Source organism: Amycolatopsis sp. NPDC005003 (assembly GCF_053600695.1).
On sequence record NZ_JBSGAI010000029.1, the window covers coordinates 55,877 to 110,348 of the forward strand.

61 protein-coding genes (2 of these 61 cut by a window edge) are annotated in these 54,472 nt (G+C 71.8%); 26 read left to right on the forward strand and 35 right to left on the reverse strand.

The window, feature by feature from the left end; genetic code table 11:
• Both glpK and ACWED2_RS29920 read right to left on the reverse strand, forming a co-directional pair.
• Positions 1-1,115: the 5' portion of a glycerol kinase GlpK gene (gene glpK / locus ACWED2_RS29915; protein WP_449693828.1), read on the reverse strand. Its footprint begins 400 nt before the window's first position; the window shows 1,115 of its 1,515 coding nt (coding positions 1-1,115); it begins with the start codon at positions 1,113-1,115; the stop codon falls past the left edge of the window.
• 34 nt (positions 1,116-1,149) lie between these two features.
• Positions 1,150-1,899, reverse strand: a complete 750-nt coding sequence (locus ACWED2_RS29920) for an MIP/aquaporin family protein (RefSeq protein ID WP_449693829.1) — start codon at positions 1,897-1,899, stop codon at positions 1,150-1,152.
• A 247-nt stretch (positions 1,900-2,146) separates the two neighbouring features.
• Between ACWED2_RS29920 and ACWED2_RS29925 the strand changes: the two genes are divergently transcribed.
• A complete protein-coding gene (locus tag ACWED2_RS29925) occupies positions 2,147-3,880 on the forward strand; it encodes a glycerol-3-phosphate dehydrogenase/oxidase (protein ID WP_449693830.1) in 1,734 nt (577 codons plus the stop codon).
• A gap of 6 nt (positions 3,881-3,886) precedes the next feature.
• On the opposite strand, the gene ACWED2_RS29930 is transcribed toward ACWED2_RS29925, so the two are convergent.
• The 5 genes from ACWED2_RS29930 to ACWED2_RS29950 form a co-directional block, all read right to left on the reverse strand.
• Entirely contained in the window at positions 3,887-4,417 is a 531-nt protein-coding gene (locus tag ACWED2_RS29930; protein ID WP_449693831.1) for a GNAT family N-acetyltransferase, read from the reverse strand.
• Between the two features lie 32 nt (positions 4,418-4,449).
• Positions 4,450-4,845, reverse strand: a complete 396-nt coding sequence (locus ACWED2_RS29935) for a DUF1707 SHOCT-like domain-containing protein (protein WP_449693832.1) — start codon at positions 4,843-4,845, stop codon at positions 4,450-4,452.
• Between the two features lie 7 nt (positions 4,846-4,852).
• Positions 4,853-5,395 carry a DUF1707 SHOCT-like domain-containing protein gene (locus tag ACWED2_RS29940; protein WP_449693833.1) on the reverse strand — a complete coding sequence of 181 codons (543 nt, stop codon included), beginning with the start codon at positions 5,393-5,395 and terminating at the stop codon, positions 4,853-4,855.
• 58 nt (positions 5,396-5,453) lie between these two features.
• The gene (locus tag ACWED2_RS29945; RefSeq protein ID WP_449693834.1) at positions 5,454-7,247 is read right to left on the reverse strand and encodes an acetyl/propionyl/methylcrotonyl-CoA carboxylase subunit alpha; all 1,794 of its coding nucleotides are present in this window, start codon (positions 7,245-7,247) and stop codon (positions 5,454-5,456) included.
• Between the two features lie 106 nt (positions 7,248-7,353).
• Complete coding sequence (locus ACWED2_RS29950) at positions 7,354-7,629, reverse strand: SAV_915 family protein (protein WP_449693835.1); 276 nt, start codon at positions 7,627-7,629, stop codon at positions 7,354-7,356.
• Positions 7,630-7,807: 178 nt separating this feature from the next.
• On the opposite strand from ACWED2_RS29950, the gene ACWED2_RS29955 reads away from it, so the two are divergent.
• Positions 7,808-8,530 carry a hypothetical protein gene (locus tag ACWED2_RS29955; protein WP_449693836.1) on the forward strand — a complete coding sequence of 241 codons (723 nt, stop codon included), beginning with the start codon at positions 7,808-7,810 and terminating at the stop codon, positions 8,528-8,530.
• Positions 8,531-8,582: 52 nt separating this feature from the next.
• Here ACWED2_RS29955 and ACWED2_RS29960 read toward each other — a convergent pair whose 3' ends face one another.
• Together ACWED2_RS29960 and ACWED2_RS29965 are read right to left on the reverse strand one after the other, a co-directional pair.
• Complete coding sequence (locus tag ACWED2_RS29960; protein ID WP_449693838.1) at positions 8,583-9,935, reverse strand: dicarboxylate/amino acid:cation symporter; 1,353 nt, start codon at positions 9,933-9,935, stop codon at positions 8,583-8,585.
• A gap of 100 nt (positions 9,936-10,035) precedes the next feature.
• On the reverse strand, positions 10,036-10,665 hold the full coding sequence (locus ACWED2_RS29965) for a Maf family protein (protein ID WP_449693839.1): 630 nt from the start codon (positions 10,663-10,665) through the stop codon (positions 10,036-10,038).
• A gap of 118 nt (positions 10,666-10,783) precedes the next feature.
• Here ACWED2_RS29965 and ACWED2_RS29970 point away from each other — a divergent pair, with 118 nt between their 5' ends.
• Entirely contained in the window at positions 10,784-12,628 is a 1,845-nt protein-coding gene (locus tag ACWED2_RS29970) for a glycoside hydrolase family 3 protein (protein WP_449693840.1), read from the forward strand.
• A gap of 70 nt (positions 12,629-12,698) precedes the next feature.
• Here ACWED2_RS29970 and ACWED2_RS29975 read toward each other — a convergent pair whose 3' ends face one another.
• Both ACWED2_RS29975 and ACWED2_RS29980 read right to left on the reverse strand, forming a co-directional pair.
• Positions 12,699-14,312, reverse strand: a complete 1,614-nt coding sequence (locus ACWED2_RS29975; RefSeq protein WP_449693841.1) for a DHA2 family efflux MFS transporter permease subunit — start codon at positions 14,310-14,312, stop codon at positions 12,699-12,701.
• Positions 14,293-14,919, reverse strand: a complete 627-nt coding sequence (locus ACWED2_RS29980) for a PadR family transcriptional regulator (protein WP_449693842.1) — start codon at positions 14,917-14,919, stop codon at positions 14,293-14,295. The genes ACWED2_RS29975 and ACWED2_RS29980 overlap by 20 nt, the downstream gene beginning before the upstream one ends.
• Before the next feature lie 179 nt (positions 14,920-15,098).
• Here ACWED2_RS29980 and ACWED2_RS29985 point away from each other — a divergent pair, with 179 nt between their 5' ends.
• Together ACWED2_RS29985 and ACWED2_RS29990 are read left to right on the forward strand one after the other, a co-directional pair.
• Positions 15,099-15,989, forward strand: coding sequence for an LLM class flavin-dependent oxidoreductase (locus ACWED2_RS29985; RefSeq protein ID WP_449693843.1), 891 nt, complete (start codon positions 15,099-15,101; stop codon positions 15,987-15,989).
• A 4-nt stretch (positions 15,990-15,993) separates the two neighbouring features.
• The gene (locus ACWED2_RS29990) at positions 15,994-16,452 is read left to right on the forward strand and encodes a MarR family winged helix-turn-helix transcriptional regulator (protein WP_449693844.1); all 459 of its coding nucleotides are present in this window, start codon (positions 15,994-15,996) and stop codon (positions 16,450-16,452) included.
• Here ACWED2_RS29990 and ACWED2_RS29995 read toward each other — a convergent pair.
• From ACWED2_RS29995 to ACWED2_RS30030, 8 genes are read right to left on the reverse strand one after another with little or no spacing between them, the layout of a single operon-like run.
• Positions 16,443-16,664 (reverse strand): acyl-CoA carboxylase subunit epsilon, encoded by a 222-nt coding sequence (locus tag ACWED2_RS29995; protein WP_449693845.1) that lies wholly within the window; start codon positions 16,662-16,664, stop codon positions 16,443-16,445. The two genes, ACWED2_RS29990 and ACWED2_RS29995, sit on opposite strands and share 10 nt — an antisense overlap.
• Positions 16,661-18,298: an acyl-CoA carboxylase subunit beta gene (locus tag ACWED2_RS30000; protein ID WP_449693846.1), complete on the reverse strand. Its 1,638-nt coding sequence runs from the start codon at positions 18,296-18,298 to the stop codon at positions 16,661-16,663. The genes ACWED2_RS29995 and ACWED2_RS30000 overlap by 4 nt, the downstream gene beginning before the upstream one ends.
• Before the next feature lie 26 nt (positions 18,299-18,324).
• Positions 18,325-19,008: a DUF6338 family protein gene (locus tag ACWED2_RS30005; protein ID WP_449693847.1), complete on the reverse strand. Its 684-nt coding sequence runs from the start codon at positions 19,006-19,008 to the stop codon at positions 18,325-18,327.
• 7 nt (positions 19,009-19,015) lie between these two features.
• Positions 19,016-19,177 (reverse strand): hypothetical protein, encoded by a 162-nt coding sequence (locus ACWED2_RS30010; protein ID WP_449693848.1) that lies wholly within the window; start codon positions 19,175-19,177, stop codon positions 19,016-19,018.
• A 33-nt stretch (positions 19,178-19,210) separates the two neighbouring features.
• Entirely contained in the window at positions 19,211-19,858 is a 648-nt protein-coding gene (locus ACWED2_RS30015) for a response regulator (protein WP_449693849.1), read from the reverse strand.
• Complete coding sequence (locus ACWED2_RS30020; protein WP_449693850.1) at positions 19,855-20,961, reverse strand: sensor histidine kinase; 1,107 nt, start codon at positions 20,959-20,961, stop codon at positions 19,855-19,857. The genes ACWED2_RS30015 and ACWED2_RS30020 overlap by 4 nt, the downstream gene beginning before the upstream one ends.
• A gap of 41 nt (positions 20,962-21,002) precedes the next feature.
• Complete coding sequence (locus tag ACWED2_RS30025) at positions 21,003-21,791, reverse strand: SRPBCC family protein (RefSeq protein WP_449693851.1); 789 nt, start codon at positions 21,789-21,791, stop codon at positions 21,003-21,005.
• A 53-nt stretch (positions 21,792-21,844) separates the two neighbouring features.
• On the reverse strand, positions 21,845-22,261 hold the full coding sequence (locus ACWED2_RS30030; protein ID WP_449693852.1) for a MarR family winged helix-turn-helix transcriptional regulator: 417 nt from the start codon (positions 22,259-22,261) through the stop codon (positions 21,845-21,847).
• A 78-nt stretch (positions 22,262-22,339) separates the two neighbouring features.
• On the opposite strand from ACWED2_RS30030, the gene ACWED2_RS30035 reads away from it, so the two are divergent.
• Positions 22,340-22,903 carry a flavodoxin family protein gene (locus ACWED2_RS30035; RefSeq protein WP_449693853.1) on the forward strand — a complete coding sequence of 188 codons (564 nt, stop codon included), beginning with the start codon at positions 22,340-22,342 and terminating at the stop codon, positions 22,901-22,903.
• Here ACWED2_RS30035 and ACWED2_RS30040 read toward each other — a convergent pair.
• The gene (locus ACWED2_RS30040) at positions 22,900-23,472 is read right to left on the reverse strand and encodes a TetR/AcrR family transcriptional regulator (RefSeq protein ID WP_449693854.1); all 573 of its coding nucleotides are present in this window, start codon (positions 23,470-23,472) and stop codon (positions 22,900-22,902) included. The two genes, ACWED2_RS30035 and ACWED2_RS30040, sit on opposite strands and share 4 nt — an antisense overlap.
• Positions 23,473-23,558: 86 nt before the next feature.
• Between ACWED2_RS30040 and ACWED2_RS30045 the strand changes: the two genes are divergently transcribed.
• Positions 23,559-24,749 (forward strand): FAD-dependent monooxygenase, encoded by a 1,191-nt coding sequence (locus ACWED2_RS30045; RefSeq protein WP_449693855.1) that lies wholly within the window; start codon positions 23,559-23,561, stop codon positions 24,747-24,749.
• Here the strand turns inward: ACWED2_RS30045 and ACWED2_RS30050 are convergent.
• Positions 24,721-25,080: a winged helix-turn-helix transcriptional regulator gene (locus tag ACWED2_RS30050; RefSeq protein WP_449693856.1), complete on the reverse strand. Its 360-nt coding sequence runs from the start codon at positions 25,078-25,080 to the stop codon at positions 24,721-24,723. The genes ACWED2_RS30045 and ACWED2_RS30050 overlap by 29 nt on opposite strands.
• Before the next feature lie 82 nt (positions 25,081-25,162).
• Here ACWED2_RS30050 and ACWED2_RS30055 point away from each other — a divergent pair, with 82 nt between their 5' ends.
• Complete coding sequence (locus ACWED2_RS30055; protein ID WP_449693857.1) at positions 25,163-26,014, forward strand: NAD(P)-dependent oxidoreductase; 852 nt, start codon at positions 25,163-25,165, stop codon at positions 26,012-26,014.
• On the forward strand, positions 26,011-26,760 hold the full coding sequence (locus ACWED2_RS30060; protein WP_449693858.1) for an SDR family NAD(P)-dependent oxidoreductase: 750 nt from the start codon (positions 26,011-26,013) through the stop codon (positions 26,758-26,760). Before ACWED2_RS30055 ends, ACWED2_RS30060 begins: the two co-directional genes overlap by 4 nt.
• Before the next feature lie 30 nt (positions 26,761-26,790).
• Here ACWED2_RS30060 and ACWED2_RS30065 read toward each other — a convergent pair whose 3' ends face one another.
• The gene (locus ACWED2_RS30065; RefSeq protein WP_449693859.1) at positions 26,791-27,567 is read right to left on the reverse strand and encodes an NAD(P)H-dependent oxidoreductase; all 777 of its coding nucleotides are present in this window, start codon (positions 27,565-27,567) and stop codon (positions 26,791-26,793) included.
• A gap of 71 nt (positions 27,568-27,638) precedes the next feature.
• Here ACWED2_RS30065 and ACWED2_RS30070 point away from each other — a divergent pair, with 71 nt between their 5' ends.
• A complete protein-coding gene (locus ACWED2_RS30070; protein WP_449693860.1) occupies positions 27,639-28,640 on the forward strand; it encodes a GlxA family transcriptional regulator in 1,002 nt (333 codons plus the stop codon).
• A 22-nt stretch (positions 28,641-28,662) separates the two neighbouring features.
• Entirely contained in the window at positions 28,663-29,547 is an 885-nt protein-coding gene (locus ACWED2_RS30075) for a transglutaminase domain-containing protein (RefSeq protein ID WP_449693861.1), read from the forward strand.
• Here the strand turns inward: ACWED2_RS30075 and ACWED2_RS30080 are convergent.
• Complete coding sequence (locus ACWED2_RS30080; protein ID WP_449693862.1) at positions 29,504-30,406, reverse strand: LysR family transcriptional regulator; 903 nt, start codon at positions 30,404-30,406, stop codon at positions 29,504-29,506. The genes ACWED2_RS30075 and ACWED2_RS30080 overlap by 44 nt on opposite strands.
• A 97-nt stretch (positions 30,407-30,503) precedes the next feature.
• Between ACWED2_RS30080 and ACWED2_RS30085 the strand changes: the two genes are divergently transcribed.
• The gene (locus ACWED2_RS30085) at positions 30,504-30,887 is read left to right on the forward strand and encodes a nuclear transport factor 2 family protein (RefSeq protein WP_449693863.1); all 384 of its coding nucleotides are present in this window, start codon (positions 30,504-30,506) and stop codon (positions 30,885-30,887) included.
• A 25-nt stretch (positions 30,888-30,912) separates the two neighbouring features.
• Here the strand turns inward: ACWED2_RS30085 and ACWED2_RS30090 are convergent, their stop codons facing one another.
• On the reverse strand, positions 30,913-31,572 hold the full coding sequence (locus ACWED2_RS30090; protein WP_449693864.1) for a TetR/AcrR family transcriptional regulator: 660 nt from the start codon (positions 31,570-31,572) through the stop codon (positions 30,913-30,915).
• A 15-nt stretch (positions 31,573-31,587) separates the two neighbouring features.
• Complete coding sequence (locus ACWED2_RS30095) at positions 31,588-32,412, reverse strand: class I SAM-dependent methyltransferase (RefSeq protein WP_449693865.1); 825 nt, start codon at positions 32,410-32,412, stop codon at positions 31,588-31,590.
• Between the two features lie 184 nt (positions 32,413-32,596).
• On the opposite strand from ACWED2_RS30095, the gene ACWED2_RS30100 reads away from it, so the two are divergent.
• On the forward strand, positions 32,597-33,184 hold the full coding sequence (locus ACWED2_RS30100) for a dihydrofolate reductase family protein (protein ID WP_449693866.1): 588 nt from the start codon (positions 32,597-32,599) through the stop codon (positions 33,182-33,184).
• Here the strand turns inward: ACWED2_RS30100 and ACWED2_RS30105 are convergent.
• Positions 33,174-34,028, reverse strand: a complete 855-nt coding sequence (locus ACWED2_RS30105) for a sigma-70 family RNA polymerase sigma factor (RefSeq protein WP_449693867.1) — start codon at positions 34,026-34,028, stop codon at positions 33,174-33,176. The two genes, ACWED2_RS30100 and ACWED2_RS30105, sit on opposite strands and share 11 nt — an antisense overlap.
• 65 nt (positions 34,029-34,093) lie before the next feature.
• Here ACWED2_RS30105 and ACWED2_RS30110 point away from each other — a divergent pair, with 65 nt between their 5' ends.
• Positions 34,094-35,131, forward strand: a complete 1,038-nt coding sequence (locus ACWED2_RS30110) for an alkene reductase (RefSeq protein WP_449693868.1) — start codon at positions 34,094-34,096, stop codon at positions 35,129-35,131.
• A gap of 61 nt (positions 35,132-35,192) precedes the next feature.
• Here the strand turns inward: ACWED2_RS30110 and ACWED2_RS30115 are convergent, their stop codons facing one another.
• Positions 35,193-35,513, reverse strand: a complete 321-nt coding sequence (locus ACWED2_RS30115) for a DUF6223 family protein (RefSeq protein ID WP_449693869.1) — start codon at positions 35,511-35,513, stop codon at positions 35,193-35,195.
• A 192-nt stretch (positions 35,514-35,705) separates the two neighbouring features.
• Here ACWED2_RS30115 and ACWED2_RS30120 point away from each other — a divergent pair, with 192 nt between their 5' ends.
• Positions 35,706-36,815, forward strand: a complete 1,110-nt coding sequence (locus tag ACWED2_RS30120; protein WP_449693870.1) for a sensor histidine kinase — start codon at positions 35,706-35,708, stop codon at positions 36,813-36,815.
• Entirely contained in the window at positions 36,812-37,462 is a 651-nt protein-coding gene (locus ACWED2_RS30125) for a response regulator (RefSeq protein WP_449693871.1), read from the forward strand. Before ACWED2_RS30120 ends, ACWED2_RS30125 begins: the two co-directional genes overlap by 4 nt.
• A gap of 16 nt (positions 37,463-37,478) precedes the next feature.
• Here ACWED2_RS30125 and ACWED2_RS30130 read toward each other — a convergent pair whose 3' ends face one another.
• Positions 37,479-38,507: a C40 family peptidase gene (locus tag ACWED2_RS30130; protein WP_449693872.1), complete on the reverse strand. Its 1,029-nt coding sequence runs from the start codon at positions 38,505-38,507 to the stop codon at positions 37,479-37,481.
• An 81-nt stretch (positions 38,508-38,588) separates the two neighbouring features.
• Between ACWED2_RS30130 and ACWED2_RS30135 the strand changes: the two genes are divergently transcribed.
• The 5 genes from ACWED2_RS30135 (at position 38,589) to ACWED2_RS30155 (ending at position 42,380) form a co-directional block, all read left to right on the forward strand.
• Positions 38,589-39,386 carry a biotin--[acetyl-CoA-carboxylase] ligase gene (locus ACWED2_RS30135; protein WP_449693873.1) on the forward strand — a complete coding sequence of 266 codons (798 nt, stop codon included), beginning with the start codon at positions 38,589-38,591 and terminating at the stop codon, positions 39,384-39,386.
• Positions 39,387-39,471: 85 nt separating this feature from the next.
• Entirely contained in the window at positions 39,472-40,062 is a 591-nt protein-coding gene (locus tag ACWED2_RS30140; protein WP_449693874.1) for a PH domain-containing protein, read from the forward strand.
• Positions 40,062-40,991 (forward strand): hydroxymethylglutaryl-CoA lyase, encoded by a 930-nt coding sequence (locus tag ACWED2_RS30145; RefSeq protein ID WP_449693875.1) that lies wholly within the window; start codon positions 40,062-40,064, stop codon positions 40,989-40,991. The genes ACWED2_RS30140 and ACWED2_RS30145 overlap by 1 nt, the downstream gene beginning before the upstream one ends.
• Before the next feature lie 145 nt (positions 40,992-41,136).
• On the forward strand, positions 41,137-42,120 hold the full coding sequence (locus ACWED2_RS30150; RefSeq protein WP_449693876.1) for a TNT domain-containing protein: 984 nt from the start codon (positions 41,137-41,139) through the stop codon (positions 42,118-42,120).
• Complete coding sequence (locus ACWED2_RS30155) at positions 42,120-42,380, forward strand: hypothetical protein (RefSeq protein ID WP_003105220.1); 261 nt, start codon at positions 42,120-42,122, stop codon at positions 42,378-42,380. Before ACWED2_RS30150 ends, ACWED2_RS30155 begins: the two co-directional genes overlap by 1 nt.
• 10 nt (positions 42,381-42,390) lie before the next feature.
• On the opposite strand, the gene hisN is transcribed toward ACWED2_RS30155, so the two are convergent.
• On the reverse strand, positions 42,391-43,176 hold the full coding sequence (gene hisN / locus ACWED2_RS30160) for a histidinol-phosphatase (RefSeq protein WP_449693877.1): 786 nt from the start codon (positions 43,174-43,176) through the stop codon (positions 42,391-42,393).
• A 42-nt stretch (positions 43,177-43,218) separates the two neighbouring features.
• Here hisN and ACWED2_RS30165 point away from each other — a divergent pair, with 42 nt between their 5' ends.
• The gene (locus ACWED2_RS30165) at positions 43,219-43,914 is read left to right on the forward strand and encodes a response regulator transcription factor (protein ID WP_449693917.1); all 696 of its coding nucleotides are present in this window, start codon (positions 43,219-43,221) and stop codon (positions 43,912-43,914) included.
• A gap of 3 nt (positions 43,915-43,917) precedes the next feature.
• A complete protein-coding gene (locus tag ACWED2_RS30170; protein ID WP_449693878.1) occupies positions 43,918-45,201 on the forward strand; it encodes an ATP-binding protein in 1,284 nt (427 codons plus the stop codon).
• Between the two features lie 21 nt (positions 45,202-45,222).
• Here ACWED2_RS30170 and ACWED2_RS30175 read toward each other — a convergent pair whose 3' ends face one another.
• From ACWED2_RS30175 to ACWED2_RS30200, 6 genes are all read right to left on the reverse strand, one after another.
• Positions 45,223-45,846: a response regulator transcription factor gene (locus ACWED2_RS30175; RefSeq protein ID WP_449693879.1), complete on the reverse strand. Its 624-nt coding sequence runs from the start codon at positions 45,844-45,846 to the stop codon at positions 45,223-45,225.
• 99 nt (positions 45,847-45,945) lie between these two features.
• Entirely contained in the window at positions 45,946-46,590 is a 645-nt protein-coding gene (locus ACWED2_RS30180; protein ID WP_449693880.1) for a response regulator, read from the reverse strand.
• Between the two features lie 20 nt (positions 46,591-46,610).
• The gene (locus ACWED2_RS30185; protein WP_449693881.1) at positions 46,611-47,459 is read right to left on the reverse strand and encodes an NAD(P)H-binding protein; all 849 of its coding nucleotides are present in this window, start codon (positions 47,457-47,459) and stop codon (positions 46,611-46,613) included.
• A gap of 12 nt (positions 47,460-47,471) precedes the next feature.
• On the reverse strand, positions 47,472-48,761 hold the full coding sequence (locus ACWED2_RS30190; protein WP_449693882.1) for an MFS transporter: 1,290 nt from the start codon (positions 48,759-48,761) through the stop codon (positions 47,472-47,474).
• 234 nt (positions 48,762-48,995) lie between these two features.
• Entirely contained in the window at positions 48,996-49,523 is a 528-nt protein-coding gene (locus ACWED2_RS30195) for a GtrA family protein (RefSeq protein ID WP_449693883.1), read from the reverse strand.
• Positions 49,524-49,611: 88 nt separating this feature from the next.
• A complete protein-coding gene (locus ACWED2_RS30200) occupies positions 49,612-51,822 on the reverse strand; it encodes a sigma-70 family RNA polymerase sigma factor (protein ID WP_449693884.1) in 2,211 nt (736 codons plus the stop codon).
• A 270-nt stretch (positions 51,823-52,092) separates the two neighbouring features.
• Between ACWED2_RS30200 and ACWED2_RS30205 the strand changes: the two genes are divergently transcribed.
• The 3 genes from ACWED2_RS30205 to ACWED2_RS30215 form a co-directional block, all read left to right on the forward strand.
• On the forward strand, positions 52,093-52,938 hold the full coding sequence (locus ACWED2_RS30205; protein ID WP_449693885.1) for a GGDEF domain-containing protein: 846 nt from the start codon (positions 52,093-52,095) through the stop codon (positions 52,936-52,938).
• Between the two features lie 71 nt (positions 52,939-53,009).
• Entirely contained in the window at positions 53,010-54,353 is a 1,344-nt protein-coding gene (locus ACWED2_RS30210) for a glycosyltransferase 87 family protein (RefSeq protein WP_449693886.1), read from the forward strand.
• Positions 54,328-54,472, forward strand: the start of a protein-coding gene (locus tag ACWED2_RS30215) for a glycosyltransferase 87 family protein (RefSeq protein WP_449693887.1). The gene runs 1,064 nt beyond the window's last position; only the first 145 of its 1,209 coding nucleotides appear in the window; it begins with the start codon at positions 54,328-54,330; its stop codon lies beyond the right edge, outside the window. Before ACWED2_RS30210 ends, ACWED2_RS30215 begins: the two co-directional genes overlap by 26 nt.

Sequence of the window (54,472 nt, forward strand, 5' to 3'; positions counted from 1 at the left end):
CGGGTGAGCCCGACGATCGCACCGCGAGCGTCGGATCGCCAGTAAGGAGCGAACAGACCCGAGAACGCCGGGACGAAGTACGCGCCGCCGTTGTCCTCGACGGTGCTCGCGTGCTCCTCGATCTCGGCCGCGGTCGAGATCATGCCGAGGTTGTCGCGCAGCCACTGCACCAGCGAACCGGTGACGGCGATGGAGCCTTCCAGCGCGTAGACCGTGTCGTTCGAGCCGATCTTGTAGCAGACCGTGGTGAGCAGCCCGTTCTGCGACATCACCTTTTCGGTGCCGGTGTTCAGCAGCATGAAGTTGCCGGTGCCGTAGGTGTTCTTGGCCTCGCCGGGCGAGAGGCAGGCCTGGCCGAACGTCGCGGCCTGCTGGTCGCCCAGGATGCCCGCGATCGGGACGCCGGCCAGCGCGCCCTTCTCGCGGACCTTGCCGTACTCCTCGGACGAGGAGCGGATCTCCGGCAGCATCGAAAGGGAGATGCCCATCTCGCCGGCGATCTCGGCGTCCCACTGCAGGGTGTCGAGGTCCATCAGCATGGTGCGGGAGGCGTTGGTCGGGTCGGTGACGTGCACGCCGCCGTCGGCCCCGCCCGTCATGTTCCACAGCACCCAGGTGTCCATGTTGCCGAAGATCAGGTCACCGGCCTCGGCCTTCTCGCGCGCGCCCTCGACGTTGTCCAGGATCCACTTGATCTTGGGTCCGGAGAAGTAGGTCGCGAGCGGGAGGCCGACCTTGTCGCGGTAGCGCTCCTGGCCGCCGCCGAGGTTGCCGAGCTCGGTGACGATCTTGTCGGTGCGGGTGTCCTGCCAGACGATCGCGTTGTACACGGGCCTGCCGGTGGTCTTGTCCCAGACCAGCGCGGTCTCGCGCTGGTTGGTGATGCCGACGGCGGCGATGTCCGAGGCCGTGAGGTCGGCCTTGGCCAGCGCGCCCGCGGCGACCCGGCGCGTGTTCTCCCAGATCTCTTCCGCGTTGTGCTCGACCCAGCCGGCGCGGGGGAAGATCTGCTCGTGCTCGCGCTGGTCGACCGAGACGACGCGGCCCTCGTGGTTGAAGATCATGCACCGGGTGGACGTGGTGCCCTGGTCGATCGCTGCTACGTACGAAGTCATTTGTGCTCCCGGAAATCGGCGTCGGAGGAGGCGATCAGGTCAGGTTGTGGACGACGAGGTAGAGCAGGGCGGCGAGGGCGCCGCCGACCAGCGGGCCGACGACGGGGATCCACGAGTAGCCCCAGTTGGCGTTCGCCTTGTTGCGGATCGGCAGCAGGAAGGCGTAGGCGATGCGCGGGCCGAGGTCGCGGGCCGGGTTGATGGCGTAGCCCGTCGGCCCACCGAGCGAGGCACCGATCACGAGCACCACGAACGACACGCCCGCGTAGCCCAGTGCCGAGTTGCCGAAGTTCGGCGTGCCGCCGTCACCGGTGGCGAACACCGGGCTGAGCAGGATCCACGCGACCAGGACGAACGTGCCGATGATCTCGGTGACGAGGTTCCAGACGGTGCTCGGGATCTGCGGTCCGGTGGAGAAGATGCCGAGGGTGTTCTCGGGCTCGGGGTGGTCGTCGAACTGGAGCTTGTAGGTCGCCCAGCAGAGCACGGCGCCGATGATCGCGCCGACCATCTGGCCGATGAAGTAGAAGGGGACGTCGGCCCACGGCGTCTTGTCGGCGATGGCGAGCCCGAGGGTCACCGCCGGGTTCAGGTGCGCCCCGCTCGGCGCGGCGATGCTGGCGCCGGTGAACACCGCGAACGCCCAGCCCAAGTTGATGAAGAGGAAGCCTGCGTTGTGACCGTTGTTCTTGCGCAGTACGTGGTTGGCCACCACGCCGTTGCCGAGCAGGATCAGCGTCGCCGTTCCCAGTATTTCCCAGACGATTATCGCTCCAGCACTCACCGCTGCACCTCCACACTGGACACTCTGCGCAGGGTCGATCACGGCGTGCCACGGCACCGTTGCCGACCCACGTCCGCGCGACGTTACCGGGGCGTAGAAGCTACTTCCAAGCACCGGGCAGCCGAATCTTTTCAAGATCGCGGTCAAGATCGCGGAGGGTTACGCCACAAGTGTCATCCGCGGACGGGCGGATGATCACCGGGTCGTGCGATGCTGGAAGCCTCGCCGGCACGAGGAGGAATGTCACGTGGCGCAGCACGCAGCGGAGACGAACCCGGCTCGACTGGGTCCGGTCAAGCGGGAAGAGACGTGGCAGCGGCTCGGCAAGGAGACGTTCGACCTCGTCGTCATCGGCGGCGGGGTGGTCGGCGCGGGCACGGCGCTGGACGCCGCGACGCGCGGCCTGCGGGTGGCGCTCGTCGAGGCGCGTGACCTCGCGTCGGGGACGTCGAGCCGGTCGAGCAAGCTCTTCCACGGGGGCCTGCGGTACCTGGAACAGCTCGAGTTCGGCCTGGTCCGGGAGGCGCTGCGCGAGCGCGAGCTGATGCTGACGACCATCGCGCCCCACCTGGTGAAGCCGGTCAGCTTCCTCTACCCGCTGACACACCGCGTGTGGGAGCGGCCGTACACCGCGGCCGGCCTGCTGATGTACGACACGATGGGCGGCGCCCGCAGCGTCCCCGGGCAGAAGCACCTGACCCGCGCCGGCGCGCTGCGCATGGTGCCCGCGCTCAAGCGCTCGGCGCTGATCGGCGGGATCCGCTACTACGACGCGCAGTCCGACGACGCCCGCCACACGATGACGGTGGCCAGGACGGCGGCGCACTACGGCGCCGTCGTGCGGACGTCGACCCAGGTCGTCGGGTTCCTGCGCGAGGCCGACCGGGTGTCCGGTGTGCGCGTGCGCGACGTCGAGGACGGGCGCGAAACGGAGATTTCGGCGGCCGCGGTGATCAACTGCACCGGCGTCTGGACCGACGAGCTCCAGCGCCTCTCGGGCGGCCGCGGCCGGTTCCGGGTGCGGGCGAGCAAGGGCGTGCACATCGTTGTCCCGCGCGACCGGATCGTCTCGGAGTCGGGCATGATCCTGCGCACCGAAAAGTCGGTGCTGTTCGTGATCCCCTGGGGCAACCACTGGATCGTCGGCACGACGGACACGGACTGGAACCTCGACCTGGCCCACCCGGCGGCGACGAAGCACGACATCGACTACCTCCTCGAGCACGTCAACAGGGTCCTCGCGACACCGCTGACGCACGACGACATCGAAGGCGTGTACGCGGGCCTGCGCCCGCTGCTGGCGGGGGAGAGCGAAGAGACGTCGAAGCTTTCGCGCGAGCACGCGGTGGCCAGGGTCGCCCCGGGTCTGGTGGCGATCGCGGGCGGCAAGTACACGACCTACCGGGTGATGGCGGCGGACGCGGTCGACGCGGCGGCGGTGGACCTGCCCGGCCGCTCCCAGCCGTCCATCACGGACAAGGTCCCCCTCCTCGGCGCGGACGGCTACCACGCGCTGGTCAACCAGGCCGACCACCTGGCGGCGGAGCACGGCCTGCACCCCTACCGGGTGCGGCACCTGCTGGACCGCTACGGCTCACTGGTCCACGAAGTGCTGGCCTCGGCGGAGGGCCGCCCTGAGCTGCTGAAGCCGATCGAGCACGCCCCGGACTACCTGGGCGTCGAAGTGGTGTACGCGGCTTCGCACGAAGGGGCGCTGCACCTCGAGGACGTCCTGGCCCGCCGGACGCGCATTTCGATCGAGTACGCGCACCGGGGCGCCGACTGCGCCGAGCAGGTGGCCACCCTGGTGGGCGAGGTCCTGGGCTGGTCACCCGAAACGGTGAAGCACGAGATCGAGGTCTACCGCGCGAGGGTGGACGCCGAACGCAAGTCCCAGTCCCAGCCGAACGACGAAGCGGCGGACGCGTTGCGGTCGGCGGCGCCCGAGGCCCGCGCGGGCATCGTGGAGCCGGTGAGCTGAGGGCCGTCAGGAGGTCCGGTGCCAGCGGATCAGCCGCTCACCCGTCGGCGCCCGCTCCGCCTCCGGGCCGACCAGCGTGAACCCGCAGCGTTCCGCCACGATCGCCGAGGCCGCGTTGCTCTCCTCGTACCGGTAACTCACCTCGGTCAGCCCCAGCCCGCCGAAGCCGAACCGCAGGGCGGCGTTCAACGCCGTCGTCGCGATCCCCTTGCCGCGTTCGGCGGGGTGGACCCAGATCGTCGCCTCCGCGTACGCGGCGTCGAGGTTCAGCTCGCGTAGCCCCACTTCGCCCAGGAGCCTGCCCGACGTCGGCTCCGCGATGGCCCAGGAGCAGCGCTCGTCACCCGCCCACTGGGCGGCGCGCAGGGCCACGTACTCGGTGGCTTCGTCCGGCGTGCGCAGCCGGTAGTTCAGCACGTACTTGCGGTGCGTCGGGTCGGCGAACGCCTCCATCAACAACGGGCGGTCGTCGATGTGGCGGTCGGCGCGCAGCTGGCGCAGGTAGTAGGTGCCCGCGTTGATCTCCACCGGTTCCACTCCACCCAGCCTAGCCAGGCCGGGCGGAGAGATCACGAACGGCGGCGGCGTGCCCCGGCGATCATGGCGACGACCAGCGGCAGCGCGACCGAGATGATCAGCAGCCGGCCCCGGGACAGGATCAGCACCGCGATCGCGAGCACGATCGCGATCGGCACCGCACCCGCGGTCAAGAACCGCACCAGCGCGCTGTCCTCCGACGACGCCACCGGGACGCCGGGCGCGGAAACGCCGTTGAGCAGGGCGCTCGGGCGGGGCGACGGCAGGTCGTCGAACAGCGGGACGAGCTCGCTGACCCGCTTCGCCGCGGTGACCTTCGCGGACCGGGACCCGTACTCGTCGATGTCGAGCCGCCCGGTGCGGACGTGCTCTTCGAGCACGTCCAGGGCGTCCTGGCGTTCGGCGTCGCTCAACCGCATGTCGCTCACCGCGGGCTCAGCGGTCCAGGCCGCGCCGCTGGTCGCGGAAGGAGTCGCGCAGCTCCCGCCGGCGCTCCCGGTCGCGCCGGTGGTGCTCGTGGCGGCGGCGGTGCTGCTCGTCGTGGTTCCAGCCGTGGCCCCACATCGCCTTGCCGAAGACACCCACGCCGATCGGCAGGAAGATAATCGGCCACGTGAGGGTGCCGGTGGCGATCAGCGCGATCGCGGCGATGAGGGTCAAGGGGAAGATCGCGGCGAGGAACCGCTGCGGCGGCGACCAGTTGTCGGGGGTCCGCGGGCGGGCCGGCTCGGGCGTCGCGGCGGGCGCAGGGGCCGCGACAGCCTGCGGAACGTCTTCGTACACCGGGTGCGGAGCCGGCAGGTCCGCGAAGATGTCGACGAGCTCGCCGCGCGTCTTGGCCGCGGTGATCCGCGCCGAGCGCTCGCCGTACTCGTCGATGTCGATCCGCCCCGCGCTCATGTGCTCACCGAGCGCGGCCAGCGCGGACTCGCGGTTCTGGTCGCTGATCCGCAGCTGCGGAGACGGCACTTCGGTCACGTAGTCGATGGTAGGCCGCCTCGGGGGCGGCCCACCACGACATCCGTAACGAACCGTGCTACTTGATCTCCAGCAGCTGTGTGCCCTGCGTCACGGCGGCGCCGACCTCGACCGAAAGCCCGGTGACGGTGCCCGCTTTGTGCGCGGTGACCGGGTTCTCCATCTTCATCGCCTCGAGGACGACGATCAGCTCACCGGCTTCGACCGCCTGGCCCTCTTCGACGGCCACCTTCACGATCGTGCCCTGCATCGGCGCCGTGACGGCGTCGCCGCTCACCGCGGCCTTGGTGCCGCCGGCGCGCTTGCGCGGCTTCGCCTTGACGGCGGTGCCGCCCCCGCCGCCGCCCTCGAGCGCGAACCCGCCCGGGAGCGACACCTCGAGCCGGCGCCCGCCGACCTCGACCACGACGTTCTGCCGCGGTTCCTCTTCGGCGGCTTCGACGTCCGGCGCCACGAACGGCTCGATCTTGTTGTCGAACTCCGTCTCGATCCAGCGCGTGTGCACGCTGAAGCCGTTCTCGTCGCCGATGAACGCCGGGTCGTTCACGATCACCCGGTCGAACGGCAGCACCGTCGCCATGCCTTCGACGACCATCTCGTCGAGGGCGCGGCGGCTGCGCTCCAGGGCGTTGTTCCGGTCCGAGCCGGTGACGATCAGCTTGGCCAGCATCGAGTCGAACTGCCCGCCGATCACGCTGCCGGACTCGACGCCGGAGTCGACGCGCACGCCCGGCCCGCTCGGCGCGACGAACCTGGTCACCGTGCCCGGTGCGGGCAGGAAGCCGCGGCCGGCGTCCTCGCCGTTGATGCGGAACTCGATCGAGTGGCCGCGGGGCTCCGGGTCGGAGGTGATCCGCAGCCGCTCGCCGCGTGCGATGCGGAACATCTCGCGCACCAGGTCGAGCCCGGTGGTTTCCTCCGAAACCGGGTGCTCGACCTGCAGCCGCGTGTTGACCTCGAGGAAGGAGATCGTGCCGTCGGTCGCGACGAGGTACTCGACCGTGCCGGCGCCGTAGTAGCCGGCTTCCTTGCAGATCGCCTTCGCGGACTCGTGGATGCGCTTGCGCTGTTCGTCGCTCAGGAACGGCGCGGGCGCCTCCTCGACGAGCTTCTGGTGCCGGCGCTGCAGCGAGCAGTCGCGGGTGCCGACGACGATCGCGTTGCCGTGCATGTCCGCCAGCACCTGCGCCTCGACGTGCCGCGGCTTGTCCAGGTACCGCTCGACGAAGCACTCGCCGCGGCCGAACGCCGCGACCGCCTCGCGCGTGGCCGACTCGAACAGCTCGGGGATCTCTTCGCGGGTGCGCGCGACCTTGAGGCCACGGCCGCCGCCGCCGAACGCGGCCTTGATGGCCACCGGCAGGCCGTGCTCGTCGGCGAACGCGACGATCTCGGCGGCGTCCTTGACCGGCTCCTTGGTGCCCGGCACCAGCGGCGCGCCCGCGCGCATGGCGATGTGGCGGGCGGTGACCTTGTCGCCGAGGTCGCGGATCGCCTGCGGGCTCGGTCCGATCCAGGTCAGCCCGGCGTCGAGGACGGCCTGGGCGAAGTCCGCGTTCTCCGAGAGGAAGCCGTAGCCCGGGTGCACCGAGTCGGCGCCCGACCGCTTGGCGGCGTCCAGGAGCTTGTCGAAGTTCAGGTAGCTCTCGGCGGCCGTCGTGCCGCCCAGCGCGAACGCTTCGTCGGCCAGGCGCACGTGAGGCGCGTCGCGGTCCGGGTCGGCGTACACCGCGACACTGGCCAGGCCAGCGTCCTTCGCGGCTCTGATGACGCGTACCGCGATTTCGCCACGGTTGGCGACCAGGATCTTGGTCACCGGACCACCCGTGGTTTCGCCGACCTGCTCGGCCACCCCGCACCTCCTGCGTCCGACAGCTGCATTGCTGACCGCCCACGCGGCATCAGGGAAGTCTACGGATCTGACGTCGTGAGTCTCTTGAGTGAGAGGTGAACCACGCTCAGACGTGGTGGCGCAGTTCCTCGGGCAGCGGCGAATCGAGCACGATCACGTCGTACGGGTTCGCGGAATGGACCTTCGGCAGGTGCTCGGTGTTCACCAGCACCCACGGCTGGTGCTCGCCGCAGCAGTCGATCAGCCGGTCCAGCGCGGTGAAGGCGACCAGCGCGGTGCGGCCGTCCGGCGTGCGGCGCAGCTCGATCGAGGCGCCTTCGGTCTCGGCGCTGACCGGGCCGGTCGGGAGGTACAGGGCGGGCGGCAGGTTCGGGTTCGTCACCCGGACAACATAGACGGACACGTTCCGCTACTCGTGACCCCCGTCGGGCACCCACGCTTCGGGGTTCGTTAGGGCGGAGCCCCCGGGCGGGGTACGGGCGTGCACCCCCGGGGGATTCGGTCACATCGCGACGGGGCGTTGCCGACACGCGCACGGGAAGCGGCTTACGCTCTGGCTCATGCGGACTACGGCAGCGCGGACGCCCCGGTCGGCGCTGCTCACCGCGGTGCTGGCCGCGGTGGTCACCCTCGGCGCGATCGGCGCGGTGTTCCTGCTGCGGCCGCACCCCGAGGCGCCGTCCGGTGCGGCCGAACCGGCCGCCGCCCCGGTGACCCCCGCGGTGACCTGCGGCGGCGGCCCGTGCCGCCAGCTCGCGGCGATGACCGTCGGGGGCACGCCGGTGGTGCTGCTGACCGACACGGCGGGCGGATCGGCGCGCCTGCGCGTCGGACCCGAGCCGGGCACGGTGTTCGAGCTGTCGATCGCCCAGCTGGGCGTGCGGCTGGACCAGAATTCGCTGCGCTGCATCGACGGCCCGGCCCCGGCTTGCCTGGTCCGCGGCGACGTCGGCGACGACGGTACGGCCGCGTACGGCGAGCTGCTCGTCGGCAGCGGGGGAGTGTGGCGCGACCCGGGCAAGCCGTTCTACGCGGATGCCGGGACGCTGTCGCTCTACGACGTCACGGCCGACGCCAGCCCCGACGTGATCGTGGTCCGCCACGACTGCCCCGACTCCGCCTCCGGCACCCCGAAGTGCACGGCGGCCCCGGTGCTGGGCGAGGTGTACGACCTGACGGGCCGCTCGCTGGGCTGCACGCGGCGGGTGACGTCGCCGTCGGACCTGCGCGGCTGGCCCGACATCCGCCTGACCCGCGCCGACCTCCGAGCCTGCCCGTCCTGAACGGCGTGAAGGCCGCCTCGAACCTCGGAGGCGGCCTTCACGGACGTGCGGATCAGGCGGGGGCGGGCTCGGTGTGGCGGGCCGCCGAGCCGTCGTCCGTCGTGAGCGGCCGGTCGGTCGGGGCGTTGAGGACCTCGTCGTCGAGGAGGCCTTCGCTGCGCGCCACGATCGTCGGCACCACGATCTGGCCGGCCACGTTGGTCGCCGTACGCATCATGTCCATGATCGGGTTGACCGAGTAGATCAGCGCCAGGCCCAGCGCCACCTGCTTGGCGTCGAGGCCGATGAACGACGTCGTCAGCGTGAAGGCCGTCAGCCAGCCCGTGGTCCCGGCCGTCGCCAGCGCGCCGACCACGGCGACCACGACGATGCCCGCGTACTGCCAGAAGTTCAGTGACACCCCGGCCAGGTTGGCGACGAAGATCGCCGCGATCGCCGGGAACACCGCCGCGCAGCCGTCCATCTTGGTCGCGCTGCCGAGCGGCGTCGCGAAGGCCGCGTACGCCGGCTGGACGCCGAGGTTGACCGCGGACTGGCGGGTCAGCGGCAGGGTCGCGGCCGAGGACTGCGAGGCGAACGCGAACTGGATCGCCGTGCCCGCCTTCGCGAAGAACTTCAGCGGGCTGACCTTCGCCACGAACTGCAGCAGGATCGGGTAGACGACGAACAGCACGAGCAGGCAGCCGACGTACACCGCGAGCGTGGTGGAGAACAGCGGCCGGAACAGCGCGTCGCCGTAGTTCGACACCGCCGCGCCGATAAGGCCGACGATGCCGATCGGGGCCAGCCGGACGATCCAGCCGAGGTAGCGCTGGATGATCTCGAACACGCTCGTCGTGAAGTCGACGAACGGCTTCGCCTTTTCGCCCAGGCTGTAGGCCGCGGCCCCGATGATCAGCGCCAGGAACAGCACTTGCAGCGTCTCCCCGTCGGAGAACGCTTTCACGAAGTTCTCCGGGAGCAGCCCGTTGACGAAGGCGTCCCACGAACCCCAGTGGTCCACGCTCTTCGCCGCCTTGTCGGCGTTCTTGGCGGTCGCCTCGACACCGCCGAGCCCGCCGGCGCCCGGGTTGAAGATCCGGCCGATCGCGATGCCGATCAGCGACGCGATGAACGACGTGATGGCGAACCAGAGCACCGTCTTGCCGCCGAGGCGGGCGGCGGTGCGGCCGCCACCGAGGCCGCGGAGGCTGTTGATGCCGACCACGATCGCCGTGAAGACCAGCGGGATCACCGCGATCTGCAGCAGCGTCGTGAAGATGGTGCCGATCTGGTCGAGGAGATCGGTCAGCCAGCCGGCCTCGGTCTGCCGCGCGACGACGCCCAGGAGGGCGCCGACGACGAGCGAGCCGAGAACCGCGGCCGCGAACACCCGCGGCTTGGTGTATGTCCGTACGAAAGACACGGGGCGACTCCGGTGCTCGAAAGTTTCTGGTCTTGCCGGGTAAAGAGAACGTTAGGCAAGAGCGGACTCTTCCGGATCACCCGAAGGTGTGGTGCCGTTCTCAGGATGCGGGAGACCGCCAGAGATCCACGACACTCACGCCGACCTCGGCCAGCAGCCGGCGGGTCAGCGGCAGGCTGATCCCGATCACACTCGTGTGGCCGCCGTCGAGTCCTTCGACGAACCAGCCGCCCAGGCCGTCGATCGTGAAGCCACCGGCCACGTGCAGCGGCTCGCCGGTGGCGACGTAGGCGTCGATCTCCGCGGGCGTCGGCGTGCCGAACCGGACGGTGGTCGACTCCCAGCCGCTGGTCTCCTTCGTGCGCGTCCCGCCCTCGAGCCGGACGACCGCGTGCCCGGTGAGGAGTTCACCGGATGCCCCCGCCATCGCGGCCCAGCGCTGCCGCGCGATCGCCGGCGAACCGGGCTTGCCGACCATCTGCCCGTGGATCGAAAGCATCGAATCGCAGGCGACGACGACGGCGTCCGGATGCGCCGCGGCGACCTGGTCGACGACCGCCTCGGCCTTGGCCGCGGCCAGCGCCGCGACCAGTTCGGAAGGGGACGGATCGGTCAGGGCCGCGGCGACGGCGTCCTCGTCGACGCCGGAGACGAACACGGCCGGATCGAGGCCCGCGGAACGCAGCAGGGCGAGGCGGGCGGGGGACTGGGAGGCGAGGACGAACTGCACGACTGAAACTTACTTGACCAGGCGGTCGTGACCGAATTGTGACCGGCGTCACCTCTAGGGAGAGCTAATTTGTTTTGGCTCGCAACTTATGGATCGACGGATTGTCACGGAGAGACCAATGCCGCTCCTCCGCACCACGAGATCATTGCGAACCACTGCTTTGGCCGGCCTCCTCCTCGCGGGCACGGCCCTCGTCCCGATGGCGTCCGCCGCCGCGACACCGCTCTACCGGAACTCCCGCGCCTCGGTGGCGGACCGCGTGACGGACCTGATGGCGCGGATGACGCTCGACGACAAGGTCGGGCAGATGACCGAAGGCGAGCGCGGTGCCGCGACCCCCGCCCAGTCCGCCGCCGCCCGGCTCGGCTCCATCCTCTCCGGCGGCGGTTCGACGCCGTCGCCGAACACCCCGCAAGCGTGGGCGGACATGATCGACGCCTACCAGCGGGCGGCGACGTCGACCGGCCTCGGCATTCCGATCATCTACGGCTCCGACACCGTGCACGGCCACAACAACGCCGCCGGCGCCACGATCTTCCCGCACAACATCGGCCTGGGTGCCGCCAACGACCCGCAGCTCGTCAAGCAGATCGGTGCGATCACCGCGCAGGAATCCGCCGCCACCGGCGTCAAGTGGGGCTTCGCGCCCTGCCTGTGCGTCGCCCGCGACGACCGCTGGGGCCGCACGTACGAGTCCTTCGGCGAGGTTCCCGCCAACGCCGTCGCGAACTCCGTGGTCATCGAAGGCCTGCAGGGCAGCTCGCTCGGCGCCACGACGTCGATCCTGGCCACGGCCAAGCACTTCATCGGCGACGGCGGCACGACCGGCGGTGTCGACCAGGGCAACACCCAGATCACCCTGGACGAGCTGCGGCGCGTCCACCTGCCGCCGTTCCAGGCCGCGATCGCCCACGGCGTCGGCTCGGTGATGATCAGCTTCAACAGCTGGAACGGCGTCAAGGACCACGGCAACAAGTTCCTGATCACCGACCTGCTCAAGACCGAGCTGGGCTTCTCCGGCTACGTGGTCTCCGACTGGAACGGCATCGACCAGATCGACGGCCGGGCGGGATTCACCGCGGCCGAGGTCAGTCAGTCCGTCAACGCCGGGATCGACATGGTCATGGTCCCCAACGACTACCTGAAGTTCGTCAGCACGCTGAAGGCCGAAGTCCTCAACGGGCACGTCCCGATGTCCCGCATCGACGACGCCAACCGGCGGATCCTCACGAAGAAGTTCGAACTGGGCCTGTTCGAGCACCCGTACACCGACCGCTCGCTGCAGCAGGACTTCGGCAGCGCGGCGCACCACGCCGTGGCGCGGCAGGCGGTGCGCGAGTCGCAGGTGCTGCTCAAGAACGACGGTGTGCTGCCGCTGGCCAAGCAGGACAACAGGATCTTCGTGGCCGGGAAGAACGCGAACGACCTGGGCAACCAGGCCGGCGGCTGGACGCTCACCTGGCAGGGCCAGAGCGGCACCCGGGTGATCCCCGGCACGACGATCCTCGACGGCATCAAGGCCGGTGCCGGGAAAGGCACGGTGGTGACCTATGACCGTGCGGGTGGCGGAATCAACTCCGGCTACAAGGTCGCGGTCGCCGTGGTGGGCGAAACGCCGTACGCCGAAGGGCAGGGAGACCGGCCGAACGGACTCGGCCTCGACGCCGAAGACGTCGCCCTCCTCGGCAAGCTGAAGGCCTCGGGCGTCCCCCTGGTCGTGGTGACCGTCTCCGGGCGGCCGCTGGACATCGCCGCGCAGCTGCCGTCGGCCAGGGGGCTGGTGGCGGCCTGGCTGCCGGGCTCGGAAGGCGCCGGCGTCGCGGACGTCCTCTACGGCGACTACAACCCGACCGGGAAGCTGAGCTTCACCTGGCCGAACAGCTCTTCGCAGGAACCGATCAACACCGGCGACGGCAAGCAGGGGCTGTTCCCGTATGGGTACGGGCTGTCGTACAGCCGCTAGACCACCGCTCCCGCGGTCCGTGCAGGCCCCCGCTCCGGAACCCGACACCGGAACGGGGGTCTGCGCGGTTTCAGGCCGCGGCCGTTTCCGGCGCGGGGGCCGGGGTTTCCCAGCGCGGCTTGACCCGCTGCAGCACCGCGGCGGAAAGAACGCCGAGCAGGAGCACGCCCATCGGCAGCAGCATCGTCACGCGGGCGGCGTCGGTCAGTCCGTTGTGGACCGCCTCGGACGCCAGCTTCCCCGCCTGCGCGGCGATTTCCGCGGGCAGCCCGGGCATCGGCGACGGGCCGCCCGCAGAGCCGAACTCACCCGTGCTCGCCGCCGCGTGCGCGATCCCCTCGGCGAACGGCGCCCGGTACTGCTCCGGCAGCTGCGAAGCCGCCTTCGTGGCCTCGTCCGCGATGGACGCGCTGATCCGCGCCTGCAGCAGCACGCCGATCGCCGCGCTACCGAGCACGCCGCCCACCTGGCGCGCGGTGTTGAAGATGCCGGACGCGGTCCCGGCCAGCCGCGGCTCGACCGAGCCCATCGTCAGGTTGCTCATCGGCGAGAAGATGCAGCCGATGCCGAGCCCGCACACCAGCAGCGCCGGGACGAACGACCACGGGTTGCTCGACGGCGTCGCCTGCAGCGCGACGATCCCGAGCCCGGCCGCCAGCGCCGCCAGGCCGAACATCACCAGGTACTTGCCGTTCACCTTGTCCGACGCGCGCCCGACGAACGGCGCGACGATCCCGGACAGCAGTGACATCGGCGCGGTGAGCAGGCCGCCCATGGTCGGGCTCAGCCCCAGCACCGACTGGATGTAGATGACCAGCGGCAGGAACATGCCGGTCATCGCGAAGCCGACGGTGGTCGCGGTGAGCGTCCCGGCCGAGAAGTTCCGGTTCGAGAACACCTGCAGCGGCAGCAGCGGCTCCCGCTTGTTGAACCGCTGCCACACCAGGAAGGCGATGAGCAGCACCACGCCGGCGCCGATGATCTCGAACACCGTGACGCCGCCGAAGACCGTGCCCCAGTCGTACTGCTGGCCGTTCTGCACGCCGAACACGATGCAGAGCAGCGCCGCGCTGGAGAGCAGGATCCCCAGCAGGTCGAACGAGTGCGCGTGCTTCGGCTGCCAGTCCGGCACCAGCAGCAGGGTGAGCACGACGGCGATCACGCCGATCGGCACGTTGACGTAGAAGATCCACTCCCAGCCGAAGTGGTCGACCAGCACGCCGCCGAGCAGCGGGCCGGCGATCGTCGCCAGCCCGGCGACCCCGCCCCACATGCCCATCGCCGGGCCGCGCTTGGCCGGCGGGAACAGGTGCGTGATGAACGCCAGCGTCTGCGGCGTCATCAACGCGGCGCCGAGGCCCTGCACGGCCCGCGCGGCGATCAGCATCTCGGCGTTGCCGGACAGGCCGCACCACAGCGACGCGCCGGTGAACACGACGAGCCCGGCGAGGAACACGCGCTTCGGGCCGAAGCGGTCGCCGAGCCGGCTGGTGAACAGCATCGGCACGGCGTAGGTGAGCAGGTAGACGCTGATCACCCAGACGATCGAGTTCAGCCCGGCGCCCAGCTCGCGCAGCATGGTCGGAACCGCGATCGACACGATCGTCGTGTCGAGCAGGATCATGAAGAAGCCGAGGCACAGCGCGCCGAGCGCGGCCCACGGGTTAGCTTGTCTTGCGTTCATCGTCGTCTTCCCTGGTGATGAGCGTGAGCTTGGGTGGTTGGTGGTCCTGGAACGGGATCCGCCCGGAGCGCAGGTCCTCGGCGAGGCGTTCGGTCCACTCGAGTTCGAACTGCCGGTGGTCGCAGCTGTAGCGCCAGTCGAGCCAGTAGATTTCCGGTGTCTTGTCCTCGGTGAGGCGCTGCAGCACGGCCCGGTCGGAGGCCACCGCGGCGCGCAGCCGCATGAGCCGGGTTTCGAGCTCGCTCAGGGCCGCCTCGCGGCCCAGTTCGTCGATCACGGCGAGTCCGGACAGGTAGGCGGGGAACTCCGTGGCGACGTCACCCAGCAGTTCGCGGCCGCGCTGGTTGAACTCGTCGAGCCCGGTCTGCGTCATGCCGTAGACGGTCCGTTCGGGCCGCCGGCCGTCGCGCTGGGTGTCGACGACCTCGATCAAACCGCTGCGGTGCAGCCGTTCCACGGTGTGGTAGAGCGAACCCGCCTTCACGTTGACCCGGATGTCGACGTACCGCTCGCGCATGACAGTGGCCATCTCGTACGGGTGCATCGGCCTCTCGTGGAGCAGCTCCAGCACGGCGAGGCCGAGCGGGGTGAGCTTGGGTGAGGCCATGGGTTGGATCCCTCCGGGTCGGTTATTCCACGTGGACTATACGGGGCGGACTAGTGCGCGGTCCACAGCCACTCTTGTGACGGTCCGTACACGGCGCGAAGTCGCCTCCATGAGATTTTTAGTTCGTTCTAGGAACTAGTTGTGCTATGTTCGTAGTACGAACTAACTGGGAGGAAATCATGACGCACTTCGGCATCGGCGTGTCCACCGCGGTCACCGCCGTCCCCGGCACGCTGGAGCTCGCGGTCCAGGCGGACCGGAGCGGGCTCGACCTCATCACCGTCTCCGATCACCCCTACTACGCCGACCGGCTCGACGCGTACGCCGAACTCGGCGTCCTGCTGGGCAAGACCGAACGGATCTCCGGCCTGGTCAGCGTCACCAACCTGCCGACGCGCCCGGCGTCGATGCTCGCCCGCACCGTCACCTCGCTCTCCGCGCTGACCGGCGGCCGGATCGTGCTCGGCATGGGGGTCGGCGGGCTGTGGGACGACATCGCGCGGCTCGGCTTCACCAAACTGACCCCCGGGCAGGCTGTCCGCGCCTTCGAGGAAGGCATCCGGCTCGTGAAGCTGCTCGGCGGGGGTGGTGCGCCGGTCACCTTCGACGGCGAGTTCCACCAGGTCACCGACCTGGAACCCGCGCAAGAGCCGATGCCGCCGGTGTGGACCGGGTCCGTCGGGCCGAAATCGCTCGCCGTCACCGGGCGGGTCGCCGACGGGTGGATGCCCGGGCATGCCGCCGACTGGCTCAGCGAGCGCTACCGCACCTCACGGCCGCTGATCGACAAGGCCGCCGTGGACGCCGGCCGGGATCCCGCCGAGATCGCCACCGTCTACAACTTCCCCGGGCGCATCACCGCGGAACCGCTGAGCCGGACCCGCACCGACGACGGGCGCTGGATCGGCGGCTCGCCCGCCCAGTGGGTCGAGGAGCTGACCGGTGCCGTGCTGGAGCACGGCGCCGCCGGGTTCGTGCTCTTCGGGCCCGGCGGCAGCACGCCCGACGCGGCCGCCACCGCCCGGTGGGCCGAGGAGATCGTGCCCGCCGTGCGGGAAGCCGTAGGCTGATCGGATGGGGAAGAGCGCGGCGGACCTCGGTGTGGTGGCCGGGCTCGTGCGGGCGTCGTTCCTGGTGAACGCCGTCTACGCCGAGTCCGCCCGCGAGTACGGGCTCACCGTGCAGCAGGGCCAGCTGCTGTGCGTGCTGATGGGCCGGCCGTACGGCATGACCGACCTGGGCGCCACGCTCGGCCTCGAAAAGTCCAGCCTCACCGGCCTGGCCGACCGCGCGGTCAAGCGCGGGCTCGTCCGCCGCGAGCCCGATCCGGACGACCGCCGGGCCGTCCACGTCGTCCTGACCGCCGAAGGCCGCGAACTGGCCGAGGACTTCTACGCGGCGACGTGCCGCCGGGTCGACGAGCTGGCCGCGGGCCTGAGCACCCCGGACCGCGACCGGCTCGCGGCCCTGCTGGGCGCGATCGTGCGGGACAACGAAGCCCCGACGGTCTTCCTCGACGCCCTTCAGCCCTGAGGCAAACCCGAAGCGCGCCAAGCACCTTCGCCCGGGTGAAGCGGACGGCGCAGCGAAGCAGCGTGATCGCCCCACCACGACGAACGCGGCTTCGGCTTCTCCGGCTCCTTCGCGGCCGACGCCGCGGCGACGACCGCCGTGAGCGCCGCCAGCTCGGCGTCGCTCGGGTTGCCTCGGACCACCCTCAGCAGGGGACGGCTTTCCTCGCTCACAGCGGGATGTTCCCGTGCTTCTTGGGCGGCAGCGACTCGCGCTTGTTCCGCAGCAGCGACAGCGCCCGCGCGACGTGGCCGCGGGTGTGCGCCGGCACGATCACCGAGTCGACGTACCCGCGCTCGGCGGCCGCGTACGGGTTCAGCAGCGTGTCCTCGTACTCCTGGATCAGCTCGGCGCGGAGCTGGTCGACGTCGCGGCCTTCGTTCGCCGCGTTGGCCAGGGTCTTGCGGTGGACGATGTTCGCCGCGCCCTGGGCACCCATCACCGCGACCTGCGCGGTCGGCCAGGCCAGGTTGATGTCGGCGCCGAGGTGCTTGGAGCCCATGACGTCGTACGCGCCGCCGTATGCCTTGCGAGTGATGACGGTGACCAGCGGGACCGTGGCTTCGGCGTAGGCGTAGATCAGCTTCGCGCCGCGGCGGATGATGCCGTTCCACTCCTGGTCGGTGCCCGGGAGGAAGCCGGGGACGTCGACGAAGGTGAGTACCGGGATGTTGAACGCGTCGCAGGTGCGGACGAACCGCGCGGCCTTCTCGGACGCGTCGATGTCGAGGCAGCCGGCGAACTGCGTCGGCTGGTTGGCGACCACGCCGACGCTGTGGCCGTCGACGCGGCCGAAGCCGACGATGATGTTCGGCGCGAACAGCTCGTGGACCTCGAGGAAGTCACCGTCGTCGACCACCCGGTTGATGACTTCGTGCATGTCGTACGGGGTGTTCGGCGAGTCCGGGATGATCGTGTCCAGCTCGCGGTCGGCGTCGGTGACGTCGTCGAAGAACCCGGGCCGCTCGGCGGGCGGCTCGAACGCCGGCGCGTCGGACAGGTTGTTCTGCGGCAGGTAGGAAAGCAGTTCCTTGACGTAGGCGATGGCGTCCTCGTCGTCGGAGCCCAGGTAGTGCGCGACGCCGGACTTCGTGTTGTGGGTGCGGCCGCCGCCGAGCTCCTCGAAGGTGACGTCCTCGCCGGTAACCGTCTTGACGACGTCCGGGCCGGTGATGAACATCTGCGACGTCTCGTCGACCATCACGACGAAGTCGGTCAGCGCGGGGGAGTAGACGTGGCCGCCCGCGTTGGCGCCCATGATCAGTGAGATCTGCGGGATGACGCCGGACGCCTTGACGTTGCGGTTGAAGATCTCGCCGTACAGGCCGAGCGAGACGACACCCTCCTGGATGCGCGCGCCGCCGCCCTCGTTGATGCCGATGATCGGGCGGCCGGTCTTGATCGCCAGGTCCATCACCTTGACGATCTTCTCGCCGTAGACCTCGCCGAGGCTGCCGCCGAAGACGGTGACGTCCTGGCTGAACACGCAGACCGGGCGGCCGTCGACGGTGCCGTAGCCCGTCACGACGCCGTCGCCGTAGGGCCGGTTCTTCTCCTGGCCGAAGTTGGTCGAGCGGTGCCTCGCCAGCTCGTCGAGCTCGACGAAGGAGTTCTCGTCGAGGAGGAGCTCGATGCGTTCGCGGGCGGTTTTCTTGCCCTTGGCGTGCTGTTTCTCCACCGCGCGGGCCGAGCCGGCGTGTACCGCTTCGTCGTAGCGGCGGTACAGGTCGGCCAGCTTGCCGGCCGTGGTGTGGATGTCCGGTTCATCCTCGGGCGGCGTCCCGAGCGGCTCCGTCGCACTGCTCATGCCACGGGAGCTTAGCTACTTGCCGGTCACTTGGCGTGTGGCGTAGGCAACGTCTCGCCGGTCTTCGCGTCCAGGTACGTCACCCGCAGGTAGGTGATCTTCGCCCCCGGGATGACCACCCGGCGCCAGTCCTCGCCGATGACCTTGGTCTCGTCGTCCTTCTCGCAGGTCAGCGCTTCGCCCTCGAGCACCAGCTCGCGCTCCGCGAGCGGGCCCGAAGGCGTGTACGAGCGGACGTACCCGTAGAACGAGGTTCCGTTCTCCAGCTGCGCGTGCGCCCAAGCCCGGGTGCCGGCGGGCCGGTCGGCGCGCAGGGCCTGGGCCCACGCCGAACGCTGTTGCACCGTGGCGGCTTCCCCGCGGCGGTGGGCGAACAACGCTTCGAAACCCCACGCGAGCCCGCAGGCGATGGCCAGTTCGACGGCGACGCTGACCACGATCAGCGTCAGGTGCTCGCGCGCGTAGGCCTCGCCGCGGGTCAGCCAGTCCGCCGGGCGCACGAACAGGCGGGCACCGGCCTGCTGCACCGCCGTCATGAGCAGCACGGAGGCCAGCGTGAAGACGAGACTGCCGAGGGCGACGCGGGAGGCTTCGCGGAACGCGGTCTCCTGGTGCCGGCCGCGGCGGCGTTCGCGGCGCAGCTCGAACACGATTCCGGGCGCGACGAGCGCGAGGAAGCCGGCGAGCGCGCCCAGGGTCTGGGGGATCACCGCGGGGTCAGCCGGTCGGGCCGCCGCGGCGCGGCGGGGGTCCGTCTTCCGAATCGAGTTCGGGCTTCGGCGGGAACGGGTCGCCGGGCGGACGTCCGCCGTACGGCTCTTCCCAGTCTCCGTCCGCCGGTTCTTCCGGGACCCGGTCGTCCTGCCACGGCGTGCTCATGGATTCCCCTCGTGATCGGCCGCTCCACACTACTCAGGACGCCGTCGGCCGGACCAGCCCGGATTCGTACGCCGCGATCACCAGCTGGGCGCGGTCCCGGGCGGCGAGCTTGTGCAGCAGCCGGCCGATGTGGGTCTTCACCGTCGCGATCCCCAGGTGCAGGCGGGCGGCGATCTCGTCGTTGGACAACCCCCTCGCGATCAGCGTCAGGACTTCCTGCTCGCGGGCCGTCACCCCGTCCAGGCGGGTGACCGGGCCCGAGGGCAGCCTGGCGAACTCCGCCACCAGGCGGCGCGTCACCGAGGGGGCCAGCAGCGCGTCGCCGGATGCCACCACCTCGATCGCCGCCAGGAGGTCCGCCGGGCGGGTGTCCTTCAGCAGGAAGCCGCTCGCTCCGGCGCGCAAGGCCGAGTAGACGTATTCGTCCAGGTCGAACGTCGTCAGCATCAGGACCCGGACGTCGGTCTCCGCGCAGATGCGGCGGGTGGCCTCGATGCCGTCCATCTCCGGCATCCGGACGTCCATGAGCACGACGTCCGGCCGCTCCACACGGGTCAGGGCCACCGCTTCGGCGCCGTCGGAGGCCTCGGCGACGACCTCGAGGCCCGGTGCGCTGTCGACCAGCACCCGGAAGCTGCCGCGCAGCAGCGCCTGGTCGTCGGCGATCAGGACGCGGGTCATCGGGCCCTCACCGGTTCTTCGTAGGGCAGCCGCGCGAAGACGCGGAAACCGGCTTCGGCGGGCGCCGCGGAGAATTCGCCCGCGTAGACCGCGACGCGCTCGCGCATGCCGATCAGCCCGTGGCCGGGGACGGCCTCGCCGCCGCGGCCGTCGTCGAGCACTTCGATGGTCACTTCGCCATCGCCGCCGGTGACGTGGATCCGGCACCGCGTCGCGCCCGCGTGCTTGACCACATTGGTCAGTGCCTCCTGGACGATCCGGTACACCGACTGGCCGACGCCGCTCGGCAGCTCGGTGAGGCCGTCGACGACCAGGTCGACGGCGGGACCCGCCTGCTGCGCGCGTTCGGCGAGCGCGCGCAGGTCGTCGAGCGACGGGGCGGGCGCCAGCGCCGGGACACCGGTGCCGTCGCGCAGCACGCCGAGCATGCGCCGCAGCTCGGCCAGCGTCTCGCGGCTGGTGTCTTCGATGACCCGCAACGCGTCGCGGGCCTGGTCGGGTTGTTCCAGTGCCACGTGGTTGCCGACCGCCGCCTTGACCGCGATCAGGCTCATGCTGTGCGCGACGACGTCGTGCATCTCCCGCGCGATCCGCAGCCGCTCCGCCGAAACCGCTTGCTGCGCATGGGCTTCCCGCTCGATCGCGGCGTGCTCGCGGCGGCCGTGGACGGCGATGCCGAGCGCGAACCCGACGATCAGCGCCGACGCGCCGAAGTTCACCGTCGTCGCCGTGCTCGGGTTCGGCACCGCGACGCCGATCAGGCCGATGCAGACCAGCCCGGCCGCGAAGCCGACCCGGGTCGCCCGGCTGCCCCCGGCCACCACGAAGCTGTACAGCGCGCAGCCCGCCGCCACGACGGCGATCGCCAGCACCGGCCCGCCGATCGGTACCGCCGCCGCGGTCAGCACCAGCGACAGGAGGTATGCCGGGCGCGGCCACCAGCGCCGGAGCACGATGGGCACCACGCTCAGCGCGAGGATGGCCCAGCCCAGCCAGGCGGGCAGCCACGGCGGCAGCGACCACGCGCCGGCGGCGAGGTTGCCGCCGGCCCCCAGGGTCAGCACCAGGACGGCCAGGACGTCCAGGACGACGCGAATGCGCATGAACCGAACGTAACGCCGGACCGGCGGCCGCGCGTCAGCCCTCAGTCGGACCCGCGGTAATGCTTCCGCACGGCTGCCACGCGCTCCGGCGGCCACGGCGGCAGGTCGACGCCGTGGGTGGCGGCGAACAGCTTGTCCAGCTGCTCGTGCCGGCGGGCCAGCTGCGCCGGGGCGTCGTCGCCGGCCGCTTCGGCGAACTCGACGCGGGTGCCTTCGCGGGGGTCGTGGACCAGCTGCCAGCCGGGTTCGTCGGGCAGCAGCGGCCGGAGTTCCGCCACGGGTTTCCAGCCGAGGTCGCGGCGGAAGCGGATCGTGCCGTCGTCGAGGAGTTCGCCCTCGTCGAGGCCGAATTCCTCCACATAGGACGCCATCCGCCCGTGCCACTCCTGCGGCTGCTCGAAGTGCTGGCCGGCCAGGCGCGCGGCGAGCGCGTCGAGGCAGGTGTCCCAGCCGGCGGCGGTGCGGCCACCGGCGAGCTTCGCGATGGCCGGGTCGCCGCGGCCGAAGGTGTGGGTGAACTCCAGGAGGCTGCCGTCGCCGTCGGGGGAGATCAGCCAGCGCAGGGTGTCGTCGTTCCAGACGAAGGTGAACTCGTGCGGCGGATCGGCGGTGACGACCCGCCCGGTCGTCGTGGCGTCCTCGCCGGGGAAGGTGAACCGGATCGCGCCGCCGGCCCGCAGTTCGACGTCGACCTGGGCCGGGAACCAGTGCGCGAGCTCCGCCGGGGCGGTGATGGCATGCCAGACTTTTTCGGGTGCGTGCTTCAGCCGGCGTTCCAGCCGGAGCACCGGGCGTTCGCCGTCGGTCTGCAGCTTCGCTCGTCCGGACACGCGTCCTCCCGTGGGTTGCTGTGCCCGTAGATAACCACTGAGGAATATTCGGGTCAAGCGCCGCGGACGGCGGACACCGCGCCGGCGAGCTCCGGGTCGCTCGCGGCCTTGTCGAGCGCGGTCCGCAGCACCGCGTTGTACGTCGGTTCGGTCTCCGCGTAGCGCTTGCGACCGGCGTCGGTGATCACCGAGTAGACGCCGCGGCGGTCGTCTTCGCACAGGTCGCGGATGGTCAGGCCGGCGTCTTCGAGGCGGGCGCACATGCGGCTGACCGAGCTCTGGTTGAGGCCGATCGCGTCGGCGAGCTCCTGCATCCGCAGCCCGCCACGGGGGCCCGCGACGAGCTTGCCGAGTGCGCGGTACTCGGACAGGCCCAGCCCGTGGCGGCGCTGCAGGGCTTTGGCGAGCTCCTGCTCGATCCGGGCGTGCAGCACGAGAACCCGGCCCCAGGCCTGTTCGTCGACGGTCATCTTCCGGCCTCCTCTTGACGCCAGGATAGTCCAGGGACAGTATTTATATGTACATGCAAGTACATCGAGAGGGTGGACATGAGCGATCGCAGCTTCCTGTTCCTGGTGGGCGCGGCACGGGCCGGGGGCAACACCGAAATGCTGGCCCGGCTGGCGGCCAAGGAGCTGCCCGAGGACGTCGAGCAGCGGTGGATCCGGCTGCCGGAGGTGCCGCTGCCGCCGTTCGAAGACCGCCGCCACGGCGCCGGCGAGCACCCGCCGCCGGGTGCGAACGAGCAGTTGCTGATGGACGCGACCTTCGCGGCGACGGACATCGTGATCGTGTCGCCGGTGTACTGGTACTCGGTGGCCGCGAGCGTGAAGCTCTACCTCGACTACTGGTCGGGCTGGATGCGGCTGCCGGTCGAGTTCAAGCCGCGGATGCGCGGCAAGACGTTGTGGGGCGTGAGCGTCCTGAGCGAGACGGCGCGCGAGGCCCAGCCGCTGATCGGCACGCTGGAACTGTGCGCGGAGTACCTGAGCATGAACTGGGGCGGGGTGCTGCTCGGCAACGGCAGCCGTCCCGGCGACGTGCTCCTGGACGAGGGCGCGACGGCGGCCGCGCGGACGTTCTTCGCCGGCGCGGAGCTGATCACCGCCTAAGCCAGGACGTCCTTCGCGATCAGGCGGAGGCCGCGCACCAGGTCGCCGCCCGAGGGGGCGTGGCCCGGGTCGATCAGCCACTGGAGCATCACGCCCGACAGCAGGGCCTGGTGCACGGTGCCGACGGCCCGGGCCTCGGCGCTCTCGTCGTCGAGGCCCTGGAAGAGGTTCGCCAAGCCGTGGCGGGCCTGCTCGACGGCGTTCGCCAACTGGGCGCGGACGTGCTCGTCGAGGTCCGGTTGCGAGCAGGCCTCGAAGCTCACCGCCCACATCCGGCGGTGCTCGCCGAACGACTCGATCACCCGCTGCCAGATCAGCTCGAACCGCTCGGCCGGTGACGCGTCCGGCGGCGTCGCCACCTGCAGCGTCTTCGCCAGCGTCTCGCCCCACTCCTCGTTCGCCTCGATCAGGGCGGCGTTGAGCAGCGCCTCGCGCGAGCCGAAGTGGTAGCCGATGGCCGCCATGCTCACGTTCGCCGCGGAGGCCAGGTCTCGCACCGTCGTGCGGGCATAGCCCTTCTCATACAGGCAGCGCTTCGCGCCGGCCAGCAGTGACTCCTTGTTGCCCATGGCCGGACCCTAGCACGAACGTCTTAGGCGAACGAATTGCGCAAACGCATTGCGCGATCGCCCAAATCGAGGTTACCGTTCCCGGTATGCAGAACAGACGAGTCCTCATTTCCGGCGCGAGCGTCGCCGGTCCCGCCCTGGCCTTCTGGCTCCGCCGCCACGGCTTCACGCCGACGGTCGTCGAACGTGCCCCCGAGCTGCGCGACGGCGGCTACGCGGTCGACTTCCGCGGCGCGTCGCTGCAGGTCCTCGACCGGATGGGCCTGCTGGGCGCGGTCGAGTCGGCGGCCACCCGGATGGGCGATGTGACCTATGTGGACGGTGCGGACCGGCCGCTGGTGGTCACGCCGGCGAGCTACCAGAGCGGCGAGCTGGAGATCCTGCGCGGCGACCTCGCGCGCATCCTGTACGACGCGACGCGCGACGGCGTCGAGTACGTCTTCGGCGACTCGATCACCGGCCTCACCGAGCACGGCGACGGCGTCACGGTCACCTTCGCCCACGGCGAGCCGCGCGAGTTCGACCTGGTCATCGGGGCCGACGGGCTGCACTCGAACGTGCGGTCGCTGGCCTTCGGCGACGAGGCCCGGTTCCGCCACGACCTCGGCTACTACGTCTCCATCTTCACCGTGCCGAACCACCTCGGCCTCGACCACGTCGGCCGGTTCTACAACGAGCCGAACCGGACCGTCGGCGTCTACAGCGCGCGGGGCAACACCGAGGCGAAGGCGCTGTTCTGGTTCGGCGCCGATCGGCTGGCGTACGACCACCGTGACGTCGGGCAGCAGCGCCGGATCGTCGAGGAGACGTTCCGCGACGTCGGCTGGGAGACGCCGACGCTGCTCGAGGCCATGCGGGACGCGCCGGACTTCTACTTCGACTCGGCGAGCCAGATCAAGCTGGATTCGTACGCCCGCGGGCGCGTCGGCCTGGTCGGCGACGCCGCGTACTGCGCCGCGCCGCTCTCGGGGATGGGAACGAGCCTGGCGATCGTCGGCGCGTACGTGCTCGCGGGCGAGCTCGCGGCGGCCGGCGGCGACCACACGACGGCGTTCGGCGCCTACGCCCGCGAGATGCGCGGGTTCGTCGACGCCTGCCAGAAACTGGCCGAGGGCAACGGGAAGTGGTTCGTCCCGCCGACGCGCGGGTGGCTGCGCTTCCGCAATCTGAACTACCGGCTGCTGCCGTACCTGCCGTGGCGCAAGCTGATCGAGGAGCTGCCGCTCAAGGCGGGCAACGCGATCACGCTCAAGCCGTATGCGACGGCGCCGGCGTGACGCCGCGGCGCTTCGCGATGCCGGCCATGTTCTCCTCGCCCCAGTCGCCCAGCGGCAGCAGCGCCGTGTTCAGCCGCTGACCGAGCTCGGTCAGCGAGTACTCGACCTTCGGCGGGATCTCGTGGAACACCTCGCGGTGCACGATCTCGTCCGCCTCCAGCTCCCGCAGGGCCTGGATCAGCATCTTTTCGCTGATCCCCGCCACCTTCCGCTTCAGCTCGCCGAACCGCAGCGGCTCGGCGTGCAGCGCCCAGAGGATCAGGGCCTTCCACCGGCCGCCGATGACGTCGACGGCCGCGTCCAGCCCGCAGCGGTACGTTCGAGGCTGCATCCAGGATCCTTACGTTTTGGTGGGTACCTGACTTATTAGTCGGTACTTGTCCAGTGTAAAGCGCGTCAGCAGCATGGAATCCATGGGAGAAAGCAAGAAAAACGTGGGCGTGCTCGGCCTGGGGCGGATGGGCGCCGCTCTCGCCGGGGCGCTCCTGGAGGCGGGACACGACGTCTCGGTGTGGAACCGGTCGCCGCTCAAGGCGGGACCACTGCTCGACCGCGGCGCCCAGCTCGCGGCCACGCCCGCGGAAGCGGCTTCGGCGGACGTCGTCATCAGCTGTCTGTCCACATACGACACCCAGTGGCCGGTGCTCGAGGCGGCGTCACCGAAAGTGCTCGTCAACCTCACGTCCGGCACGCCGGAGCAGGCCCGTGCCGCCGCGAAGTGGGCGGCGTCCGAAGGGATCGACTACGTGGATGGGGTGATCATGGCCGTGCCGCAGGGCATCGGGACACCGGCGGCGCAGGTCCTCTACAGCGGTTCCGAACCGGTGTTCGCGGCGCAGCGCGAAGTGCTGGAAGTGCTGGGCACGCCGGTGTTCCTCGGCGAGGACGCCGGGCTGGCGGCGCTGTACGACCTGGCGCTGCTCGGCATGATGTGGTCGACCATGGCCGGCTACCTGCACGCACTCGCGCTGGTCGGGACCGAAGGCGTCACGCCGGCGCAGTTCGCGCCGATGGCGTCGGCGTGGCAGTCGGCCGTCGGCGGGTTCCTGCCCGGCATCGGCGAGCAGGTCGCCGGCGGCGACTACGCCACTGACGTGTCCTCTTTGGACATCAACGCGGCCGGGCTCGGCCTGCTGGTCGAGACGAGCCGCGCGCAGGGGATCAGCACGGCGGTGCCCGCCGTGCTGCGGGAGTTGTTCGACCGCGCGGTCGCGGCGGGCCACGGCTCGCACGCGATCGCCAGCGTCATCGAGGAGATCCGGTGAAGTACCTCGGGAAGAAGGCCGTCGTCACCGGAGGAACGCACGGCATGGGGCTGGCGGTGGTCCGCGCCCTGCTCGACGGTGGTGCGGAGGTGCTGCTGACCGGCCGGGACGTCTCGCCGCTCGAAGGGACGCTGCCGGGTAAGGCGCACCTGCTGTCGTCGGACGCCGCCCGCCTGGCCGACGTCGACGAGCTGGGCGCGGCGGCCGCGGAGACGCTCGGCGAGCTGGACCTGGTGTTCGTCAACGTCGGGTTCTCGACGCTGACGCCCTACGAGGATGCGACGCCGGAGCTCTACGACCGGACGTTCGACGTCAACACCAAGGGCGCGTACTTCACGGCCCGGCGGCTCGCCCCGTTGGTCCGGTCCGGCGGCTCGTTCGTGTTCACGACGTCGGTCGCGGCCGAGGCGGGAATCGCCGGGATGGGCCTGTACTCGGCGGCGAAGGCGGCGGTGCGCTCGTTCGCCCGCACGTACGCGGCCGAGCTGGCCCCCCGCGGGATCCGGGTCAACGTGGTCAGCCCCGGCTACACCGACACGCCGACGATGGGCGTGACCGGCGTGCCGGAGCAGGTCTTGGCGGAGTTCAAGGCGATCGGCGACGAGATCACCCCGCTGAAGCGCCACGCAACGCCGGAGGAGATCGCGGCGGCGGTGCTGTTCCTGGCGTTCGACGCAACGTTCACCACCGGCGCCGACCTTCCTGTGGACGGGGGTCTGGGGCAACGCTTGACGCTGCCCGGGTGAGGTGGGTGCTTGCGCCGGTCGGGCGGTGCCTCACCCCGCCCGGGTGAGGTGGGCGCCCAGGCCGGTGACCCCCGGCGCGCGGTCGGGGCGCAGGACGAGGTCGTCGTCGTAGTCGCCGCCGTTCTGCGTGCGGAAGGGGATGGGCTCGTCGGTTTCCAGGGTTCGCAGGCGTTCCCGAAGCCGGTCGCGCGCCTCGGCGAACCGGTCGTCCGGCACGCGGTCGGCGCCGTAGACCGGCACCGGCGGCAGCACCGACATCCCGGCGTAGAAGAGCGTCCCGTGCTGGAGGGGGAACAGGATCTCGTCCAGCGCCCCGTTCACCCCGCGCGGCCCCATGGACGGCTCGCGGGCACCCGCGGTGAGTACCACCATCGCGCGTTTGCCCGCGAGCCGTCCTTCGCCGTAGCGCAGGGTCCGGCCGTCCCCGGCGCGGACGCCGTACCCGAAGCCCTTCACGAAGACGCGGTCGAACCAGCCCTTGAGGATCGCCGGCAGGCCGTACCACCACAGCGGGAACTGCACGACGACCGCGTCCGCCCAGGCCAGTTTCTCGTGCTCGGCCACGATGTCCGCGCTCAGCTCGCCCCGCGCGTGCGCCCGCGCCGACGCCGCCCCGACGACCAGCCGCTCGCTCCCGGCTCCGGCTCCGAAGTCGGCGGCGTCGACCACCGGGTTCCACTTCATGGCGTACAGATCCGACTCCCGGACGTCGTGCCCGAGCTCCCGCAGCGTCCGCAGCCCGTCGTCGCGGAGGGCCCCGCTCAGCGAGCGCGGCTCGGGGTGCGCGAACAACCACAACACGTTCATGTCCCCGATGATCACGCGGCGGCGCGGCTCGATCGAGTGGCCTGATGGCCATCATGTGCAAGAATCGAGCCATGGCCGAATTCGTGCACCCGAACCGCCACCACGTCGCCGTCCTGGTCCGCCACGGCATGCTGGTGCTGGAGCTCGGCATCGTCCACCGCCTGTTCGGCGAGGCCCGTTCGGCGGCCGACGAGCCGCTGTACGAGGTCGTGACCTGCACACTCGAGCCCGGCCTCGTGCGCACGGACGCGGACGTCGCCATCCCGGTCGACCGCGGCCCCGAGGTGCTGGCCGAGGCCGACACGGTGCTCGTGCTGGCCTCCCGCGTCGAGTACGAGCCGTTGGCGCGCGTGCTCACCCCGCCGCTCAAGGCCGCCCTCGACCGCATCCGGCCGGACGCGCGCATCGCGTCGATCTGCACCGGCGCGTTCGTGCTCGCCGCGGCCGGCCTGCTCGACGGCCGCCGGGCGACCACCCACTGGCGTTCGGCGGAGGAGCTGCAGGACCGCTTCCCCGAGGTCGACGTCGACCCGTGCGTCCTCTACACCGACGACGGCGACGTGCTGACCTCGGCGGGCGTCGCCGCCGGCATCGACCTGGTGCTGCACATGATCCGCCGCGACCACGGCGCCGCGGTGGCCAACGAGGTCGCCCGCGGCACGGTCGTGTCCCCGCACCGCGAAGGCGGCCAGGCCCAGTTCGTCCGGCGGCCGGTGCCGGAGCCCCGCACGTCGTCGACCAAGGCGGCCCGGGCGTGGGCCCTGGAGAACCTGCACCGGCCGCTCACCCTGCGCGAGCTCGCCGCCCGCGAGGCGATGAGCACGCGCACGTTCACCCGCCGCTTCCGGGAAGAGGTCGGCATCTCGGCCCTGCAGTGGCTGACCCGGCAACGGATCGAGCGCGCCCGCCAGCTCCTCGAGGAGACGGACCTGCCGGTCGACCGCGTCGCCACCGAAGCGGGATTCGGCACGGCCGCCTCACTGCGCCAGCACTTCCAGGCGGCGCTCGGGGTGTCGCCGAGCGCCTACCGGTCGACGTTCCGCGGCGGGGAACTGGCTGTTCAATCCGCCTGAAATTTGGATAGCTTCACCAGTCATGGACGACTTCTACGTCAGCCACAGCCGCTTCACCGACCCGGGCCCGCACGCGGACTGGCTCGACGCCACCCCGCCCGATCTCGCCGTCCTGCGCGAAGCGGCGTCCCAGCTGGTGTTCCACTACTGGGGTTCGGGCGCCATCACGGACCACGGGTTTCCGGCCGCCCGCAACGACGAGATCACCCTCCGGTACGCCGCGGACATGTGGGCCCGCCTGCGCGAGCTCGACCCGGCGGCACCCGGCGAGCCGCGGCCGCCGCTGCACCGGATCGTCGGCTGCTGCCGCGACTTCACCCTCCTCTTCGTCTCGATGGCCCGCCACCACGGCATTCCGGCCCGCGCCCGGGTCGGCTTCGCGAGTTACCTGATGCCCGGCTGGTACCTCGACCACGTCGTCGCCGAGGTCCGCACCGCCGACGGCTGGCGCCTGGTCGAGCCCCAGCTGCCACCGGGCTTCCACGACCCGGTGGACGACGTCGGGTTCGACCTCCTCGACGTGCCCCGCGACCGGTTCCTGACCGCTCCCGACGCGTGGGCCGCGGCCCGCTCGGGCGAGCTCGACCCGGCCCTCCTCGTCGTCGCGCCGGACCTGGACGTGCCGTTCCTGCGCGGGATTCCGTACGCCTGGCACAACCTCGTGCTCGACCTCGCCGCGCTCAACAAGCACGAGATGCTCCAGTGGGACGTCTGGGGCGCACTCGACGACTCCGTCGCGCTCGCCCCGGCCACCCTCGCCCGCGCCGACGAGCTGGCCGAGCTGATGGCCGGCGCGGACGTCGACCGGCTGCGGGCGGCCTTCGAAGCCGACGACGTCCGGGTGCCGCCGGTCATCCGCACGGTCACCCCGCCGGGACAGCTCCTGGCCGAGGTTGTGCTTCGCTGACCTCGCAGGCCGTCCGCACGAACCGCGCGATCCGCGGATCCCGCGCCCCGGCCGGCCAGGCGAGCGCCAGCGAATACGGCGTCGCGTCCACGACCGGCCGGTAGACGACGTCGGCTCGCGAGCGCAGCTCGGCGACCGACGCCGGCAGCAGCGCGACCGCCTGCCCGAGCGCGACCGTTTCCAGCAGCTGGGCGCTGTCGTGCACGATCGGCCCCGGCGTCACCGGCCCGCCGGTCACGTCCTGCCCGGACCAGTACGCCCGGTCCGCGGCCGACGAGAGCGGCCAGCACGGTGTCGGCCGCCCGGCGAAGTCGGCGCAGGTCAGCACCGCCCGGCCGGCGAGCTCGTGGTCCGACGGCAGCGCGGCCACCCGTGGTTCGCTGAACAGCACCTCGACGTCCAGGCCGTGGTGCGTGCCGCCCTGACAGCCGAGCACGGCCACGTCGGCCCGGCCGTCCCGCAGCATCTCCGTCTGTTCGCCGAACCCGCTGACCCGCACCTCGACCGGATCCGGGTGCGCGTCGGCGATCCGCCGCAGCAGATCGGTCGCCACCCCCGGCTTCGCCGTGACGACGAGCGCCGGCGTCCGCTGCGCCGCCCGCCGCGTGCGCCGGACCGCCGCGGTGACGGCGTCCAGCGCCTTGGCCGACTCGGTGAAGAGGACGGCCCCGGCCGGCGTCAGCGAGACGTGCCGGCTGGTGCGTTCGAAGAGCTGCACCCCGAGCCGCCGTTCGAGCAGCCGGATCGCGCGGGACAGCGGTGGCTGCGCCATCCCGAGCCGCTCGGCGGCGCGGGAGAAGTTCAGCTCTTCGGCGACCGCGCGGAAGTACCGCAGCTCACGGACCTCGACATCGTCCATACCGGGAGAGTATCGCGGCAGAGTCCACAGGTCTTTCCCTTTCTGATTCGCGCATGGTGGGCTTGGTGTCGATAACTCCACAAAGGACGGACATCCGATGACGGAAGCACAGCGCAACAAGGAAGTGGTCCTGGCCTTCCTCCGGCTGGCCTTCACCGAGAAGCGCCCGGCCGACGCCTTCGCCGAGCACGTCGGTGAAAGCTACATCCAGCACAACCCGCACGCCCCGGCGAGCGCGGCGGCCTCGGCCCGCTACCTGGCCGGGTTCGTGGCCCGGTTCCCGGAGCTCAGCCTGGACGTGCGCCGGGTGATCGCCGAGGACGACCTCGTCTGCACGCACAGCCTCCTCCGCTTGACGCCCGGTTCGCGTGGCAGCGCGATCGCGGACGTGATGCGGGTGCGGGACGGCCGGATCGTCGAGCACTGGGACGTGGTGCAGGAGGTCCCGGAGACGACGGCGAGCGGCAACCCGATGCTGTAGGTGAGTTGTCCCGCCTCGCGGGACATCACCCCTCGGTGACCGGGCCCGGCTGGCCCGCCGCCGGATCGGTCTCCCTCGGCGCGATGCCGTGCAGCGCCGCGCTCACCACCGAGTTCACCGGCGGCGGGTCGAGGGGGGCCGTGTGCGGGAAGACCGTCGTCAGCACCGAGGCGTGGCAGTAGCCCACCAGCATCGCCGCCGTGGCGTCCACTTCGGACTCCAGGCGCAGGCGGCCCAGCGCCCGCTCCGCTTCGAGGTAGGCCACCAGCCGGTCGCGCCAGTGACCGGACCGCTCGCTGATCTCCGCGAACCGCTCCAGCACCCTGGGCTGCGCGACCAGCCCGCTGAACGCCGGCACGAGCGCCCTGTGCAGCGCCAAGCCGAACTCCACGTGGCGGCGGAGGTTCCCGAAGAGGGTGCCTTCGCCGGGCACGGGCAGCTCGCCCAGCTCCGCCTCCGTCGTGCGCACGTGCTCCAGCAGGGCCCGGGCCACCAGTTCCTCCTTGTCGGAGAAGTGGTTGTAGAGCACGCCGTCGGCGACGCCCGCCATGCGCGCGATCTCGCGCACGGTCATCCCGGCCGTGCCGTGCGTGGCGATCATCTTCTGCGCGGTCTCGAGCAGCAGGTCGTGCAGTGACTGCCCGTCCCGCTGGGCGGCGGCTTTCCTCGGTGACATCACCGCCATCGTACGGGCGCCGCCTTATGGCCTCCTTCCCGTGACCAGCCACGCTGTGCCGCGCAGCCGGACCGCGTCCGCGCCCGCGAACGGTTCGAGCGCCACCGCGAGAGCCTCGGTCGCCTTGGCCGCCCTCGCGCCGCCGGCCAGGCCCAGGTGGTGGCGGACCGGCCCCCAGTGTGTGATGAACCGCGCCGCGTCGGGGACGTCCCGGCCCCACACCTGGTCCGCCTCGACGCGGGTGCACTCCACGTCTTCGAAGCCGGCTTCGGACAGCACCGCCCGGGTGCGGTCCGGGTCCGCGAACGACGTGGGCCCGCTGCCGTCCGGCCCGGTCGGCTGCGGCAGGTAGGCCGCCATCGCGCCGAACACCCGGCCGAGATCGGTGCCGGCGAGGGCCGTCATGCAGAGGAACGCGAGCCGGCCGCCGGGGGAGAGCGCGCGCCGGACGTTGCCGAACGCCGCCACCGGGTCGGCGAAGAACATCACCCCGAACCGGCTGACCGCGAGGTCGAACCCACCCTCGGCGAAGGGGTGCACCTGGACGTCGCCCTGCTCGAACGTCACGTTCGGCACCGAAGCCGCCCGGGCTCGCGCCGTCGCGAGCATCGGCCCGGACAGGTCGACGCCGATCGCGGACCGGGCCCGCGCCGCGGCGAGCCGCGTCAGCTGGCCGTTGCCGCAGCCGATGTCGAGCACGCGGTCTTCCGCGCGCACTTGATCGAGCAGGTAGCCGTTGAAGCCGCTGTTCACGGCGTCGTAGCGGTCGGCGTGTGCCGCCCAGTGCTCGCCTTCGTAGCCGTTCCACGCTTCGGCCTGTGCGGTGTTGACGATCCCGGTCACTGTCATCCCCTCCGTTGTGAACACGCGTTCATGAACACACGTTCATGGTGTCCGCGCCGCCGGCCGGTGTCAAGGCATCGGCCACCTGCTGCCGGATGTCGGCCAGGTGGCAGATCTTCCGGCCGGCCGGACGCGGAAGACTTGTCGTCATCAGGGCAAAGCGCCTCTGACCAGCCAAAAGGAGCTCGAAATGGCCGACGTCATCGCCAACATGTCCATGTCCCTCGACGGCTTCGTGGCTGACCCGGAAGACCGCATCGATCACCTGTTCGAGTGGTTCGGCAACGGCGAGGTCGAGGTCCCCACCGCCGTCGACTGGGCCACCTTCAAGACCTCCGAAGCCAGCGCGAAGATGCTGCGCGCGGCGATGGAGAACGTCGGCGCGCTGATCACCGGCCGCCGCCTGTTCAACCTGACCCGGGGCTGGGGCGGCGCGCACCCGATGGGCGTCCCGGTCTTCGTCGTCACCCACGAAGAGCCCGCGGACTGGCCGCACCCGGACGCGCCGTTCACCTTCGTCACCGACGGCCTGGAAAGCGCCGTCGAGCAGGCCAAGAAGACCGCCGGCGACAAGAACGTCGCGGTCGCCAGCACGACGATCGCCCAGCAGTGCCTCAACCTCGGCCTGCTCGACGGTGTCCAGGTCGACCTGATCCCGGTGCTGCTCGGCTCCGGCGTCCGCTTCTTCGACCACCTCGACGCCACCACGAAGCTCGCCGACCCCGAGGTGACCGAGGGCACCGGCGTGACGCACCTGTCCTACCGGATCAAGCGCTGAGGAGCGTGACGTGCAGCGCGGCGAGGCGGGCGGGGTCGGCGATCACCTCGTACGCCGCCACCCGCTCGCCCTCGACGGTCACGGCCAGGGCGAGCACGAGCCGTCCGCGCGGCGCGACGACGACACCGACCGCGCCGTCCACCAAGGCCGCTTCGGCGAACCGGGCGCGCTTCCCGAACACCTGGGTCTCTTCGGCGACCGCGCGGGCCCCGCGCGCCTCGAGCGGTGCGCCCGCCGGCAGCGCGGCGGCGTCGGCGCGGCGGACGACGTCCGGGGCCAGCACGTCGAGCAGCGCGGCGAGGTCGCCGCCGCGGGCCGCGGCCAGGAAACTGTCGACCACCCGGCGGTGCCGGGCCAGGTCGGCCGGGGGCAGCGGGGAGGCGCCCCGGACCCGCTGTCGTGCCCGGCTCGCCAGCTTCTTCGCCGCCACGGGCGTGCGGTCCAGCACCGGGGCGATCCGGTCGAACGGCACCGCGAAGAGGTCGTGCAGCACGAAGGCGATCCGCTCGGCCGGCCCGAGCGCCGCCAGCACGACGAGCAGCGCGCGGCCGACCGAGTCGGCGAGCGCGGCTTCACCCGCCGGGTCGGCGTCGGCCACCGGCTCCGGGAGCACCTCGAACGGCTCCTCGCGGCGGGTTTTCCGCGAACGCAGGACGTCGAGGCACACGCGGGAGACGACTGTGGTGAGCCAGGCCGCCAGGTTGTCGACGGAGTCCACGCGGTTCAGCCGCAGCCATGCTTCCTGGACGGCGTCGTCCGCCTCGGCCGCCGAGCCGAGCATCCGGTAGGCGAGCCCGCGCAACCGGCCGCGTTCGGCCTCGAACTCCGCCGCCAGGTCGTCCATCGGTCACCTTTCGCTCGCGTCCACCGTCGCCTCCTCGACGTATCCCCGCGACCGGAGGTGACCGGATGAGCTTGCTGACCCCTGCCGACCTGGACGGCTGGTGCCTGCCGAACCGGATCGTCATGGCGCCGACGACCCGGGCGCGCGTGCCCGGCGGAGTGCCCGGCGACCTCCAGGCCGCCTACTACGCGCAGCGCGCCGGGGCCGGGCTCATCGTCGCCGAGGGCACCTGGGTGAGCGAAGAGGCCGTCGGCTTCTCGGACGTCCCCGGCCTGTACACCGAGGCCCAGGTCGAGGGGTGGCGGCAGGTCACCGACGTCGTGCACGCGCTCGGCGGCCGGATCGTGGTGCAGCTGTGGCACACCGGTGCGGTCTCGCACCCGGATTTCCGCGGCGGCCGGCCCGCGGGGCCCTCGGCGGTGAACCCGGACGAGCCGGTGTACCTGCCGTCCGGGCGGTGCCGCACCGGCACCCCGCGCGAACTGAGCGTGGCCGAGATCCGGGCGACGGTCGCGGACTACGGCAAGGCGGCGGAGAACGCCCGCCGCGCCGGGTTCGACGGCGTCGAGATCGCGGCCAACGGCGTGTACCTGCTCGCGCAGTTCCTGCACCCGCGGCTCAACCGCCGGACCGACGCCTACGGCGGCTCCCCGGTGAACCGGCGCAGGCTGCTCACCGAGGTCGTCGACGCGGCTGCCGCGCACGGCCGCGTCGGCGTCCGGCTTTCGCCGTGGTGGACCGGTGGACTGTTCACTGTGGACGATGCCGTGCGGGCCGAGTACGCCGAACTGGTCGCCGGGCTCGCCGCGGACTACCTGCACCTCCGGGGACCTGACGCCGGGCCGGACTTCGCGGCTCTCGCTCCTTGTCGAGAACTGTTCGACGGCCTCCTTATCGTGAACAACGGCTTCGACCGCGAGACGGGCAACGCGGTGATCGAGGCCGGGATCGCGGATGCGGTGTCGTACGCGCGGCACTTCATCGCAAATCCGGACCTGGTGACGAAGTTCGCGCTGGGCCTGCCGACCGCGCCGGCCGACCCCGCGACGTTCTACGGGGGTGGGGCGGCCGGCTACCTCGAGCCGGCGGCGCCGGTCCGGTGACCCCACCGCCTCGCGGCGCGGACGGGAACTCGGCGAAGTCGATTCCGGACATGCCCCGACGCTAGCGGCGACCACCGGCAAAACCGCGCGAGCGCGCCACCGCCAGCCCGCCGAGGACGAGCGCGACCGCGCCGATCACCAGGTCCACGTAGCCGCCGACGATGCCGTAGCCGGTGCCGGGGCCGCCCTTCGCAGCGGCCACGACCCAGCCGCCGATCACGACGGAAACCAGGCCCCCGGCCAGCGCCACGACGGCTCCCCGGCCGCGGCGCACGGCCAGGACGCCCGCGGCCACCCCCGCCACGCCGAACACGACGGCGATCAAGGACCAGAGCCGGCCCGGGGTGAGGTCGTAGGAACTGGCCGCGGCGAGGACGTTCATTGAGACTCCTTCGTGTTCCGGATCGGACGCCGGAAGCATGGCCGCGCGCACCCTGGCCCGTCGTCGTGCGCGAGCAGGCACTTCGCACTGCCGCGGGTGCCGCAGGAACCGGGCGGCTACCGCGGGCGCAGTAGCCCGGAAATGCGCGCCACGCAGGACTTCGCCGGGTGGGAACCCGGTTAGGGTGCAGGGATGAGCCGTGCGCAGGTCGTCGACGGGGTGATCGCCGCCGGGGTCGCGGCGGCCCTGGTGGCCGCCGGGCTGTCCGCGGCGCACGCGCCCGCGGACCTCGACGTCCTGGGGTACGCGGCGCTGGCGGCCGGCGGCCTGGCACTGGCCGCGCGCCGCCGCGCACCGGTCGCCGTGCTGGCCGCGACGGCGGTGTGCGCGCTCGCCTACCAGGTCGCCGGCTTCGAAGTGCCCGTCGTCGCTTACCTCTTCGCCGTGTACGGCGCCGTCCGCGCGGGACACCGGATCGCCGCGATCGTGGCTTCGGTGCTCATGCTGGGCGCGGTTCCGCTGACGCTGCTGGCTTCCGGCGTCCACGACACCGGCGCGGCGTTCGCGCAGTCGCGGGACGTCCTCCAGCTGGCGTGGCTGATCGCCGCCGGGGCGGCCGGGGAGGCGCTGCGCCAGGCCGAGCGCCGGGCCGACGAAGCCGAGCGCACCCGCGAGGAGACCGCGCGACGGCGTGCGGACGAAGAACGGCTGCACATCGCGCGGGAACTGCACGATTCGCTCACCCACCAGATCTCCGTCATCAAGGTGCAGGCCGAGGTCGCCGTCCACCTGGCCCGCAAGCGCGGTGAAGAAGTGCCCGAGGCGCTGCTGGCGATCCGCGAAGCCGGCCGCGAGGCGACCCGGGAACTGCGCGCGACCCTGGCGGCGTTGCGCGACGACGACCAGGACCCGCCGCGCGGGCTCGACGACGTCGCCGACCTCGTGCGCCGGGCGCGGACCACCGGCCTCGACGCGCAGCTGACCGTCGAAGGCGGGCAGGACGCCGTGTCGACTGTGCCGGCTGCGGTCGGCCGGACCGCCTACCGGATCGTCCAGGAGTCGCTGACCAACGTCGCCCGGCACGCCGCCGCGGCCACCGCGTCGGTCCGGATCGACCACCGGCCCGGCGCGCTGGTCATCCGGGTCGACGACGACGGGAAGTCCACTGTGGACGCCGGGCCGGGAGTCGGCCTGACCGGGATGCGCGAGCGCGTCACGGCGCTGGGCGGCCGGCTCGAGGCCGGGCCTCGTCGCGAAGGCGGGTTCCGCGTCCACGCCGAACTTCCGGTGGACCCGGCGTGATCCGCGTCCTGCTGGCCGACGACCAGCCGCTCATCCGCAGCGGGTTCCGCGCCCTGCTCGACGTCGAGGACGACATCGAGGTGGTCGCCGAAGCGGGTGACGGCGGCGAGGCGGTGCGGCTCGCGGTGGAACACCGGCCGGACATCGCGCTCGTCGACGTCCAGATGCCCGGCGTCGACGGCATCGAGGCGACCCGCCGCATCGCCGCGGACCCGGCGCTGGCCGCGGTGCACGTCGTCATCCTGACCAACTACGGCGTGGACGAGTACGTCTTCGAGGCGCTGCGCGCGGGCGCGGCCGGGTTCCTCGTCAAGGACATCCAGCCGGAGGACTTCCTGCACGCGGTGCGCGTGGCGGCCCGCGGGGACGCCCTGCTGGCGCCGTCGATCACCCGCAAGCTGATCGACCGGTACGTCACCCAGCCGCTGGTGCCCGGAGCTGGGCTGGCGGAGCTGACGAACCGGGAGCGGGAAGCCGTCACGCTCGTGGCGCGCGGGTTGTCGAACGAGGAGATCGCCGGACGGATGGTGATCAGCCCGCTCACCGCGAAGACGCACGTCAACCGGGCGATGATGAAGCTGCACGCGCGCGACCGGGCGCAGCTGGTGGTGTTCGCCTACGAGTCGGGACTGGTGGTGCCGGGCTGACCCCGGGCCGGCGAGGTCAGGCCGGGCGGCCCGCGCCCGCGTAGTCGTCGCCCTTCGAGTGGTACGTGTGGATCTGGATCGCCTGGCCCTCGGTCGGCGCGTTGATCATCAGGCCGTTGCCCAGGTAGAGCCCGACGTGGTGGATGCGCGTCGCCGGGTTGCCGTAGAACACCAGGTCGCCCAGACGCGGCTCCTGCGTGGCCGGCACCGGCGGGAGCGCGCGGAACTGGCTGTCCGCCGTCCGCGGCAGCGCCACGCCCGCGCTGTCGTACGACGCCTTCGTCAGGCCGGAACAGTCGAAGCCCGCCGCGCCCGCGTCCGGGCCGTTGCCGCCCCAGACGTACGGGAGGCCCAGCTGGCCGAGCGCGAAGCGGGTCGCGCGGACCCGCGGGGCAGCCGCGGACGCCGGGTCCAGGGAAAGCGTCGCGTACAGCTGCGCCATGCCGAGCACGCGCTGGCGGAACAGCTCGGTCTCGCCGTCCGGGTGGTACGCCGCGATCGCCTTCCACCAGCCGGGGCCCGCGCCGAGGTCGGTGCCGCCCGCGCACAGCGCGCGGCCGGCCGCGACCGGCGCGTCGGAGCCGTACTTCTTGGCCTGCGTCGCGGTGAGGCCCAGGAGGTTGCCGCCGCTGCGGCCGTGGTTCGACGCCGCCGCGCCGACGCCGGCCAAGGTGACCCACGAGAGGTGGCACGACGGGTCTTCGCCGCGGAGCGCCAGCTCGCCGTTCGCGTAGCCGACCAGCGCGTCCGCGGGGATGTCGAGGGGGCCGGCCAGCTGCTCCGCCCACTGCTGCAGCGGGCTCTTGCCGCCCTGGCCGGACGCGCCCTGGCCCGGCTCCTGAGCCTTCACCGGTGCGCTCACTTCGAGGACCGAGGGGCCCGGCACCGCGTCACGCACCAGCGGCGGGGGCACCGGGGCGGCCGCGGGTTCCGGCGAGCGGCCGGCCAGCAGCCAGCCCGCCGTGACGAGCCCGGCGACGAGCGGCAGCGCCACCAGGCCGCGCAGCGCCGCGCCGCGAGCCCACGAAGTCTGCTTCGTCGTCACAGGTTCCAACTTAGAAGAGCACACCCCTTACTGAACGAGTGAGTAGCTTGCACGTTAGGGGGACTCTCATATTGTGGGCACATGCCTGAGATCGACGCCGGACGGCTGACCACCGCGCTTCAAGATCGTTATGCGCGGATCGACGTCGTGGAGAGCACCGGCTCCACCAACGCCGACCTGCGGAAAGCTCTCGAAGAGGGCGCTGCCGACCGAACCGTTCTGCTCGCCGAAGAGCAGACCGCGGGGGTCGGCAGGCGGGCTCGTTCGTGGAGCTCGCCGAAGGGCGCCGGGCTGTACCTGAGCGTCGCGCTGCGGCCGGGCGTCCCGTTCGCGGTGCTGGGCTCACTCTCCGTCGTCGCCGGGCTCGCCGTCCGGGCCGCCGCCGCGTCCGTCGGGGTGGACGCCGTGCTCAAGTGGCCCAACGACGTCCTCGTCGGCGGCGCCAAGTGCGCCGGCATCCTCGCCGAGGCCGTCGCCGGGGGCGAGCCGTCGATCGTGCTCGGCATCGGCCTCAACGTCCTGCCCCTCGGGGACGTCCAGCCGGGTCCGGGCGGGCTGCCCGCGACGTCGCTGGCCGAGCAGGGTGCCACGAACACCGACCGCACGGACGTCGCCATCGCGCTGCTCAACGGCTTCGCCGACCTGGAACAACGCTGGCGGCTGGCCGGCGGCGACCTCACCGAGGCCGGGCTGCTCGGCGACTACCGCGCCCACTGCGCGACCCTCGGCCAGGACGTCGAGGTGCAGCTGCCGGACGGGACGGCGCTGACCGGCCGCGCGGCCGACATCGACGCCGCCGGCCAGCTGCAGGTCGACGTGGCGGGCGGGCAGCGGCACACCGTCTTCGCGGGTGACGTGGTCCACGTCCGTCCGGCCTGATTTGTCGGGGCGTCCGCGCCCACCACCTGCTCGCTCGCCGGTACGGTGAGACGACACCGCCGCACCGACCTTGGGAGCGTCCGCCGTGGCCTATCCGGACGATTTGCTCAGCGAGCAAGAGCACGTCGTGGTGCACAGTCACCCGCACTTCAAGATGCTGATCTTCCCGACGCTCGCGCTGCTGGTCACCCTGGGCGCGGGTACCTGGCTCGCGATCCTGGCCAAGGACGCGTCCTCGCCGTGGAACTCGGTCGGGCTGATCGCCATCGGGGTGGTGGCGCTCGTGCTGATCGTGTGGCTGTTCCTGGCCCCCCTCGTGCGCTGGCGGACCACCCACTTCATCGTGACGACCGACCGGCTGATCGCCCGCGAGGGCGTCCTCAAGCGCACCGGCATCGACATCCCGATGGGCCGGATCAACAGCGTCCAGTTCGAGCACGGCCTGCTCGACCGGGTCTTCGGCTGCGGCACGCTCATCATCGAGTCGGCGTCGGACGAGCCGCTGCGCTTCGAGGACATCCCGCACGTCGAGAAGGTGCACACGGTCATCTACCGCGAGGTCAACGACAACCCGTACGACGACTACCGGCCGGGTGCCCAGCAGCAGCCCCAGCAGACCGCGCCCCTGCCGCCCCAGGGCGGCGGGCACCCGCCGCGCGGAGAGAGACGACGCTGATGGGTACGCGCGCACTGGGCCTGCCCGAGCGGGTGCCCTCGGCGGGGGAGCTGCCGGACGCCGTCACGATCTGGGAGGTCGGCCCGCGCGACGGGCTGCAGAACGAGAAGGCGATCGTCCCGGTCGAGGTCAAGCTGGAGTTCCTCGACCGGCTCGCGGGCGCCGGGCTCACCACGCTGGAGGCGACCAGCTTCGTCCACCCGAAGTGGGTGCCGCAGCTGGCCGACGCCGAGCAGCTGCTGGCCCGGCTCGACCGCCGCGAAGGCGTCCGGTACCCGGTGCTGGTCCCGAACGAGAAGGGCTTGAACCGGGCCCTCGAAGCCGGCGTCGAGCACATCGCGATCTTCGCCAGCGCGACGGAGACGTTCGCGCGCAAGAACCTCAACTCCACGCTCGACGAGCAGTTCGCGATGTTCGAGCCGGTCGTCACGCGGGCCCGGGAAGCGGGCCTGGACGTCCGCGGCTACCTCTCGATGTGCTTCGGCGACCCCTGGGAAGGCGTCGTGCCGGCGAAGCAGGTCGCCGCCGCCGGCCGCCGTCTGCTGGACATGGGGTGCTCGCAGCTTTCCCTGGGCGACACCATCGGCGTCGCGACCGCCGGACAGGTCGAAGCGCTCATCGGGCTGTTCGGCGACGTCGGCACGTTGGCCGTGCATTTCCACGACACCTACGGCCAGGCGCTCGCGAACACCCTGGCGGCGCTCCGATGTGGAGTGTCGACTGTGGACTCGTCGGCGGGTGGGCTCGGCGGCTGCCCGTACGCCGAATCGGCCACCGGGAACCTGGCGACCGAGGACCTGGTGTGGATGCTGGCGGGCCTGGGGGTGGCCACCGGCGTCGACCTGGACGCGCTGGTGGCGGCCAGCGCGTGGATGGCGGGACAGCTCGGCCGCCCGAGCCCGTCCCGCGTGGTCGCCGCACTGAGCTGAGCCATCGGGGGCTCCGCCACGGAGCCCCCGGAAGAAAACTGACCTCGTTGCGCCCTGGGGGATGGGGTGCGGTATCAAGGGGGACCGGCAGCGCCGCGGCCGCGTCGACAAGCGTGTGCCCACCGGGCACCGACCGAGCCGGAGGATGGGTGTGACCGAGCCTTCCGAGGCGGGCTCCGAACCGGGCGAGGGCGACCTCGACACCGGGCCGGTGCAGCTGCCCGGGTACGGCCTGGCGGATTCGGGTGCCTTCGAAGAGGCGCCCACCCCGCCCTCGGGCAACCCCGCGGCGTTTCCGCACGCGGTGTCGCCGCTGCTGCCGCCGTTCCAGCTGCCCCCGGCCCCGCCGCCCCCGCCGACACCGGCTCCGCTGCTGCCGCCGCCGGTGGCCGGGCCGCCGCCGGTCGCGGGCCCGCCGCCGAACCCGGGGTCGCCCGCGCCGCTGCCGCCGCTCGGCTCGCCGCGCACGGAACGGGAAAGCATCGTCGCGCTGTTCCTGGTGCACATGTTCCCGATCGGGCACCTGCCGGTGGCGATGGACAAGCCGGCGCGCCAGCTGCCGCTGCCCGACGACCCGGACGGTTTCCCGCCGAACGACCACCCGGACGCCCGGCTGATCTTCGACGACCAGGCCCTGACCAACGTCACCGCGGGCTTCCGCCGCTCGCCGACCGCGCCGTCGCGGCCGGTGCCGCGGCACCTGAAAGAGGGGTATGTGCCGTACGCGCGGGCGACGCGGGCGGTGTGGATCCGCCGGTTCGTCGTCGGGCAGAGCGAGCTCGGCCCCGAGTACGCGTGGCCGCCGGGCGAGGAGTTCCCCGAGGGCAGCATCGACTGGCCCGAGCCGGTGATGGTCCCGGCCAACACGGTCCTCGACCGCTTCGGCCCGGCCTACGGGCGAGTTCTTTACGAGGACGGCACGCCGTTCGCGGAACGCTCGTTGCCACCGGCGACGCTCGACGCCGAATACCGCCGGTACGTCGTCGTGCGCAAGGTGCCGATGTGGCGCTCGGAGACCGCGAACTGGTTCGGCCAGGTCGGCGGCGGCACCCGGTACCGTGCCCTGCTGGCGGCCGACGAACTCGTGACCCTCGGCTACCTCGCCGAGGCCAAGGGGGAAGAGGACTGATGAACACCCAGTCGATCCAGCGGTGGCTCGGCGTGCTGGGCGTGCCGCCGGAGGTCGTCTCGCTCGGCGCCGAGGTCGACAACGCCTGGTGCCTGATGCAGGGCGAGGACGAGGCGTGGGAGGTGTTCTGGCGCGAGCAGGGCAACCGCTACGACTGGGCGCGGTTCACCAGCGAGCAGGTGGCGTGCCACTACCTGTTCGGCCGGCTGGCCTGGGCCCAGGTCGCCCGCGGCGCCGTCGGCCTGCTCCCCGGCTCCTGACCCGCACGGGTCAGCGCTTGAGGACGGCCAGCGCCTCGTCGTGGAGGCGGCCGTTCGTCGAAAGCGCGCTCCCGTTGTCGTAGCGCCCGACGCCGTCCAGGTCGCTGAACCGGCCGCCCGCCTCGGTGACGATCACCTGCGCGGCCGCGACGTCCCACGGGTTGACGATGCACTCGGCCGCCACGTCCAACGCGCCCTCGGCCACCAGCACGTGGTGCCAGAAGTCGCCGAACGCGCGGGTCTCCCAGCACGCGTCCACCAGGCCGAGGTACTTCTCGCGCGAGTGGTACTTCGTCCACGAGTTCAGGTCCGTTGTGGACAGATAGGCGTCCGAAAGGGACGAAACCTTCGAAACCGACAGCCGCCGGGTGCCGGCGGTGTCCGAAGAAAACGCGCCATCACCCGAAGCCGCCCACCAGCGGCGGCCCAGCAAAGGGGCGCTGATCAGGCCCACCACCGGGTCGCCGTTCGAAACCAAGGCGATCAGGGTCGCCCAAACGGGTACTCCGCGAAGGAAGTTCTTGGTCCCGTCGATCGGGTCCAGCACCCACGCGCGGCCGGTCGACGCCGAGCCGCCGCGTTCCTCGCCGAGCACCGCGTCGCCCGGACGTTCCGAAGCCAGCAAGGCCCGGATCGCGTCCTCGACCGCGGTGTCGGCGTCGGTCACCGGGGTGCGGTCGGGCTTGCGCTCCACCGCCAGGTCCAGGGCGCGGAACCGCGCCGTCGTGATCGCGTCGGCGGCGTCGGCCAGCCGGGTGGCGAGAGCCAGATCATCTTCGTAGCCAGGCACGGTCACGATGTTTTCACGCCCGCGAGCCGTAGAGTTGGCCAGGTGAGCATGGTCCTACTTGCCGAAGACGATCCGGCCATCGCCGAACCGCTCTCCCGCGCCCTCGAACGCGAGGGATACGAGATCCACGTCGTCACCGACGGCCCTTCGGTGCTCGACGCCACCGCCGCTCAGCGCGTCGACCTGCTCGTGCTGGACCTCGGCCTGCCCGGGATGGACGGTCTGGAGGTCTGCCGGCGGCTGCGCGCGGCCGGCACCGAACTGCCCGTCCTGATGCTCACCGCCCGCACCGACGAGGTCGACTTCGTCGTCGGCCTGGACGCGGGCGCGGACGACTACGTCGCCAAGCCGTTCCGGCTCGCCGAGCTGCTCGCCCGGATCCGCGCGCTGCTGCGCCGGCGGGTGCCCGAGGTGCTGGACGCCGGCGGGGTGCGGATGGACCTCGGCGCCCGGCTGGTCACCGTGGACAACCACGAGGTCCAGCTGGCGAACAAGGAGTTCGAGCTGCTGCGCGTGCTGATGAGCCGCGCCGGGCAGGTCGTCAGCCGCGACGAGATCCTCGCCGAGGTCTGGAACGACCTCGAGTCGAAGACGTCGAAGACGCTCGACATGCACATGTCGTGGCTGCGCCGGAAGCTCGCCATCGCGGCCGACGAGGCCGCGGGTCGCACCAGCAAGACCCACGACGGCGAACGGCGGATCGCGACCGTCCGCGGCGTCGGCTTCCGCTTCAACAGCGAATAAGCCGTGCGCCGCCGCATCCTGCTCGCCATCCTGCTGGCCGTCGCGGTCAGCTCGGCGGTCCTCGGCATCCCGCTGGGCATCGTGGCGAGCTGGCAGATCGAGTCGAGCTACCGCGAGACGCTCGCGGAGAACGCCCGCGCGGCGGCGGCGATCCTGGACACCGAAATCGCCAACGGCCAGGAGATCGACCTCGACCAGGTGCGCGCGGCCGTCCCGGCGAACGGGCTGCTCACCGTGCGGACCAGCGGCCAGGAAGAAAAGCGCTACGGCAGCAGTCCCGGTCCCGACACCGTCACCGAAACGGCTGACCTGGCCCGCGACGGCAAGGTCGAGATCGCCGTCCCGGCCGGGCCGATGCACGAACGGCAGACGACGGTGACGCTGGTCGTCGTGCTGCTGGTGCTGCTGTCGATCGGCACCGGCGCGGTGGTCGCGATCGCGACGGCCCGGCGGCTCGCGAAGCCGCTGCGGCACGTGGCCGAGCGCGCGGCCCGGCTCGGCGGGGGCGACTTCCGGCCCGACCCGAGCCGTTACGGCGTCGGCGAGCTCGACATGGTCGCCGAAGCGCTGGACGCGTCCGGCACCGCGCTGGCCCAGCTCGTGCAGCGCGAGCGCCAGCTCGTCGGCGACGTCTCGCACCAGCTGCGCAGCCGGCTGACCGCGCTGCAGCTGAGGCTGGAACCGCTCACCGTGCACCCGGACGACGAGGTGGCGGACGAGTCGAAGGCGGCCCAGGAGCAGGCGGACCGGCTCGCGGAGGCGTTGGACGAGCTGCTGGCGGCGGCCCGCGCGGCGCGCGAGGTCGGCGCGGAACCGGTGGACCTGCCGACGCAGCTGCCGGAGATGGCGCAGGAGTGGCGCGAGCTGCTCCGCTCGGAGGGCCGCAACCTGCGGACGCGCGTGGCCGACGGCCTGATGGCCCGGGCCACCCCGGGCCGGCTCCGCGAGGTCATCGGGGTGCTGCTGGACAACGCGCTGCGCCACGGCTCGGGCACGGTGACCCTGATCGCCCGCCGCGGCGACGCCGAGGGCACGGTGGTGATCGAGGTGAGCGACACCGGCCCCGGCGTCCCGGACGAGCTGGCACCGCACATCTTCGAGCGCGGCTTCTCGGGCGGCGGCTCGACGGGCGTCGGCCTGGCGCTGGCGCGTGCCCTGGTCGAGGCGGACGGCGGCCGCCTGGAGCTGTCGAACCGCCGCCCGGCGGTGTTCAGCTTGTTCCTGAAGGTGCCGCGGCCGAGCGACGTCCCCGAGGTGCGCTGGCCGGCCGAGCGCGTCCCGCGGTAGGAGGCGCGCCCGGCCGCCGGTTCAGATCAGCCCCTCCCGCAGCGCATACGCGACCGCGTGCGAGCGGTTCCGCAGCTGGAACCGGTTGGTCACGTCGTGGAGGATGCTCTTCACCGTGCGCTGCGAGTAGCACAGCTCGTCGGCGATCTCCTGCGTCGAATACCCCGCCGCGACGAGCCTGAGCACGTGCGTCTCCCGGTCGCTCATGCCGCCCAGGCGCAGGCCGCGCGGCTCGAGCACCTGGCGCTGCAGGCGCGAAACCCGGTTCAGCAACCGGCCGAGCAGGTCCGGCGGCAACGCGCCTTCCCCGGCCGCGGCGGCCTTGATCAGGCGGACGAGGACGTCCGGTCCCGCGTCGGCGCGGCGGGCGACCGCGCAGACGCCGTGCTCGACCGCGTTCAGGATTTCGTTGTCGTCGACTTCGCCCGCCACCAGCACGATGCGGGTGAAGCCCTGGCGGTGCAGCGCGGACAGCAGCTGGGTCATCTTCTCGTCGAGCCGGTCGGCGACCAGCAGGGCGACCAGAGCCGTGCCGTCGTCCACCACCCGGACGTCGTCGCGCGAACGCAGCGTCGTGCAGACGCCGTTGTGCAGGATCGGATCGGTGGCGCGGACCACCACCGGGGTCCGGTCGGTTTCGAACATCGTTCCCCATTCCCCTCGAACGGTGCAGGCTGCCCAGCCTGCCCGCAAGGGTGTCCCGGGCGCATGGGACCGGGGTCCCGAAGTTGCCCGGACGGGAGGTCAGGACCGGCCGAGCCCCGCGTCCCTGGCGCGGACGATCGCCTCGGCCCGGTCGGCCACGTGGAGCTTGGCGAAGACGTTCGAGATGTGGTTGCGCACGGTTTTCGGGCTCAGGCACAGCGTGCTCGCGATGAGGCTGTTGCTGTGCCCGGCCGCGATCAGCGCGAGCACCTCGCGCTCGCGCCCGGTCAGCTCCGGGAACACCGGCTCGCTGGCCGGGGGCTGGGCGAAGAAGGCGAGCACGCGGTTCGCGATGTCCGGGCCGAAGATCGCCTCCCGGCGGGCGACCGCCTGCACGGCGCGGATGATCTCGTCCGGCTCGGCGTCCTTGAGCAGGTAGCCGCGGGCACCGGCGCGCATCGCCGCGAAGACCGACTCGCTTTCGTCGGCCATCGTCAGCATCAGCACGCCGGTGCCCGGGTTCGCCGTCACGATGTGCCGGGTCGCCTGGATCCCGGACAGGTCGGGCAGGTGCAGGTCCATCACCACGACGTCCGGGCGCAGGGCGGCGGCGGAGGCGACCGCGTCGGCTCCGCTGGCGGCCTCGCCGACGACCTCGATCCCGGGTTCGGCGGCGAGCAGCGTGCCGACGCCGATCCGGAACAGGGGATGGTCGTCCACGACGAGGACGCGCAGGTCGCTCATCCGCCCTCACCTCCCCCTCGTCACTCCTGGTGATGGTACGCGGACGCATTCTCCCGCGCCCAGGCCGCGAAGGTCAGCGGCGGCCGGCCGAGCAGCCGCTCGACGGTGTCGAAGACGACCCGTTCGTGTGGTGCGGACTCACGCTTGAGGGCGAAGAGGCCGTCGATGGCCTCGGCGGGCCAGCCGTACGTCCGGATCAGGCGGTCCTTCGCGGCGCTTTCGGTCTCTTCGACGTACTTCAGCGGACGGCCGATCGCCTCGGAAAGGATGGCGACCTGCTGCTCGGCCGTGAGGGCTTCACCGCCGGTGAGCTCGTAGGTCGCGCCTTCGTGCCCGGACGTCGTCAGCGCGAGCGTCGCCACTTCGGCGATGTCGCGGACGTGGACCAGCGCGGACGGCGGATCGGTGTCGGGCACGTACACGGCGTTCTCTTCGCGGATCGAGCCGATCCAGGCGAACCGGTTGTCCATGAAGGCACCGGGTCGCAGGATCGTCCACGCCGGCCCGGCCTCGCGGATCGCCTGCTCGGCTTCGGCGTGGGCGCGGCTGATCGCGTCCTTCTGTCCGAAGTGGACACCGGTGGTGGACAGCTTGACGAGGTGGGTGACACCGGACTGGGCGGCGGCCTGCGCGACCGCCGCTTCCCGGTCGGCGTTGTGCCCCTGGGTCAGCACGAACACGCGGTGCGCGCCGGCCAGCAGGGCGGGCAGGTCCGACGTGTCGAGGTCACCGCGGACCACTTCGGCGCGCGGGTCGATCCGGGCCTTGGCCGGGTCGCGGGTCAGCGCGCGGACGCCGGCGCCGGCGTCGAGCAGGGCGGGGACGAGGTGGCGGCCGACCTTGCCGGTGGCGCCGATGACGAAGATCATCGTGAGTTGTCCTTATCGGGAAAGCGGGACGTGGGGGAGCGCGAACGCCGTGACGAGGCCGAGGGCCAGCACGGGCAGCAGCGCGAGGAACACGCCGTGGGTGCCGGCGTGGTAGGCGAAGCCGAGCGCGACCGGGCCGAGGGCCGAGCCGAGCGCGCGGGCGAGGTTGACGCCGGCGGCGACCGCACCGCGGTCGGCCGCGGGGGCGGTGTTCTGCGTAGCCATGGTGAGCACCTGCAGGTTCAGCCCGGCCGCGCAGCCGAAGACGACCAGGCAGGCGAGGGCCGGCGGCAGGCCGTCCAGGGTGAGCAGGCCGAGCACCGCGAGCAGGCCGAGCGCCATGCTCAGCCTCGGCGCCCAGCGGTACGCGCCGGTGCGGGCGATGACCTTGCTCGTGACGACGGAGGCGAGCGACACGGCGAGCGTCATCGGCAGCAGCCGCAGCCCGCCTTCCGCCGGGCCGGCGTCGGCCTGCAGCAGGACCGCGATGTAGTTGACCGAGCCGAGGAACGCGAACCCGGCGAGCACGCTGAGCAGCACGGACACGGTGAACGTCCGGTCGCGGAACAGCCGCGGCGGCAGGACGGGCGCTTCGGCCCGCCGTTCGACGACCACGAACACCGCGGCCGCCACCGCGCCGAGGGCGACCGACCACGGCGTGAGCAGGGTGAACCCGGTGATCGCGGTGCCGAGCAGGAGCACGCCGGCGAAGTCGAACGGCGCTTCCCGGCGCCGGGTCGACAGGTCGAGCGTCGTGAGGCAGGCCAGGGCGACCAGCCCGAGCGGCAGGTTGACCAGGAAGATCGACCGCCACCCGGCGAGCCCGGTGAGCAGGCCGCCGACGACCGGACCGGCGAGCGAGGCGACGGCGAAGCAGATCGAGAACCAGCCGAAGTACTTCGCGCCTTCGCGAGGCGAGAACATCTCGCCGAGCGAAGCGCCGACGGAGACGAAGAGGCCGCCGGAGCCGGCGCCCTGCAGCACGCGCCCGGCGATCAGAAACGCCGCCGACGGCGCCAGGCCGCAGGCGAGCGAGCCCAGCAGGAACAGGGCGAGTGCGCCCAGGAGCACACGTTTGCGGCCGAAGACGTCACCGAGCTTGCCGTACAGCGGCGCGGTCGCGCTCCCGGCGAGCAGGTAGGCGGTGGTGACCCAGGCGTAGGCGCCGGTGCCGCCGAACTCGGCGGCGATCCGGGGGAGCGCGGTGGCGACGACCTGGGCGTCGAGCATCGCGAGGAAAACGGACAGGAACAGGCCCGTGAAGGCCGGTTTGAGGGCGCGCTGAGGCGCGATGGTGCTCAAGAAAATGTCCTTGTTTCGTCAGAAGGGACGAGAGATGCGGACGCGCGAAAACACGCGTCCCGTCGAGCCGGGAAAAGGTTCCATCGTCATCCGTGCCACGGATGCGACCTCTTCGCGCTCGGAAACCACCTCGAATCGTCCCGCTCGCCCGGCCGAACCCGGACGGCGTCCACTACGCAGGAACACTGACGAGCATGACTTTAGACATCTACATGTCAAAGTGCAAGTACTTGGTCAGGGTAGGCGGCTGACCTGGTCGTTGTCCCGGCGCCGCTCGCCCAGCTCGTCCGGGAACACCCACTTCTTGAAGCCCCAGAAGCGGAAGAACATGGCCAACAGCATGCCGATGATCGAGCCGCTCGCGAAGTCCGCGACCTCCTGGACCAGGAACGTCACGTGCGGGACCTCGAGGTCGAGCACGTACCGCGAAATGATCAGGGGGACCAGGTTCACGCCCACCGCGATGCCGCTGATGATGAAGAACAGCGCGGCTTCGTGGTGCCGTTCGCGCCCGCCGCGGGTCCGGAAGGACCACTCGCGGTTGAGGATGTAGGACACGATGGTCGCGACGATGATCGCGATCGCCTTCGCCGTCGTCGGTTTCGGCTCCAGCACCGTCAGCTTGAGGGCGTACCAGACCCCGTTGTCGACCACGAAGGTCGTGCCGCCCACGATCGCGAACTTCAGCAGCTCCCGGTGCTTGATCAGCACCGAACGCAGTGGTTCCGGCGTGCGCTTGAGCACGGTTTCCACAACGGTCACACCACGCAGTCTAGGGACACACGGCGTTGACCTGTGGTTCAGGCGGCCCAGCTGTCGTGAATGTCCGGATTTCCGGCATTTTCGGCGGTTATCCCGTCAGCCACCCGAACGCCTTCTCGGGGCTGACCGTCGGTGGCTTGACCCCGGGGTTCCCGCCGGACCGCGGCGGGGCGCTCGTGGTCGTCGAGGACACCGGCGGCTCGCTCGTCGGCTCCTCCGTTGTCGTCGTCACCGGAGGCTTCGGCGTCGGCTTCGACGGGGTCGGCTTGGCCGGCTTCGTCGGCGTGGGGACCGAGGGGGGTGTCGGCGTCGGCACCGGGTCCTTGCCGCACCAGTGGCGCCAGCAGCCGAAGTCCACCGTCACCGGCGGCGCCGTCGCCCGGCCGAGCTGTGCGGTGATCGTCACCCGGCCCTCGTCCGGACGGCCCTTCAGCCGCACCCACAGGTTGACGTGCTGGCCCGGCGCCACCGCGCTCTTGGTCGTGCAGCTCGCGCCTTCGCCGGTCGTCTCGCAGGGGAAGCCGCGCAGGCTCCACCACTGCCTGAGCGGGTGGTCGAAGGTGACCGTGACCGGCTTGGTCGTCTCGCCGGTGTTGCGGACCCGCACGTAGACCAGCGGGCTGTGGTTCCAGGGGAACGCCGAGAGCCCGTCGCCCTGCGCTTCGAGGACCACGGCGTCCGGCGGGACCTTCACGGTGACCTTGACACTCACCTCGACGGGCACCTGCATACCGGCCGTGACCGACACGTTCACCGTGCCGCCTTCGGCGTCTTCGTCGGCTTGCAGGCGGAAGTTCAGCGTCGCGCTCTGGCCGGGCTGCAGGCCGGCGCCGGTCTTGCAGACGACGGTGCCCTCGCCGCCCGGGCAGTTCACCGAAATCGGGGCGGGGACCTGCGCACGCGCCGCCGGCGCGCCGCCACCGCCGGTGTCGACCGCGCGCACCCCGCGCGGCAGGTTCAGCGCGACCGCCACCGGCTCGGACGGGCTGCCGCCGTCGTTGCGCACGGTGATCGGCAGGTTCTTCGCGGCGCCCGGGCTGAGCTCGACGCCGTCCGGCGGGGTCGTCGCGGACATCGACGCCGGGGCGGGCGACGGCGGTGCCGGTGCGGACGGGGCCGGCGCGGGCGGCGGGACCGGGGCGGGCGGGACGACCGGCGGCGGGGCCGGCGCGACCGGCGGCGGTGCGGGTGGCTCCGGGGGCTGGGGGGCCGGGGGCTGCTCCGGCGCGGGCGGTGCCGGCGGCTGCGGCTTCGGTGCCGGCGGTTCGACCTGCTGGACCGGTGGCGGCACCGCGGCGGCGACCGGGACCTCCTGCGTTCCGCCGCCCGCGGTGAGCGCGATGACGACGGCCGCGACGATCGCCGTGCCCGAGGCCGCGACTCCGGCGAACTGGCGGGGCCCGGCGGCGGCCGCGGACGCACCGGCCTTGCCACCGGCCGCCGCGGCACCGGCGGCGACCGCTCCCGCGGTGGCCGCGCTCGCTTTTGCGGCACCGATGGTGGCGAGGTAGCCCAGCGCGGCGCCGCCCAGGACGATCGGGGCGATGATCGCGCGCAGCCCGCCGTTGACGTCGGCGAGCTCCGCGGCGAGCGCCCGGCACCGGTCGCACTCGTCGAGGTGGCTCTCGACCTGGGCGCGTTCGCGTTTGGACAGTCCGTCGCGGGTCCACGCGCCGAGCCGCTCGGCGCAGGCGCGGCAGCGTTCCTCGGCGTTTTCCTGCAGGTGGACCTGCAGATAGGCCTGGCGGAGGCCCTCACGGGCGCGGTAGGCGAGCGCGGAGACGCCGTTCGCGGTCAGGCCCAGCAGCGGCGCGACCTCGGCCGGGCTCTGCTGCTCGATCTCGGTGTGCCACAGCACCGCCTGCCAGCGTTCCGGCAGCCGCGCGAACGCCTTGGCGGCCATCGTCCGCTCGAGCCCGGCGACCGCGGTGTCGGAAAACGGCACGGTCAGCGCCTCGGCCGCGGCACCGCCGACCTCGGACATGTCTTCGTTGAGGTCGACCCGGCGCTCCTTGCGCGTGCGGTCGTACGCCGTGTGACGCAGGGCGGTCAGCAAATACGCCCGGAAGGCTGTGTCCGGGCCCTTGCCGCCACGGAGCGTGTCGAGCACCTTGGCGAACGCCTCGGACACGAGATCGTCGGCTTCGGAGCTCGAGCGGGCCAGCTGACGGGCCAGATTCCGGGCCGCACCGGTGTGCCGTTCGTAGAGCGTGCCGTACGACTCGAGCTTCCCGGAGCGGACCTCCGCGATCAGCTCGGCGTCACTCTTTCCGCTGAGATCGGCGGGAACGGTGGACACGGCACTCCTCGGTCGGCTAGAGCCAGGACCTGCCATTACAGGCCGATCCGGGACGCGAGACAAGTGTGACTGACCCACCCCCGGCGGTCACGTCGTGGTCGGCGTGATGACTCCGACGGCGGAGCAAAATCACCCACCCCTGGGCCGTCCCGGTGAAAAGCTCCACGACAAAAACCGGTCGGTACGCGTCACGGTGCCCAGCTGGGTACGTCCTCATCGTGAAGCCAAGGACAAGATCGTTGCGAACCGGACGAAAGGGGCGGGTGGCCAGTGGATGCTCCGGCTGCGCGGCCCGGGTCCGGTGACACCCCGCCCACGCAGGCCGAGCGGGATGCCTCCCTGCGTGCGTTGCGGGCCCGCTGGCGCACGGCCAGCCTCGCCGCGGGCTGGCGGTTCCCCAGCGACTGGGCCCTGCCCGAGGTCGACGCCGTCTGCGCGGCCGTGATGGCGAAGGGCGGCGTCGAAGCCGCCGAAACCGCGCTGGCCGGGCTGGCCAGGGCCCGCGCGGCGGCCGGTGCGGGGCTGGCCGAGACCCTCGCCGACCTCGCCGCGCTGCACGCGGTGCTCGGCCACGGTGACGACGGGTTCGTCTCGCCGGACGTCGACGCCACGCCCGCGCGGCTGCTCCGCACCACCGCGCTGGCCTGGGCGGACGTCGCCACCGACCAGCTCGTGCACACCGAGGTCACCGACCCGCTGACCGGCCTGCCGTCGGCGGCCTACCTGCGCACCCGGCTCGCCGAGGTCTACCGCGCCGCCGAGGCGCGCGAGCGGCCGGCCGCCGAGGACCACGTGCTGCTCGTCGTCTCGCTCGACCTCAGCGCCGTCGCCGGGTTCCCGCGGCTGACCGGGATGATCCTGGTCGCGGACGCGCTGCGGGCGGTCTTCGACAGCGGCCAGAGCATCGCTTCGCTGGGGCCGTCCGTCGTCGCGGCTCTGGTCCCGAAGGACGAGCGCGTCGCTTCGCACGGCGTCGCGCTGCGAAGGGCGTTGCACGAGCGGCTGTCGGTCGACGCGCAGCTCGCGGACGTGGGCAGACCCCGCGTCTCGGCGGTGCGGCTGCCCGCCACCCACGAACTCGCCTGCGACCTGCTGGCCCACCTCGCGCGCGCGTAGAACGCCGGAAAAGCCCGGTTTTGCCCGGACCCTTCGGACCGGGACGAGGCCGGTCATGATTTCCTGGTGCGGTGACCCGGACCGTACCCACCGACGTCGACGGCGAAGTCGCGGCCAGACCCCAGCACCGCCTGGCCCTGCGGAAATCACTCGCCCGCCTGTCCGTCCGCCCGCGGTCGATCCTGATCCTCGCGGTGATTCCGCTGTTCGCGATCGGGTACGGCATCTACGGCTGGCAGCACGACTGGGTGCTCGGCGTCGACAGCGCGGTCTACCGGGCCGGCGCGCTGACGCTGCTGAACGGCGACTCGCTCTACGACGCCAACACGCTGCCCAACGAGCCGTGGTGGGCGCTGCTGCCGTTCACCTACCCGCCGACGGCGGCGCTGATCTTCATCCCGCTCGCCGCGTTCCCGACGCAGATCTCCTGGGGCCTGATCACCGCCGTCTCGCTGGGGGCGATGGCGCTGTCGATCCGCATCGCGATCGGCGCGCTGCCGCGGCCCGCCGCCGACGGGCCGCGCTGGTGGGCCTCGCCCGCCCGCTCGACCATCGTGTTCTTCCTGGTCTTCCTCGGCCTCGAGCCGGTGTGGCGGACGATCTTCCTCGGCCAGATCAACCTGATCCTGATGGCCATGATCCTGCTGGACATGCTGGTCATCGGTGCTCGCGGGAGCCGGTGGGGCGGTGTCCTGGTCGGCGTCGCGGCGGCGATCAAGCTGACGCCGCTGGTGTTCCTCGGGCACCTGTTCATCACCGGCCGCCGCATGGACGCCATTCGCGGGTTCGCGACGTTCGTGCTGCTCCAGGGCCTGATGTTCCTGATCAACTCGCACGACGCGGCCAAGTACTGGACCGTCACGCTGCCGGACACCGGCCGGATCGGCCCGGTGCACTGGGCGGGCAACCAGTCGCTGAACGCGCTGATGAACCGGGCCACCGACCTCGCGCCGTGGGCGTCCAAGGCGGCGATGGGCATCGGGTTCCTGCTCGCGATCCCGGCGCTGTGGCTGCTGATGCGCTTCCACCGCAAGGGCCAGGCGCTGGCCGCGCTCCTCGTCACCGCGTTCTGGACGCTGCTGATTTCGCCGATCTCGTGGACCCACCACTGGGTGTGGGTGATCCCGCTGATCGTGCTGCTGGTCTCGCGGCTGCCGAAGACCACCCCGAAGACCGCGTGGCGGCGCTGGGTCGGCACCGGGCTGGTCGCGTTCGTGTTCGTCAGCTGCGTGCTGCTGATCCTGCCGAACGGCCGCAACGTCGAGCTGCACTGGAAGGTGTGGCAGAACGTCCTGGGGGACGCCTACATCCTGATGCCCGTCGTGCTGGCTCTCGCGCTGATCCTGCGCTGGGGGCTGCTCCGTCGGGCGCGAAAGAAGGCGGCCGCGGATGTCGACGTCCCCGCCGGGGTCTGAGGCGCGCACCGGCCGCTTCCTCGCCGGGGGTCTCGCGCTTCTCGTCCTGGCTTTCGGGGTGGTCGTCTGGCTGGCCGGGTGGCACCTGGGCGCGGACAGCGCTGTCTACCGCGCTGGTG

Bases quoted from the DNA above. Each gene is read 5' to 3' on its own strand.
- ACWED2_RS30090 (WP_449693864.1), bottom strand. From the start codon at position 31,572: ATGGCGGTGATGTCACCGAGGAAAGCCGCCGCCCAGCGGGACGGGCAG.
- ACWED2_RS30155 (WP_003105220.1), top strand. From the start codon at position 42,120: ATGAACACCCAGTCGATCCAGCGGTGGCTCGGCGTGCTGGGCGTGCCG.
- ACWED2_RS29980 (WP_449693842.1), bottom strand. From the start codon at position 14,919: ATGGCCTCACCCAAGCTCACCCCGCTCGGCCTCGCCGTGCTGGAGCTG.
- ACWED2_RS30110 (WP_449693868.1), top strand. From the start codon at position 34,094: ATGAGCTTGCTGACCCCTGCCGACCTGGACGGCTGGTGCCTGCCGAAC.
- ACWED2_RS30080 (WP_449693862.1), bottom strand. From the start codon at position 30,406: ATGGACGATGTCGAGGTCCGTGAGCTGCGGTACTTCCGCGCGGTCGCC.
- ACWED2_RS30185 (WP_449693881.1), bottom strand. From the start codon at position 47,459: ATGATCTTCGTCATCGGCGCCACCGGCAAGGTCGGCCGCCACCTCGTC.
- ACWED2_RS30145 (WP_449693875.1), top strand. From the start codon at position 40,062: ATGGGTACGCGCGCACTGGGCCTGCCCGAGCGGGTGCCCTCGGCGGGG.
- ACWED2_RS30050 (WP_449693856.1), bottom strand. From the start codon at position 25,080: ATGCAGCCTCGAACGTACCGCTGCGGGCTGGACGCGGCCGTCGACGTC.
- ACWED2_RS30015 (WP_449693849.1), bottom strand. From the start codon at position 19,858: ATGACCCGCGTCCTGATCGCCGACGACCAGGCGCTGCTGCGCGGCAGC.
- ACWED2_RS30085 (WP_449693863.1), top strand. From the start codon at position 30,504: ATGACGGAAGCACAGCGCAACAAGGAAGTGGTCCTGGCCTTCCTCCGG.
- ACWED2_RS30035 (WP_449693853.1), top strand. From the start codon at position 22,340: ATGAGCGATCGCAGCTTCCTGTTCCTGGTGGGCGCGGCACGGGCCGGG.
- ACWED2_RS30150 (WP_449693876.1), top strand. From the start codon at position 41,137: ATGGGTGTGACCGAGCCTTCCGAGGCGGGCTCCGAACCGGGCGAGGGC.
- ACWED2_RS29975 (WP_449693841.1), bottom strand. From the start codon at position 14,312: ATGAACGCAAGACAAGCTAACCCGTGGGCCGCGCTCGGCGCGCTGTGC.
- ACWED2_RS30010 (WP_449693848.1), bottom strand. From the start codon at position 19,177: ATGAGCACGCCGTGGCAGGACGACCGGGTCCCGGAAGAACCGGCGGAC.
- ACWED2_RS29970 (WP_449693840.1), top strand. From the start codon at position 10,784: ATGCCGCTCCTCCGCACCACGAGATCATTGCGAACCACTGCTTTGGCC.
- ACWED2_RS30030 (WP_449693852.1), bottom strand. From the start codon at position 22,261: ATGACCGTCGACGAACAGGCCTGGGGCCGGGTTCTCGTGCTGCACGCC.
- ACWED2_RS30100 (WP_449693866.1), top strand. From the start codon at position 32,597: ATGGCCGACGTCATCGCCAACATGTCCATGTCCCTCGACGGCTTCGTG.
- ACWED2_RS30115 (WP_449693869.1), bottom strand. From the start codon at position 35,513: ATGAACGTCCTCGCCGCGGCCAGTTCCTACGACCTCACCCCGGGCCGG.
- ACWED2_RS30120 (WP_449693870.1), top strand. From the start codon at position 35,706: ATGAGCCGTGCGCAGGTCGTCGACGGGGTGATCGCCGCCGGGGTCGCG.
- ACWED2_RS30105 (WP_449693867.1), bottom strand. From the start codon at position 34,028: ATGGACGACCTGGCGGCGGAGTTCGAGGCCGAACGCGGCCGGTTGCGC.
- ACWED2_RS30075 (WP_449693861.1), top strand. From the start codon at position 28,663: ATGGACGACTTCTACGTCAGCCACAGCCGCTTCACCGACCCGGGCCCG.
- ACWED2_RS30135 (WP_449693873.1), top strand. From the start codon at position 38,589: ATGCCTGAGATCGACGCCGGACGGCTGACCACCGCGCTTCAAGATCGT.
- ACWED2_RS29990 (WP_449693844.1), top strand. From the start codon at position 15,994: ATGGGGAAGAGCGCGGCGGACCTCGGTGTGGTGGCCGGGCTCGTGCGG.
- ACWED2_RS30180 (WP_449693880.1), bottom strand. From the start codon at position 46,590: ATGAGCGACCTGCGCGTCCTCGTCGTGGACGACCATCCCCTGTTCCGG.
- ACWED2_RS30165 (WP_449693917.1), top strand. From the start codon at position 43,219: ATGGTCCTACTTGCCGAAGACGATCCGGCCATCGCCGAACCGCTCTCC.
- ACWED2_RS29985 (WP_449693843.1), top strand. From the start codon at position 15,099: ATGACGCACTTCGGCATCGGCGTGTCCACCGCGGTCACCGCCGTCCCC.
- ACWED2_RS29955 (WP_449693836.1), top strand. From the start codon at position 7,808: ATGCGGACTACGGCAGCGCGGACGCCCCGGTCGGCGCTGCTCACCGCG.
- ACWED2_RS30000 (WP_449693846.1), bottom strand. From the start codon at position 18,298: ATGAGCAGTGCGACGGAGCCGCTCGGGACGCCGCCCGAGGATGAACCG.
- ACWED2_RS30045 (WP_449693855.1), top strand. From the start codon at position 23,559: ATGCAGAACAGACGAGTCCTCATTTCCGGCGCGAGCGTCGCCGGTCCC.
- ACWED2_RS30175 (WP_449693879.1), bottom strand. From the start codon at position 45,846: ATGTTCGAAACCGACCGGACCCCGGTGGTGGTCCGCGCCACCGATCCG.
- ACWED2_RS30020 (WP_449693850.1), bottom strand. From the start codon at position 20,961: ATGCGCATTCGCGTCGTCCTGGACGTCCTGGCCGTCCTGGTGCTGACC.
- ACWED2_RS30065 (WP_449693859.1), bottom strand. From the start codon at position 27,567: ATGAACGTGTTGTGGTTGTTCGCGCACCCCGAGCCGCGCTCGCTGAGC.
- ACWED2_RS30040 (WP_449693854.1), bottom strand. From the start codon at position 23,472: ATGGGCAACAAGGAGTCACTGCTGGCCGGCGCGAAGCGCTGCCTGTAT.
- ACWED2_RS30095 (WP_449693865.1), bottom strand. From the start codon at position 32,412: ATGACAGTGACCGGGATCGTCAACACCGCACAGGCCGAAGCGTGGAAC.
- ACWED2_RS30070 (WP_449693860.1), top strand. From the start codon at position 27,639: ATGGCCGAATTCGTGCACCCGAACCGCCACCACGTCGCCGTCCTGGTC.
- ACWED2_RS30055 (WP_449693857.1), top strand. From the start codon at position 25,163: ATGGGAGAAAGCAAGAAAAACGTGGGCGTGCTCGGCCTGGGGCGGATG.